General features: G+C 65.1%; 14 protein-coding genes and 1 rRNA gene. 6 read left to right on the top strand and 9 right to left on the bottom strand.

The window, feature by feature from the left end; translation table 11 throughout:
• Window positions 1-91, top strand: a 5S ribosomal RNA gene (gene rrf, locus ACIP21_RS27870); the annotation flags it as partial.
• Window positions 92-151: 60 nt separating this feature from the next.
• Here rrf and ACIP21_RS27875 read toward each other — a convergent pair.
• From ACIP21_RS27875 to ACIP21_RS27890, 4 genes are all read right to left on the bottom strand, one after another.
• Entirely contained in the window at window positions 152-2,506 is a 2,355-nt protein-coding gene (locus tag ACIP21_RS27875; protein ID WP_400694730.1) for a TonB-dependent siderophore receptor, read from the bottom strand.
• A 221-nt stretch (window positions 2,507-2,727) separates the two neighbouring features.
• Entirely contained in the window at window positions 2,728-3,723 is a 996-nt protein-coding gene (locus ACIP21_RS27880) for a FecR domain-containing protein (protein WP_400694708.1), read from the bottom strand.
• On the bottom strand, window positions 3,677-4,180 hold the full coding sequence (locus tag ACIP21_RS27885; RefSeq protein WP_400694710.1) for a sigma-70 family RNA polymerase sigma factor: 504 nt from the start codon (window positions 4,178-4,180) through the stop codon (window positions 3,677-3,679). The genes ACIP21_RS27880 and ACIP21_RS27885 overlap by 47 nt, the downstream gene beginning before the upstream one ends.
• Window positions 4,181-4,259: 79 nt before the next feature.
• Window positions 4,260-4,949 carry a GntR family transcriptional regulator gene (locus ACIP21_RS27890; protein WP_400694712.1) on the bottom strand — a complete coding sequence of 230 codons (690 nt, stop codon included), beginning with the start codon at window positions 4,947-4,949 and terminating at the stop codon, window positions 4,260-4,262.
• 272 nt (window positions 4,950-5,221) lie between these two features.
• On the opposite strand from ACIP21_RS27890, the gene lapG reads away from it, so the two are divergent.
• Window positions 5,222-5,914 (top strand): cysteine protease LapG, encoded by a 693-nt coding sequence (gene lapG / locus ACIP21_RS27895; RefSeq protein ID WP_400694714.1) that lies wholly within the window; start codon window positions 5,222-5,224, stop codon window positions 5,912-5,914.
• Window positions 5,915-5,924: 10 nt separating this feature from the next.
• Entirely contained in the window at window positions 5,925-7,871 is a 1,947-nt protein-coding gene (gene lapD / locus ACIP21_RS27900; protein WP_400694716.1) for a cyclic di-GMP receptor LapD, read from the top strand.
• 227 nt (window positions 7,872-8,098) lie between these two features.
• Here lapD and ACIP21_RS27905 read toward each other — a convergent pair whose 3' ends face one another.
• Together ACIP21_RS27905 and ACIP21_RS27910 are read right to left on the bottom strand one after the other, a co-directional pair.
• Window positions 8,099-8,440 (bottom strand): tryptophan synthase subunit beta, encoded by a 342-nt coding sequence (locus ACIP21_RS27905; RefSeq protein WP_400694732.1) that lies wholly within the window; start codon window positions 8,438-8,440, stop codon window positions 8,099-8,101.
• Window positions 8,441-8,521: 81 nt separating this feature from the next.
• The gene (locus ACIP21_RS27910) at window positions 8,522-39,217 is read right to left on the bottom strand and encodes an immunoglobulin-like domain-containing protein (protein WP_400694718.1); all 30,696 of its coding nucleotides are present in this window, start codon (window positions 39,215-39,217) and stop codon (window positions 8,522-8,524) included.
• A gap of 491 nt (window positions 39,218-39,708) precedes the next feature.
• Between ACIP21_RS27910 and ACIP21_RS27915 the strand changes: the two genes are divergently transcribed.
• Complete coding sequence (locus ACIP21_RS27915) at window positions 39,709-41,865, top strand: type I secretion system permease/ATPase (RefSeq protein ID WP_400694720.1); 2,157 nt, start codon at window positions 39,709-39,711, stop codon at window positions 41,863-41,865.
• Window positions 41,855-43,231, top strand: a complete 1,377-nt coding sequence (locus tag ACIP21_RS27920) for an HlyD family type I secretion periplasmic adaptor subunit (RefSeq protein WP_400694722.1) — start codon at window positions 41,855-41,857, stop codon at window positions 43,229-43,231. The genes ACIP21_RS27915 and ACIP21_RS27920 overlap by 11 nt, the downstream gene beginning before the upstream one ends.
• Window positions 43,232-43,309: 78 nt before the next feature.
• Here ACIP21_RS27920 and ACIP21_RS27925 read toward each other — a convergent pair whose 3' ends face one another.
• From ACIP21_RS27925 to ACIP21_RS27935, 3 genes are read right to left on the bottom strand one after another with little or no spacing between them, the layout of a single operon-like run.
• The gene (locus tag ACIP21_RS27925; protein ID WP_400694734.1) at window positions 43,310-44,665 is read right to left on the bottom strand and encodes an HlyD family type I secretion periplasmic adaptor subunit; all 1,356 of its coding nucleotides are present in this window, start codon (window positions 44,663-44,665) and stop codon (window positions 43,310-43,312) included.
• A gap of 10 nt (window positions 44,666-44,675) precedes the next feature.
• Window positions 44,676-46,832, bottom strand: coding sequence for a type I secretion system permease/ATPase (locus tag ACIP21_RS27930; protein ID WP_400694724.1), 2,157 nt, complete (start codon window positions 46,830-46,832; stop codon window positions 44,676-44,678).
• A gap of 47 nt (window positions 46,833-46,879) precedes the next feature.
• Window positions 46,880-48,217, bottom strand: coding sequence for a TolC family outer membrane protein (locus ACIP21_RS27935; protein ID WP_400694726.1), 1,338 nt, complete (start codon window positions 48,215-48,217; stop codon window positions 46,880-46,882).
• 353 nt (window positions 48,218-48,570) lie between these two features.
• Between ACIP21_RS27935 and ACIP21_RS27940 the strand changes: the two genes are divergently transcribed.
• Window positions 48,571-50,147, top strand: a 1,577-nt coding sequence (locus ACIP21_RS27940) for a retention module-containing protein (RefSeq protein WP_400694728.1), incomplete at its 3' end; no start/stop codon positions are given.

Below are 50,147 nucleotides of genomic sequence, written 5' to 3' on the forward strand. Positions count from 1 at the left end.
CACCTGATCCCATCCCGAACTCAGCAGTGAAACGATGCATCGCCGATGGTAGTGTGGGGTTTCCCCATGTGAGAGTAGGTCATCGTCAAGATTCAAATCCAAAGCCCCTGTCTGCGCTGCAGACAGGGGCTTTGTCTTTTCCGGTCCGCTATCAGAACTGATAACTGACCGTGGCGCTGACGTTACGTTCTTCACCCATGTAGCAGTAGTTCAGGCTGGCACACGAGGTGATGTAGGTTTCGTTGGTCAGGTTGTTGGCGTTGAGCCGCACATCCACACCCTTGAGCCCGACCTTGCCCAGGTCATAGCCCATCGAGGCATCGAACAGGGTGTAGGCGGGCACCTTCATGCTGTTTTCCGCATCCACCCAGCTGTACCCCACATAGCGCACGCCGCCGCCCAGGCGCAGGCCATCCAGCGCGCCCTGGCGGAAGTTGTAGTCGGCCCATAGCGAAACCATCTGCTGCGGTGCCTGGGTCGGCGAATTGCCTTTGTTGTCCACACTGCCCGCCACCAGGCTCGGCATCGACTTGGTGTACTCGATATCGGTGAAGGTATAGCCCCCCAGCAGCTTCAGGTTGTCGGTCACCTGCACATGGGCTTCCAGTTCCAGGCCTTGCGAGCGTACTTGGCCCACCGGGCGGTAGAAGTCCTCGTTCGGTTGCTTGGATGCCAGATTCTCCTGCTCGATGCGGAACACCGATGCGGTGAACAGGTTATCGCTGCCTGGCGGCTGGTACTTGATACCGGCTTCCCACTGGGTGCCTTCGGTCGGTGCCAGCGGCCGGCCCTCCTGGTCGGACACGGTGTTGGGGTTGAACGACTCCGAGTAGCTGGCGTAAGGCGCGATGCCGTTCTCGAACAGATACAGCACACCGGCCCGAGTGGTGAACTTCGAACGCGCGTCGTTGACCTTGGTGTTGCTGTCGCGGTCTTCCTGGGAGACCTTCACCCAGTCCTGGCGCAGCCCCAGCGAGAATCGCCACTGCTCCAGCTCGACCAGATCCTGCAGGTACACGCCAGTCTGCTGCAAACGGCGCTGGTAGCGATTTTCACCCAGCACCTGCAGGTTGCCATGGCCATACTGCGGATCAGCCGTATCAAGAGGCCCTACGCTGCCGTAGCGCCATTCCACGTCAGCCTTGCGGCGCTGGTAGTCGGTGCCCAGCAGCAGGGTGTGCTTGGCCGCGCCGGTGAAGAGTTCGGCCTGCAACATGTTGTCGATGATGTACGAGTGCAGGCGCTCGTCACCGCCGGTGTAGGCACGGTTGAGGATGTTCTGCTCAGCTTGCGCCCAGCCGGCCGAGTACACCTGGTCCATCGACACGTCGGAATCCTGGTAGCGGAAGTTCTGCCGCGCCGTGAACACGTCATTGAAGCGATGTTCGAACTGGTAGCTGAACGATTGCTGCGTGCGTTCGTAGTTGTCGATGCCCGGCTCGCCCTCGAAGAAGTGGTCCGAGAGGCGCTGGCCATTGCGCTTGTGCAGCATGCCGTCGGCCGGGTTGCCACCGTGGTAGCCGCCGTTGGGGTCCTTCTGCAGGTAGGCCTGCAAGGTCAGCGAGGTATCTTCGGTAAAGTCGATGCTGATTGCCGGCGCGATGGCGTAACGTTCTTCCTTGCTGTGGTCGAACTGGGTGTCGGACGCATCGGCAAGGCCAGTCAGCCGGTAGGCGATACGCTTGTCGTCATCCAGTGGGCCGCTGAAGTCGAAAGCCATACCCCGCTGGCCTTGAGTACCCACGCTGGCCTGCACCTGATGATAGGCCTCGAACAGCGGCTTCTTGGTGGTCAGCGCCACCAGGCCGCCCGGTGAGCTGCGCCCGTAAAGCACCGACGATGGCCCCTTGAGGATATCGATCCGCTCGATGAAGTAGGGGTCGACCTGCATGGTGCTGTAGGTGCCGTTGTCCCCCATCGACTTCAAGCCATCGACGTAGATGTTGTCCACCGAGCCATCGTTGAAACCGCGCATGGCCACGTAGTCGTAGCGGTGGGTGGCGCCATAGGGGTTGGTCAGCACCCCGGGGGTGTAGCGCATGGCCTGGGCGACCGTCTGTGAACCCTGGTCGTCGATCTGCTGGCGGGTCACCACGGACACCGACTGGGAGGTTTCCACCAGCGGCATGCTGGTCTTGGTCGCGACCTGGCTGTGGCTGGCGTTGTAGCCGTCCATGCTGCCCAAGGCGTTGCCCAGGGTGAAACTGCGCACGTTGGTGTCAGGCAGCGACAGTGCGGCGTCTTCCGGGCCAACCCGCAGCACGTAGCTGCGGCCATCCTCACTGGCGGCTGCCAGCCCCGTGCCATTGAGCAGCAGGCGCAGGGCCTGCTCGATCGAATAGTGCCCCCGCAAGCCGCTGGAGCGCCGTTCGCCGGTCAGTTGCGGGGTGCTCGAGAGGGTGATGCCGGCTTGGCGGGCGAACTGGTTGAGCACGTCGTCCAGCGGGCCTGCCGCGATGTCGAAAGGCTGGCTGGTTTGCGCGGGCTCGGCGGCCAGCACCAGCATCGGCGCGCTGGCCAGGCCCAGCGCAGTGCCGAACAGGGCGGCACGCACCGCTTTGCCGAGCAGCGCCGAACTCGATGCAGGTCGAAGATCCTGCTTGTGGGTGGGGTGTGCAGAAGGTGGAGCACTGGGCATGTCGAGGTCCGTGGAGTCATTGAGGGCAGAAGGTGTCGCTTACTGTCCTAGCCGTGCACCCGGTCAAAACCCGCCAGAAAATCCTGCAGCTAGGCCGCATGCTCCAACCGTATCCACCAGCGGGTGCGCTCACGCAACCGCACCGGCAGGGTCTGCGGCAGCAGGTGCAGCAGCTGTTCCGGGTCCTCCAGGCGGTACACTCCCGACAGGCGCAGGTCCGCGACAGCATCGCTGCAGCTGAGGTAACCCTGGCGGTAACGGCTCACCTGGGCGAGGAAGTCGGCCAGGCGCATGTCACGGGTGACGATCAGCCCGTCGCTCCAGGCCATGGCATCCATATCCAGTCGCTCCAGGCGCTGCGCGCCGCGGGCATCCACGCGCCAGTCCTGGCCACTGTCGATCCATTGCACCTCACCCAGGCCAGGGTGGTGAATGGCCACCTTGCCCTGGCTGACGCCAAGCTGGGTGCAGTCGCCCTGCTGGTACAGGGTAAAGCGCCCTTCGACGCTTTCGAACAGCGCATCCCGCGTCTGCACCTGCAATGGCTGGTCGCCCCGGCAGGTCAGCATCAGTTCGCCCTGCCTGAGACGCACCAGGCGTTGCTGCCCGGTGAAGGCCAGATCGACGGCGCTGCGGGTGTTCAACTGCATCAGCGAGCCATCGGGCAGACGGATGCCGCGACGCTCGCCGGTCGCGGTGGCGTAATCCGAGGTCCAGCTGCTGACGCTGTCCAGGTCCTTGCCCAGCCAGGCTGCCGTGCCCACCAGGGCCACGCCGCCGAGCAGCTTGAGCGCCTGGCGCCGGTGCAGACGCCGCTGGCTGGCCTCCAGGGTCTGCATGGCCACACTGGCGCCAGGTACGGCGCGCAGGTCGAGCTCCCGGTGCAGGTGCGTCACCCGTTGCCAGGCCAGCTCATGTTCCGGTGTCGCCAGGCGCCATCGCTCGCACTGTTCCGACAACACCGGGTCGTTGCCGCTCTCACGCAGCCTGAGCATCCATTGAATGGCCTGTTTGACCGCCTGGGAGGAGGGCGCCACGTCAGTGTTCGTCTTCGTAGCGCAGCAGGTAGCAGTGGTAGAGCGCATCGGCTACGTAGCGCTCCACCGAGCGCAGCGAGATGCCCATCCGCTCGGCAATGGCCTGGTGGCCCAGCCCTTCGCACTGTGCCAGCAGGAAAGCCTGGCGCACCTTGGGCTTGAGGCCGTCGAGCAGCCGCGCGATGCGCTCGAGCAGTTCCAGCAGCAGCTCACGCGTCTCCACCGAGGGCACCTGGGCTTCAGGCAGCTGGGCCAGGGCCTCCAGGTAGGCGCGGTGCAGCTCTTCTCGCCGCCAGTGGTCGATCACCAGGCCGCGGGCGACGGTGCGCAGGAACGCCCGTGGAGTGTTGAGCCGCAGCGGCTGCTGGCGTTGCAGCAGGCGCACGAAGGTGTCCTGGGCCAGGTCGGCGGCATCGGCAGCATTGCCCAGCTGGCTGCGCAGCCAGGTCTTCAGCCAGCTGTGGTGGTCGCTGTAGAGGGTGTGCACGGAATCGTTGGAGGGCATGACGCGCAGCCGGCATGAATGATAATTAGTCTCATTGTTTGCTGGAGAGAGGGCGTTTGGCAACACCCCTGTGCTGGCCCTATCGGGAACCCTGGCTGTCCAGGTACTGGCGGATAACGCGGGCGCCGCTGTTCAGGTGCTGCTCCAGCACCCTCACTGCCTCGTCCACCAGTTTGTCGCTGGCGGCATCGACCAGGGCGATGTGGTCGTCCTGGGTCAGCTTGCCCAGGCCCATGGACGACAGGTGGAAACGCAGGAAGCGCTCTTCCTCGTTCAGTTCGTTTTCGATCAGGCGCAGCAGCTTCTGGTTTGGCGCCTTGCGGTACAGCGCCATGTGCAGCAGGCGGTTGAGCCGGCCGATCTCGGCATGCCGGGTTTCGTTTTCCAGCTGTTGGATGTAGCTGCGGGCACAGGCGATGTCAGCGGCATCGAGCAGGGGGATCGATTGGCGCAGTGCCTCGCTCTCGAGCAGCACGCGTAGGGCATAGGTGTCGACGGCGTCTTCACCAATCAGCGGTGCGACCACTGCGCCTTTGTTCAACTCCACCTTCAGCAGCGATTGCGCCTCCAGCTGGCGCAGTGCCTCGCGCACCGGCATGCGGCTGACGCCATACAAGGTGGCGAGCTCCTGCTGGCGCACGGCAGTGCCGGGCGGCAGGCGGCCATCGAGGATGGCGTTGCGCAGGCGTTCTTCGATCACGCCACGGGCCAGGTTTGCCGGCAGCTGTTCGCTGGCCAGCACGTTGCTCAGTTTTATTTTCTCGGCCAAGCGGGTTCTGCCTCGACGACAAAAGTTGGATCCAATGACACTAGTGAGGGGCAAGGGGCCTTGTCAAACCCGCTCGCGCACTGGGGCGGGCGCTGCCAGGCCAGGAACATGGTGGAGCAAGTCATTGGGCAAAGGAAGTAGTACCGCTTAGGGCTTAAATAGAAAGTGATGGCAAGCCGACAGCCGGTTGCATGATTGCAGGGTGCCATTGTCTTTTGGCTCGCCAAGTCGCACCATCGCTCCTTTAAGGATGACCTGAACAGGGCTTCGCAGTGGCGATAACCTGGCTGCTCAAGACCGCCGTGCGACGTGCCTGCCTTGCCCTGCTGCTGGGTGGCGCGCTGCTGGGCGGCTTGCACGCCGATTGGGACTTCGCCGAGATCAGCCGCAAGGCCCAGGCCCTGTACGGCCCGCTCGGTGCCGGCAAGGGCCGCATCGATGCCTGGCAGAACCTGATGGCGACCCAGAGCCAGGGCAGCGAGCTGCAGCGCCTGCAGGTGGTCAACCTGTTCTTCAACCACCAGATGCGCTACGTCGAGGACATCGACCTGTGGCACGAGGTCGACTACTGGGCCACGCCGATCCAGTCGCTGATCAAGGGCGCCGGCGACTGTGAAGACTACGCCATCGCCAAGTACTTCAGCCTGCGGCGCATGGGCATCCCCAGCGAAAAACTGCGCATCACCTACGTCAAGGCCCTGCGCCAGAACCGCGCGCACATGGTCCTGACCTATTATTCAAGCCCACAGGCGCAGCCGCTGGTGCTCGACAGCCTGATGGACGCGATCAAGCCGGCCAGCGAGCGGGCCGACCTGCTGCCGGTGTACGCCTTCAATGGCGAGGGCCTGTGGTTGACCGGCGCCGCAGGCAACAAGAAGGTCGGCGACACCAAGCGCCTGTCTCGCTGGCAGGACGTGCTGAAGAAAATGCAGGCCGAAGGGTTCCCGGCCGAACCGGTTTACTGAAGGAGCACAGATGTCACTGTTCAAACAATTGCTGTTGGCCATTTGCCTGTTCCTGGTGGTCGCGTTCAGCGGCAGCTTCATGGTCAGCCTGGAAAGCTCGCGCAGCCAGTACGTCAACCAGCTGCGTTCCCACGCCCAGGATGCGGCCACGGCGCTGGCGCTGTCGCTGACGCCGAACATCGACGACCCGGCGATGACCGAGCTGATGGTCAGCTCGATCTTCGACAGCGGTTACTACGCCAGCATCAAGGTGGTCGACCTGAGCTCCAACAGCGTGCTGGTGGAGCGCCATGCCGAGCCGGACCCAGGCGGCGTGCCGGGCTGGTTCATCCACCTGATCGGCCTGGAAGCGGCCGGTGGCGATGCCATCGTCAGCCGTGGCTGGCAGCAGGCAGCGCGGGTCGAGGTGATCAGCCACCCGATGTTCGCCATCGCCAAGCTCTGGCAGAGCGCCCTGGGCAGCCTCGGCTGGCTGCTGCTGTGCGGCGCTGCCAGCGCGGTGCTCGGCGCCTTGCTGCTGCGCCGTCAGCTGCGCCCGCTGGACTACATGGTCGAGCAGTCCCACGCCATCGCCCGCCGCGAGTTCCTCAGCCTGCCGGAGCTGCCGCGCACGCCGGAGCTGCGTCGGGTGGTGCAGGCCATGAACCAGATGGTCGAGAAGCTCAAGGCGCTGTTCACCGAGCAGGCCGAGCGCAGCGAGCGTCTGCGCGCCGAGTCCTACCAGGACAGCCTGACCGGGCTGTCCAACCGCCGTTATTTCGAGATGCAGCTCAATGCCCGGGTCAGCAACCTGGAAGAAGCGCGTTCCGGCTACCTGCTGCTGTTGCGCGTGCAGGGCCTGGCCGGGCTCAACGCGCGTCTGGGCGGCCAGCGCACCGACCAGTTGCTGCAGGCGGTGGGCGAGCAATTGCGCCGTACCTGTGCCCGTTACCCGGAAACCAACGACCTGATCTCCCGCAGCCGGGGCGGCGAATTCGCCGTGCTGGCGCCAGGCATGGTGCATGACGAGGCCATCCAGCTTGCCCAGGCCCTGGAGGCCACCCTGCAGAGCCTGCACGAGACCGGGGCCAGCGATGTCCAGCCAGTGGCGTGCATCGGCCTTGCGCCGTATCACCCGGGCGATGAGCCCCAGGCCCTGCTCAAGCTGGCCGACGAGGCGCTGGCGCGGGCCGAGAACCAGCCGACGCCAGGTTGGGTGTGCCTGGAGCAGGGCGTTGCCGCGGTCGCTGGCGACGGCCAGCATGCCTGGCACACGCGCTTGGACGAAGCATTCGCCCACGGCCAGTTCGCGCTGTTCTTCCAGCCGGTGGTGCAGGCCAAGGACACCCGGCACGTGCTGCACCACAAGGTAATTTCTCGCCTGCTCGACGACCAGGGCGAGGCCCTGCCGGCCGGCCGCTTCCTGCCCTGGCTGGAGCGTTTCGGCTGGATGTCGCGGCTGGACGTGCTGGTGCTGGAGAAGGTACTGGCGCACCTGCGCAAACATGACCAGGTGCTGGCGCTGAACCTGTCGGCGACCACCTTGGCCGACCCCAAGGCCTTGCAGCGGATCTTCGAACTGCTGGGGCAGAACACGGCGCTGGGCTCACGGCTGATCTTCGAGATCGGCGAGGAGCAACTGCCCGAGCAGGCCGCCCTGGAAAAACTCAACCGGCGCCTGCACAGCCTTGGCTTCGGCCTGGCCCTGCAGCGCTTCGGCGGGCGCTTCAGCATGATCGGCAACCTGGCGCACCTGGGCCTGGCTTACCTGAAGATCGATGGCAGCTACATCCGCAACATCGACCAGGAGCAGCACAAGCGGTTGTTCATCGAGGCTATCCAGCGCGCGGCGCACAGCATCGACCTGCCGCTGATTGCCGAACGGGTGGAGACCGAAGGCGAGCGACTGGTGCTGGTGGAAATGGGCGTGGGCGGCATCCAGGGGCAACTGGTCGGCGAGCCAGCGCCCTGGCGCTAATTCCGTATCGCAGCAAATGCCTTGAAGCCTGCTCGCTCCCTGTGGGAGCAACTGTCTTGCTCAATTTCTAAAAGCTGGCGCGAATCCCTGTGGGAGCGGGTTTATCGAGGCGTCGAACCGCCGCGAACACGGGCGAAGCCCGTGCCATCCACCGCGTTGCATGCTTCGCGGGTAAACCCGCTCCCACAGGGTCAGTGCAAGCTTCGGAAAGTGAACAGGTCCGGGCTTCAGATCAACCCGCCTTCCTCCTCTTCCTCGATCAGGTTGTTCAAGCTCCCCAGCGCCTTGCGCGCGCTGGAGCGGTTGAGCAACTTCGCCTGTGCCCCTGTCGGCAGGTCGGTGATGCTGAACACGCCCTTGGCCGTCAGCACCTCGATCAGGTCCTCGAGTACGCGGATCATGTCCAGGTCGCTCTGCTTGAGCTGCTTGAGGCTGTTTTCGACGATATCGTCGGCAAACCACTCCTGGATCTCGGCGTGGTCGGCCGGCAGGACTTCCGTGTGGTCGGCGTACGGCACGGGTTCGACCCGCTCCAGTTGCCCTTCCTGGTCGCGTTGCACGTAGAACAGTGCTTCCATCCTCGTCACCCCGGTTCCTTGATGGTGGTTCCTGGCGCAGCATAGGCAATCTTGCCCGGCTGCGCCTGCCAATCAGCTGTTGTTGTTGTCGATCTTGATGGTCGGGTCGGCGCCGCTGATCAACGAGTTGATCGTGGTGTTCGACCAGTTCACGCCCTCCAGCTTGATGCTGACGTCGGCGTTGGCCAGCCCGCCAGCCGCGTTGAGCTTGCCTTCGGTACTGATCTGCAGGGTCGATTCGCCGCCCACCGTGGTGATCTTCAGGTAGTTGTCGATGGTCGAACCGCGCTCGCCCTGCAGCAGGTCGGTGAGGTCGATGCGGTCACCTTCGCTGGGCTTGAAGTCCTTGATCACGTCCTGGCCGGTGTCGCCCATCTTCCACACGAAGCTGTCGGCACCGCTGCCGCCGGTGAGGATGTCGTTGCCCTTGCCGCCGATCAGGGTGTCGTTGCCCGCCCCACCGAACAGCATGTCGTTGCCTTCACCGCCCAGCAGGGTGTCGTTGCCGGTACCGCCGAGGAGGATGTCGTTGCCCTTGCCGCCATCGATGTAGTCATTGCCGCCCTGGCCGAAGATGACGTCGTTGCCGGCCCCACCCATCAAGTTGTCGGCACCGTCGTTGGCGCGCGACAGGTCGAACTCGGTGTAATGCTCGGTGATGTATTGGTGCATGACCTTCGCATCCACGGCGCTGGCGTCCACCCCGAGCTTGTCCGCGACGAAGGCTTGCACGGCCTCGATGCCGCTGCCGGGTATCGAATCGAAACTCACCAGGTCGCCGAAGATGATGTCGTGGCCATCGCCGCCATCGATCTTGTCGGCGCCGGCAACGGTCGCGTCGGTGTGGCCGAGGATCGCATCGGGGATCTTGCTCGGGTCGATGTTGACCTGGGGTACGCCGTCGCTGTCGAACGGTTTCAGGTCGGTGGCGGCGATGCCGCTGCCGACGCCGACGGCTTCGACCGCGGAAAGTGCCGCGAGCAGCGCGAAACTGGAGGTGGCGTTGCTCAAGGTGGCATCGGTGGTGGTGCTGCCGGTACCGGCCCGGGTCGAGAGCTCGTAGCCACCATTGCCCTCGGCGCGGATGTTGCCCGTGGTCACGGCGTTCCACTTGTAGCTCAGGCTCGGCAGGTCATAGGTGCGGGTTTCGGCGGTGAGCTTGCCGGCGCTGTCGATCGACACCCGGTTGCTGGTGTCGAGCTGGTAGTTGGTCAGGGTGTCGCCCATCTTGTAGTTGATGTTGCTGAGCAGCGTGTCGAGCTTGACCGTGCTGTTGGCCAGGGTCGGGTTGGTCTGCTCGCCGGTCTGGTAGTAGGTCGGCTGGCCGTCGGTGAGGAAGTAGGTCTGGTTGGTGCCGGTGACGCCGGCGTTCTTCAGGTTCTGGAACCAGTTGGCGGTGGTCTTGAAGGCATCCTCGTAGTTGGTGCCGCCCTCCGCGCTCATGCCGCTCAGGGCATTGAGCAGGGTCTTGAGGCCCGCGTCGTTGAGGGTGACCGCGACCGTGCTCTTGACCTGGCTGGCGAAGTCCACCAGCAGCACGTTCACCGTACCCACGCCGGTGGCCTTGGCATCGGCCAGCAGGGTCTGGAAGGTGGTGGCCAGCGCCGCCTTGGTGGCATCGATGCCGGTGGTGCTCATGCTGCCCGAGGTGTCGACGATGAAGGCGAGGTTGTAGTTGGTGCCTGCGGCCATGTGCAGGCCGGCGGTGTCGGCAATGATGATGTCGTCGCCATAGGTGCCGGTCGAGGTGTCGTTGGCGGTGGTCAGCTGGCTGGTGGTGTAGGTGTCCGGGTACACCGTGACCTTGAGGGTACCCTCGGTGGTGGCGAAGCTGCCGCCGACCGACTCGGTGGAGGTCGAGGTCACCTTCACGTCGAACTGGCCGCTGTAGTAAGCCGGTGGCTTGATGGTCAGGCTGCTCAAGGTCCAGCCGCTGACATCCACCGCCGTACTGCCGACCGTGGCGCTGTGCCCGGCATTGTCGCTGATCACCGACCCTGCCGGGATGCCGCCGAGCTTCACGCTCAGGGTCTCGGAGCCGTCGGTGTCGGTCAGGCCGCTGCCGATGCCCACCAGCTTGACGCTGCCGTTCTCCGGCCCTTCGTTGAGCTTGTAGCCGTTGTAGTAGCCCTGGTTGCTGGTGCCGTGCAGGTCGGACACGGTGACCCCGGCGTTGGTGAGCGCCGTGACGTTCTGGTACATCGGGATGGTGGTGCTGTTGAAGTCGCCCGCCAGGCCGCCGTTGACCGAGATGTTGACGTCGTAGCTGCCCGGGCCGGACTGGTTGGCGTGGTAGATCTCCAGGGTGTAGTAGCCGCTGGTGGTCGGCGTGTAGGTCCCTGAAACCAGGCCTGCGCCAGTGCCCCAGGTGGCGGTGACCACGTTCTTGCCGCCAATGTTGACCAGCAGGCTGTCGTCGGCGATGCCGCTGAAGGTGTAGGTCTTGCCGGCCTCCAGGTACACCAGGCCGGAGGTCTTCGAGCCGCTCTGCGCCGCCACGGTGGAGTCGGACTGCACGTTGGTGATGGTGGCCGACGTGGTGGCGTTGCCGGAGTTGGCGAACACCGTCTTCAAGGCATCGCCGGTGATGCCGTTGCCGTTGGTGCCCAGGCCGGTGAGGGTGGTCCAGGTTTCCTTGGTCAGGCCCAGCGAGTTGACGCTGTTGCTGCCGATCGACAGGGTCGGCGCATCGGCGACCGGGGTGATGTCGACCTTGAGCACCGTTTCACTGCCCGGGGTGATGCCGTCGGTGGGCTTGAACTTGATCTGCGCGTAGTCGGCCTGCTTGTTGCCCACGCCGGTGCCGCCGTAGCCGTCGGCGCCGGACTGGTTGGCCAGCGGCACGAACTTGAGCTTGCCGGCGGCGATGTCGGCCTGGCTCACGGTCTGGTTGACGGTCACGTTCACCCAGGCGCTGCCGTTGTTGTACTGCAGGGTGCCAAGGGTCGGCAGCTGGGTGATGGTGACGCCCAGGCTCGAGGTCGGGCTGTCGACGTCGGTGACGTTGAAGTTGCTCCAGGTCAGCACCAGCGCGGTGTCCTCGACCCCGGTGGCGGCGCCGCCGGCGGACACCGGCGCGTCGTTGACCGCCACCACGTTGACTGTGGTGGTGGCGGTGTTGGACACGTTGACCCCGTCGGTGACCGTGACCGTGATGATCCGCGGCGTGGTGCTCGGGTCTTCGCTGGTGTTGACGAAGGTGATGTTCTTGATCGCCTGCATGTAGTCGGCCAGCGAGGCGTTGCCGGTCAGGGTCAGCACCACCTTGCCGGCGGTGACGCTGGAGGTGATGGTGATGCCATTGACGCTGCTGCCTAGGTTCAGCGCATCGCCCGCCTGGGCGTTGGTCAGGGTGACGGTGGCACCGGCCATCTGCGGGCTGTCGAAGTCGGTGATGGAGATGTCCAGGTCACTGATCGAGTTGCCGCTGCCGTTCTCGATGAAGGTGGTCTGGAAGTCGGCGCCGGTCTTGCCGCTGGAATCGTTGGCGTCCAGGTCCAGCACCGGGGCTGGTTCGAACAGCTGGGTGGTGATGCTGCCCGCGGTATTGCTGACCACCAGGCCCTCGAAGTTGCCGCCGGTGGCCGAGTCGATCTTGATGGTGAAGGTCTCGGTGCCTTCGGTGACGTTGTCCTTGATGGTCGGGATGCTGAAGGTGGCCGTCGAGCTGTTGGCCTTGATGGTCACCGTGGCCACGCCGGTGTAGTCGACACCGTTGGTGGCGGTGCCGCTGTAGCTCAGTTTCACCGTGACATCCGTCTGCGGCGGGTTGGTCAGGGTCAGGGTGTAGGTGGCGGTGCTGCCCTCGGCCACGGTGGCCGAGCCGGTGATGCCGAGGGTGGTGTTGTTCAGCGTGTCGGTCACCGCGGTCACTGCTGGCGCCGAGTTCACCACCAGGCTTTCGAAATTGCCGCCGGTTGCACTGGTGATCGTCGCGCTGACGTTGGTGGCGTCGATGTACACGTCGTCGGCTGGCGCTGCCACGGTGACGCTGCCGCTCGACTGGTTGGCACCGATGGTGATGGTCTGGCCATTGCTCAGGGTTACCGTCACGGCTGTCTGCGCCGGGTTGGTCAGGGTCGCGGTGTAGACGATCTGCCCGCCCTCGGCCACGGTCGGTGTGGCGGTCAGGGTCACGGTGGTGGTGTCCTGCACGTCGGTGACGCTGGTGCTGATCACGGTCTTGTTGGCCACCAGGTTCTCGTAGCTGCCACCGGAGACGCTGCTGATGCTGTTGGTGACCGGGGCATGGCCCTGGTAGACGTCGTTGGTCACGGCGCCAGTCGCGGTGCCTGAGCTCTGGCCGACCGGGATGGTGATGGTCTGGCCGTTGGTCAGGGTCACCACCACCGGAGTGACGGTGACCGGCGCGCTGACGGTGGCGGTGTAGATGATGGTGCCACCCTCGGCCACGCTCGGGGTGGCGGTCAAGGTGACCGTGCTGGTGTCCTGCACATCGGTGACGCTGGTGCTGACCTGGGTCTTGTCGGCCACCAGGTTCTCGTAGCTGCCACCGGACACGTTGCTGATGCTGTTGGTGACCGGGGCGTGGCCCAGGTACACGTCGTTGGTGACGCTGCCGGTGGCGGTGCCTGAGCTCTGGCCGACCGGGATGGTGATGGTCTGGCCGTTGGCCAGGGTCACCACCACGGCGCTGCCGGTGACGGGGGCACCGACGGTGGCGGTGTAGGTGATGGTGCCGCCCTCGGCCACGCTCGGGGTGGCGGTGAGGGTGACGGTGGTGGTGTCCTGGACATCGGTGACGGTGGTGCTGACCGCTGTCTTGTTGGCCACCAGGTTTTCGTAGTTGCCGCCGCTGACGGCGGTGATGCTGTTGGTGACCGGCGCGTGGCCCAGGTAGACGTCATTGGTGACGGTGCCGGTGGCCGTGCCGGAAGTTTGCCCGACGGCGATGGTGATGGTCTGGCCGTTGGCCAGGGACACCAGCACCGGGCTGCCGGTGACCGCAGCGGTAACGGTCGCGGTGTAGACGATGGTGCCGCCCTCGGCCACCGACGGCGTGGCGGTGAGGCTCACGGTCGAGGTGTCGATGGTGTCGGTGACGTTGGTCACTGCCGCGGTGCTGTTGATTGCCAGGTTCTCGAAGTTGCCGCCGCTGGCGTTGGTGATGCGCGCGCTGACCTGGGTGGCGTCGATGTAGGGATCATCGCCTGGTGCGGCAATGGTGACGCTGCCGGAGGTCTGGTTGGCGCCGATGGTGATGGTCTGGCCGTTGCTCAGGGTCACCGTCACGGCCGTTTGCGCGGCGTTGGTCAGGGTCGCGGTGTAGGTGATCTGGCCACCTTCGGCCACGCTTGGCGTCGCCGACAGCGAGACGGTGGTGGTGTCCTGCACATCGGTGACCGTGGTGCTGACCACGGCCTTGTTGGCCACCAGGTTCTCGTAATTGCCGCCGGTCACATTGCTGATGCTGTTGGTGACCGGTGCATGGCCCTGGTAGACGTCGTTGGTCACGGCGCCAGTCGCGGTGCCGGAACTCTGGCCGACCGGGATGGTGATGGTCTGGCCGTTGGCCAGGGTGACCACCACCGGGCTGCCGGTGACCGGCGCAGTCACCGAGGCGGTGTAGACGATGGTTCCGCCTTCGGCCACCGATGGGGTGGCGGTCAGGCTCACGGTCGAGGTGTCGATGGTATCGGTGACGTTGGTCACAGCCGCCGTGCTGTTGATTGCCAGGTTCTCGAAGTTGCCGCCGGTAGCGTTGGTGATGCGCGCGCTGACCTGGGTGGCGTCGAGGTAAGGGTCATCGCCTGGCGCGGCAATGGTGACGCTGCCGGAGGTCTGGTTGGCGCCGATGGTGATGGTCTGGCCGTTGCTCAGGGTCACGGTCACTGCGGTTTGCGCGGCGTTGGTCAGGGTCGCGGTGTAGACGATCTGGCCGCCCTCGGCCACGCTCGGGGTCGCCGAAAGCGAGACCGTGGTGGTGTCCTGCACGTCTGTGACGCTGGTGCTGACCTGGGTCTTGTCGGCCACCAGATTCTCGTAATTGCCGCCGGACACGTTACTGATGCTGTTGGTGACCGGCGCATGGCCCTGGTACACGTCGTTGGTGACCGCACCGGTAGCCGTGCCGGAGCTCTGGCCGACCGGAATGGTGATGGTCTGCCCATTGGTCAAGGTCACCACCACCGGGCTGCCAGTGACCGGAGCGGTTACCGACGCGGTGTAGGTGATGGTGCCACCTTCGGCTACTGACGGTGTTGCAGTCAGGCTGACGGTCGAGGTGTCGACGGTGTCGGTGACGTTGGTCACCGCCGCCGTGTTGTTGATCGCCAGCTTCTCGAAGTTGCCGCCGGTGGCATTGGTGATGTTGGCGCTGACCTGGCCGGCGTCGAGGTACGGGTTGTCGCCGTGGGTGGCGACACTGACGCTGCCGGAGGTCTGGTTGGCACCGATCGTGATGGTCTGACCGTTGCTCAGGGTCACGGTCACTGCGGTTTGCGCGGCGTTGGTCAGGGTCGCGGTGTAGACGATCTGGCCGCCTTCGGCCACGCTCGGCGTCGCTGACAGCGAGACGGTGGTGGTGTCCTGCACGTCGGTGACACTGGTGCTGACCTGGGTCTTGTCGGCCACCAGGTTCTCATAATTGCCGCCGGACACGTTGCTGATGCTGTTGGTGACCGCGGCGTGGCCTACATAGACATCGTTGGTCACCGCGCCAGTCGCGGTACCAGAGCTCTGGCCAACCGGGATGGTGATGGTCTGGCCGTTGGTCAGGGTCACCACCACCGGGCTGCCAGTGACCGGAGCGGTCACCGAGGCCGTATAGGTGATGGTGCCGCCTTCGGCCACCGATGGCGTTGCAGTCAGGCTGACAGTCGAGGTGTCGACGGTGTCGGTGACGTTGGTCACGGCCGCTGTGCTGTTGATCGCCAGCTTCTCGAAGTTGCCACCCGAGGCATTGGTGATGTTGGCGCTGACCTGGCCGGCATCGAGGTACGGGTTGTCGCCGTGGGTGGCGACACTGACGCTGCCGGAGGTCTGGTTGGCGCCGATGGTGATGGTCTGGCCGTTGCTCAGGGTCACGGTCACCGCGGTTTGCGCGGCGTTGGTCAGGGTCGCGGTGTAGACGATCTGACCACCCTCGGCCACGCTCGGGGTCGCCGACAGGGAGACGGTGGTGGTGTCCTGTACATCGGTGACGCTGGTGCTGACCTGGGTCTTGTCGGCCACAAGGTTTTCGTAGTTGCCGCCAGAGACATTGCTGATGCTGTTGGTCACAGCAGCGTGGCCCACATAGACATCGTTGGTCACCGCGCCGGTGGCCGTGCCAGAGCTCTGGCCGACTGGAATGGTGATGGTCTGGCCATTGGTCAGGGTCACCACCACCGGGCTGCCGGTGACGGGGGCGCCGACGGTGGCGGTGTAGGTGATGGTGCCGCCCTCGGCTACGGACGGTGTGGCGGTCAGGGTGACCGTGGTGGTGTCCTGTACATCGGTGACGCTGGTGCTGACCACGGTCTTGTTGGCCACCAGGTTCTCGTAGTTGCCGCCAGATACGTTGCTGATGCTGTTGGTGACGGCGGCGTGGCCCACATAGACATCGTTGGTCACCGCGCCCGTGGCGGTGCCAGAGCTTTGGCCGACCGGGATGGTGATGGTCTGGCCGTTGGCCAGGGTGACCACGACCGGGCTGCCGGTGACCGGAGCGGTCACCGACGCGGTGTAGACGATGGTCCCGCCTTCGGCTACCGATGGGGTTGCAGTCAGGCTGACGGTCGAAGTGTCGATGGTGTCGGTGACATTGGTCACCGCCGCCGTGCTGTTGATCGCCAGGTTCTCGAAGTTGCCGCCGGTAGCGTTGGTGATGCGCGCACTGACTTGGCTGGCGTCGAGGTAAGGATCATCGCCTGGCGCGGCAATGGTGACGCTGCCGGAGGTCTGGTTGGCGCCGATGGTGATGGTCTGGCCGTTGCTCAGGGTCACGGTCACCGCGGTTTGCGCGGCGTTGGTCAGGGTCGCGGTGTAGACGATCTGACCACCCTCGGCCACGCTCGGCGTCGCCGACAGCGAGACGGTGGTGGTGTCCTGTACATCGGTCACGCTGGTGCTGACCTGGGATTTGTCGGCGACCAGGTTTTCGTAATTGCCGCCAGAAACATTGCTGATGCTGTTGGTGACAGCAGCGTGGCCTTGGTAGACGTCGTTGGTGACCGCGCCGGTGGCCGTGCCGGAGCTCTGGCCGACTGGAATGGTGATGGTCTGCCCATTGGTCAAGGTCACCACCACCGGGCTGCCGGTGACTGGAGCGGTCACCGAGGCGGTGTAGGTGATGGTGCCGCCTTCGGCCACCGATGGCGTTGCAGTCAGGCTGACAGTCGAGGTGTCGACGGTGTCGGTGACGTTGGTCACGGCCGCTGTGCTGTTGATCGCCAGCTTCTCGAAGTTTCCGCCGGTGGCATTGGCGATGCTGGCGCTGACCTGGCCGGCATCGAGGTAGGGGTTGTCGCCATGGGTGGCGACGCTGACGCTGCCGGAGGTCTGGTTGGCACCGATGGTGATGGTCTGGCCGTTGCTCAGGGTCACGGTCACTGCGGTTTGCGCGGCGTTGGTCAGGGTTGCGGTGTAGACGATCTGCCCACCCTCGGCCACGCTCGGGGTCGCCGACAGCGAAACCGTGGTGGTGTCCTGCACATCGGTGACGCTGGTGCTGACCTGAGACTTGTCCGCCACCAGGTTTTCGTAATTGCCGCCAGAGACGTTACTGATGCTGTTGGTAACGGCGGCATGGCCCACATAGACATCGTTGGTTACCGCACCGGTGGCCGTGGCGGAGCTTTGGCCAACCGGGATGGTGATGCTCTGGCCGTTGGCCAGCGTGACCACGACCGGAGTGCCGGTCACGGGGGCGCCCACGCTTGCGGTGTAAATGATGGTGCCGCCTTCGGCCACCGACGGTGTGGCGGTCAAGGTGACCGTGGTGGTGTCGGTCACATCGGTGACGCTGGTGCTGACCTGGGACTTGTCGGCGACCAGGTTTTCATAGTTGCCACCAGACACGTTGCTGATGCTGTTGGTGACTGGCGCGTGGCCTTGGTAGACGTCGTTGCTGACGGCCCCGGTGGCCGTGCCAGAACTCTGACCGACCGGGATGGTGATGCTTTGCCCGTTGGCCAGGGTGACCACGACCGGACTGCCGGTGACGGGTGCGCCCACGGTGGCGGTGTAAACGATGGTCCCGCCTTCGGCCACGGACGGTGTGGCCGTCAAGGTCACCGTGGTGGTGTCCTGCACATCGGTGACGGTAGTGCTGACCACGGCCTTGTTGGCCACCAGGTTTTCATAGTTGCCGCCCGACACATTGCTGATGCTGTTGCTGACGGCGGGATGGCCCTGATAGACATCGTTGGAGACCGCTGCGGTCGCGGTGCCGGAACTCTGCCCGACCGGGATGGTGATGCTCTGGCCGTTGGCCAGGGTCACGACCACGGCAGAGCCGGTCACCGGCGCCGTCACCGTGGCGGTGTAGACGATCGTGCCGCCCTCGGCCACCGACGGCGTGGCGGTCAGGCTCACGGTCGAAGTGTCGATGGTATCGGTGACGTTGGTCACCGCAGGCGTGCTGTTCACCGCCAGGTTCTCGAAGTTGCCGCCTGAAGCATTGGTGATGCGCGCGCTGACCTGGCTGGCATCGAGGTACGGGTCATCGCCCGGCGCCGCAATGGCGACGCTGCCGGAGGTCTGGTTGGCGGCGATGGTGATGGTCTGGCCATTGCTCAGGGTCACGGTCACTGCGGTTTGCGCGGCGTTGGTCAGGGTCGCGGTGTAGACGATCTGACCACCTTCGGCCACGCTCGGGGTCGCCGACAGGGAGACGGTGGTGGTGTCCTGTACGTCGGTCACGCTGGTGCTGACCTGGGTCTTGTCGGCGACCAGGTTCTCGTAATTGCCGCCGGTGACATTGCTGATGCTGTTGGTGACCGGCGCATGGCCCTGGTAGACATCGTTGGTCGCTGCACCCGTGGCGCTACCCGAACTCTGGCCGACGGCAATGGTGATGGACTGGCCGTTGGCCAGGGTCACCACCACCGGGCTGCCGGTGACCGGAGCCCCCACCGTCGCGGTGTAGAGAATAGTGCCGCCTTCGGCCACGGACGGTGTGGCCGTCAGGGTGACCGTGGTGGTGTCGGTCACATCGGTGACGCTGGTGCTGACCTGGGTCTTGTCAGCGACCAGATTCTCGTAGTTACCGCCGGAGACATTGCTGATGCTGTTGGTGACCGGCGCGTGGCCCTGATACACGTCGTTGGTTACGGCACCGGTGGCCGTGCCGGAGCTCTGGCCGACCGGGATGGTGATGCTCTGGCCATTGGTCAGGGTCACCACGACCGGGCTACCCGTCACGGGCGCGCCCACGCTTGCGGTGTAAACGATGGTGCCACCTTCGGCCACGGACGGTGTGGCCGTCAGGGTGACCGTGGTGGTGTCGGTCACATCGGTGACGTTGGTGCTGACCTGGGTCTTGTCAGCGACCAGATTCTCGTAGTTACCGCCGGAGACGTTGCTGATGCTGTTGGTGACCGGTGCATGGCCCTGGTACACGTCGTTGGTCACCGCGCCGGTAGCCGTGCCGGAACTCTGGCCGACCGGGATGGTGATGGTCTGGCCGTTGGTCAGCGTGACCACGACCGGGCTGCCGGTGACCGGTGCGGTCACCGAGGCGGTGTAGGTGATGGTGCCACCTTCGGCCACCGACGGTGTTGCAGTCAGGCTGACGGTCGAGGTGTCGACGGTGTCGGTGACGTTGGTCACGGCCGCCGTGCTGTTGATCGCCAGCTTCTCGAAGTTGCCGCCGGTGGCATTGGTGATGTTGGCGCTGACCTGGCCGGCGTCGAGGTACGGGTTGTCGCCGTGGGTGGCGACACTGACGCTGCCGGAGGTCTGGTTGGCACCGATGGTGATGGTCTGGCCGTTGCTCAGGGTCACGGTCACTGCGGTTTGCGCGGCGTTGGTCAGGGTCGCGGTGTAGACGATCTGACCACCCTCGGCCACGCTCGGGGTCGCCGACAGCGAAACCGTGGTGGTGTCCTGCACATCGGTGACGCTGGTGCTGACCTGAGACTTGTCCGCCACCAGGTTTTCGTAATTGCCGCCAGAGACGTTACTGATGCTGTTGGTAACGGCGGCATGGCCCACATAAACATCGTTGGTTACCGCACCGGTGGCCGTGGCGGAGCTTTGGCCAACCGGGATGGTGATGCTCTGGCCGTTGGCCAGCGTGACCACGACCGGAGTGCCGGTCACGGGGGCGCCCACGCTTGCGGTGTAAATGATGGTGCCGCCTTCGGCCACCGACGGCGTCGCCGTCAGGGTCACCGTGGTGGTGTCGGTCACATCGGTAACGGTGGTGCTGACCGTGGCGCTGTTGGCCACGAGGTTTTCGTAGTTGCCGCCGCTGACGGCGGTGATGCTGTTGGTGACCGGTGCATGGCCCTGGTAGACGTCATTGGTCACGGCGCCGGTGGCCGTACCGGAACTCTGCCCGACCGGGATGGTGATGCTCTGGCCGTTGGCCAAGGTGACCACCACGGGGCTGCCGGTCACGGGCGCGCCCACGCTGGCCGTGTAGGTGATGGTCCCGCCCTCGGCCACCGACGGCGTGGCGGTGAGGGTGACCGTGGTGGTATCCGTCACATCGGTGACACTGGTGCTGACCTGGGTCTTGTCGGCCACCAGGTTCTCGTAGCTGCCACCGGTCACAGTGCTGATGCTGTTGGTGACCGGCGCGTGGCCTTGGTAGACGTCGTTGCTGACGACACCGGTGGCGGTGCCGGAGCTTTGGCCCACCGGGATGGTGATGGTCTGGCCATTGGTCAGGGTCACCACCACCGGGCTGCCGGTGACCGGTGCACCCACGGTGGCGGTGTAGACGATTGTCCCGCCCTCGGCTACCGACGGCGTCGCCGTCAGCGTCACCGTGGTGGTGTCCGTCACATCGGTCACAGTGGTGCTGACCGTGGCACTGTTGGCCACCAGGTTCTCGTAATTACCGCCGCTGACGGCGGTGATGTTGTTGGTGACCGGTGCATGGCCTTGGTAGACGTCGTTGCTGACGGCCCCGGTGGCCGTGCCGGAACTCTGACCGACCGGGATGGTGATGCTTTGCCCGTTGGCCAGGGTGACCACGACCGGACTGCCGGTCACCGGCGCTCCCACGGTGGCGGTGTAGACGATGGTTCCGCCTTCGGCCACCGATGGCGTGGCGGTCAGGGTCACGGTGGTGGTGTCCTGAACATCGGTCACCGTGGTGCTGACCGCCGCCTTGTTGGCGACCAGGTTCTCGTAGTTGCCGCCCGAAACGTTGCTGATGCTGTTGCTGACCGCTGGATGGCCTTGGTAGACGTCGTTGCTCACCACACCGGTGGCCGTGCCGGAGCTCTGGCCGACCGGGATGGTGATGGTCTGCCCGTTGGCCAGGGTCACGACCACGGCAGAGCCGGTGACCGGCGCCGTCACCGTGGCGGTGTAGACGATGGTGCCGCCTTCGGCCACCGATGGCGTGGCGGTCAGGCTCACGGTCGAGGTGTCGACGGTATCGGTGACGTTGGTCACCGCTGGCGTGCTATTGACCGCCAGGTTCTCGAAATTACCGCCCGAGGCATTGGTGATGCGGGCGCTGACCTGGCTGGCGTCAAGGTACGGGTCATCGCCCGGCGCCGCGACGGCGACGCTGCCGGAGGTCTGGTTGGCGGCGATGGTGATGGTCTGGCCATTGCTCAGAGTCACGGTCACTGGCGACTGAGCGGCATTGGTCAGGGTCGCGGTATAGACGATCTGGCCACCCTCGGCGACGGTCTGGGTCGCCGACAGGGAAACGGTGGTGGTGTCCTGCACATCGGTGACGTTGGTGCTGACCTGGCTCTTGTCGGCCACCAGGTTCTCGTAATTGCCGCCGGTCACGTTGCTGATGCTGTTGGTGACCGGGCCATGGCCCTGGTAGACGTCATTGCTCACCGCACCCGTGGCGGTGCCGGAGCTCTGGCCGACCGGGATGGTGATGGTCTGGCCGTTGGCCAGGGTCACCACCACCGGGTTGCCGGTCACTGGCGCACCGACTGTAGCGGTGTAGATAATGGTGCCGCCCTCGGCTACGGACGGCGTCGCCGTCAGCGTCACGGTAGTGGTGTCCGTCACATCAGTCACCGTGGTGCTGACGGTGGCGGTATTGGCGACCAGGTTCTCGTAATTGCCGCCGGACACATTGCTGATGCTGTTGGTGACTGGCGCGTGCCCCTGGTAGACATCGTTGGTCACGGCGCCGGTGGCCGTGCCGGAGCTCTGGCCGACCGGGATGGTGATGCTCTGGCCATTAGTCAGCGTGACCACGACCGGGCTACCCGTCACGGGCGCGCCCACGCTTGCGGTGTAAACGATGGTGCCGCCTTCGGCCACCGACGGCGTGGCGGTCAGGGTGACCGTGGTGGTATCTGTCACATCCGTCACGCTGGTGCTGACCTGGGATTTGTCGGCGACCAGGTTTTCGTAGTTGCCACCGGACACGTTGCTGATGCTGTTGGTGACCGGCGCATGGCCCTGGTAGACGTCGTTGGACACCGCGCCAGTCGCGGTGCCGGAGCTTTGCCCGACTGGGATGGTGATGCTCTGGCCATTGCTCAGGGCGACCACGACCGGAGTGCCGGTCACGGGTGCGCCCACGCTTGCGGTGTAAACGATGGTGCCGCCTTCGGCCACGCTTGGGGTCGCTGTCAGGGTCACTGTTGTGGTGTCGGTCACGTCCGTCACGCTGGTGCTGACTTGTGACTTGTCGGCGACCAGGTTTTCGTAGTTGCCACCGGAGACGTTGCTGATGGCGTTGGTGACCGGTGCGTGGCCTTGGTAGACGTCGTTGCTGACCACGCCGGTAGCGGTGCCGGAACTCTGGCCGACCGCGATGGTGATGGTCTGGCCATTGGTCAGGGTGACCACGACCGGGTTGCCGGTGACCGGCGCGCCCACGGTGGCGGTGTAGACGATGGTGCCGCCTTCGGCCACGGTTGGCGTGGCGGTGAGGGTGACGGTGGTGGTGTCCTGGACATCGGTCACCGTAGTGCTGACCGTCGCCTTGTTCGCCACCAGGTTTTCGTAATTGCCGCCAGAGACGTTGCTGATGCTGTTGCTGACCGCCGGATGGCCCTGATAGACATCGTTGGAGACCGCTGCGGTCGCGGTGCCGGAACTCTGCCCGACCGGGATGGTGATGGTCTGGCCGTTGGCCAGGGTCACGACCACTGCAGAACCGGTGACCGGCGCCGTCACCGTGGCGGTGTAGACGATGGTGCCGCCTTCGGCCACCGATGGCGTGGCGGTCAGGCTCACGGTCGAAGTGTCGACGGTATCGGTGACGTTGGTCACCGCAGGCGTGCTGTTGACCGCCAGGTTCTCGAAGTTGCCGCCTGAAGCATTGGTGATGCGGGCACTGACCTGGCCGGCATCGAGGTACGGGTCATCACCTGGCGCCGCGACGGTGACGCTGCCGGAGGTCTGGTTGGCGGCGATGGTGATGGTCTGGCCATTGCTCAGGGACACGGTCACTGCAGACTGCGCGGCGCTGGTCAGAGTCGCGGTGTAGACGATCTGGCCGCCCTCGGCCACGGTCTGTGTGGCCGACAGCGAAACCGTGGTGGTGTCCTGCACGTCGGTGACGTTGGTGCTGACCTGGGTCTTGTCGGCCACCAGGTTCTCGTAATTGCCGCCGGTGACATTGCTGATGCTGTTGGTGACCGGCGCATGGCCCTGGTAGACGTCATTGCTCACCGCGCCCGTGGCGGTACCGGAGCTTTGACCGACCGCGATGGTGATGGATTGGCCATTGGCCAAGGTCACCACGACTGGGCTGCCGGTGACCGGTGCCCCGACAGTCGCGGTATAGAGGATGGTGCCACCTTCGGCCACGCTTGGGGTGGCGGTGAGGGTGACGGTGGTGGTGTCCTGGACATCGGTCACCGTGGTGCTGACGGTGGCGGTATTGGCGACCAGGTTTTCGTAGCTGCCACCGGTCACAGTGCTGATGCTGTTGGTGACCGGCGCGTGGCCTTGATAGACGTCGTTGCTGACGGCGGCCGTGGCCGTGCCCGAACTCTGACCGACCGGGATGGTGATGGACTGGCCATTGGTCAGGGTCACCACCACTGGGCTGCCGGTGACCGGCGCGCCGACGGTGGCGGTGTAGATGATGGTGCCGCCTTCGGCCACGCTTGGGGTGGCGGTCAGGGTGACGGTGGTGGTGTCGGTCACATCGGTGACGCTGGTGCTGACCTGGGTCTTGTCGGCGACCAGGTTCTCGTAGTTGCCGCCACTGACATTGGAGATGCTGTTGGTAACCGGCGCATGGCCCTGATAGACGTCATTGCTGACAGCGCCCGTGGCTGTGCCTGAGCTCTGGCCGACCGGGATACTGATGGTCTGGCCATTGCTCAGGGTGACCACGACCGGGCTGCCGGTGACGGGGGCACCCACACTCGCGGTATAGATGATGGTGCCGCCCTCGGCCACGCTTGGCGTGGCGGTCAGGGTGACGGTGGTGGTGTCCTGCACATCGGTCACGCTGGTGCTGACCTGGGACTTGTCGGCGACCAGGTTCTCGTAGCTGCCGCCGGAAACATTGCTGATGCTGTTGGTGACCGGTGCATGGCCCTGGTAGACGTCGTTGCTGACGACACCGGTAGCCGTGCCGGAACTCTGGCCGACCGGGATGGTGATGGTCTGGCCATTGGTCAGGGTAACCACGACCGGGCTGCCGGTGACGGGCGCGGCGACGCTGGCGGTGTAGACGATGGTGCCGCCCTCGGCCACGGACGGTGTGGCGGTCAGGGTAACGGTGGTGGTGTCGGTCACATCGGTGACGCTGGTGCTGACCTGGGTCTTGTCCGCAACCAGGTTCTCGTAGTTGCCGCCGGATACGTTGCTGATGCTGTTGGCGACTGCCGGATGGCCCTGATAGACGTCGTTGCTGACGGCTGCCGTGGCGGTGCCCGAACTCTGACCGACCGGGATGGTGATGCTCTGGCCGTTGGCCAGGGTGACCACGACCGGGCTGCCAGTGACCGGAGCGGTCACCGTGGCGGTGTAGACGATGGTGCCGCCCTCGGCCACCGACGGCGTGGCGGTCAGGCTCACGGTCGAGGTGTCGACGGTATCGGTGACGTTGGTCACCGCTGGCGTGTTGTTCACCGCCAGGTTCTCGAAGTTGCCGCCCGAGGCGTTGGTGATGCGGGCACTGACCTGGCCAGCGTCGAGGTACGGGTCATCGCCGGGCGCCGCCACGGCGACGCTGCCGGAGGTCTGGTTGGCGGCAATGGTGATGGTCTGGCCGTTGCTCAGGATCACGGTCACCGCGGTTTGCGCGGCGTTGGTCAGGGTCGCGGTATAGACGATCTGGCCGCCCTCGGCCACGGTCTGGGTCGCCGACAGCGACACCGTGGTGGTGTCCTGTACGTCGGTCACGCTGGTGCTGACCGGTGCCTGATTGGCGACCAGGTTCTCGTAATTGCCGCCGCTGACGCTGGTGATGCTGTTGCTGACGGCAGCGTGGCCCTGGTAGACATCGTTGGTCACCGCGCCGGTGGCCGTGCCAGAGCTCTGGCCGACCGGGATGGTGATGGTCTGGCCGTTGGCCAGGTTGATCACCACCGGGCTGCCGGTCACCGGAGCGCCCACTGTGGCGGTGTAGAGGATGGTGCCGCCTTCGGCCACGCTTGGCGTGGCGGTGAGGGTAACGCTGGTGGTGTCCTGGACATCGGTGACCGTGGTGCTGACCACGGTCTTGTTGGCGACCAGGTTTTCGTAGTTGCCCCCCGACACGTTGCTGATGCTGTTGGTGACTGGCGCGTGGCCCTGATAGACGTCGTTGGTCACGGAGCCAGTCGCCGTGCCAGAACTCTGGCCGACCGGGATGGTGATGGTCTGGCCATTGGTCAGGGTAACCACGACCGGGCTGCCGGTGACCGGAGCGGTCACCGAGGCGGTGTAGACGATGGTCCCGCCTTCGGCTACCGACGGCGTGGCGGTGAGGCTCACGGTCGAGGTGTCGATGGTGTCGGTGACATTGGTCACCGCCGCCGTGCTGTTGATCGCCAGATTCTCGAAGTTGCCGCCGCTGGCGTTGGTGATGCGCGCACTGACTTGGCTGGCGTCGAGGTAAGGATCATCGCCTGGCGCTGCAATGGTGACGCTGCCGGAGGTCTGGTTGGCACCGATGGTGATGGTCTGGCCATTGCTCAGGGTGACGGTCACTGCGGTTTGCGCGGTGTTGGTCAGGGTCGCGGTGTAGACGATCTGACCACCCTCGGCCACGCTCGGCGTCGCCGACAGCGAGACGGTGGTGGTGTCCTGTACATCCGTCACGCTGGTGCTGACCTGTGTCTTGTCCGCGACCAGGTTCTCGTAATTGCCGCCGGACACGTTGCTGATGCTGTTGGTGACAGCAGCGTGGCCCTGGTACACGTCGTTGGTGACCGCACCGGTGGCCGTTGCGGAACTCTGGCCAACCGGGATGGTGATGCTCTGGCCATTGGTCAGTGTGACCACGACCGGGCTGCCGGTCACTGGCGCGCCGACGGTGGCGGTATAGATGATTGTGCCGCCTTCGGCCACGGACGGCGTCGCCGTCAGGGTCACCGTGGTGGTGTCGGTCACATCGGTGACGCTGGTGCTGACCGGGGCACTGCTGGCCACCAGGCTCTCGTAGTTGCCGCCGCTGACGGCGGTGATGCTGTTGGTGACCGGTGCATGGCCCTGGTAGACGTCATTGGTCACGGCGCCGGTGGCCGTACCGGAACTCTGCCCGACCGGGATGGTGATGCTCTGGCCGTTGGCCAAGGTGACCACCACCGGGCTGCCGGTGACCGGCGCGCCCACGCTGGCGGTGTAGACGATGGTGCCGCCTTCGGCCACGGACGGTGTGGCGGTCAAGGTAACGGTGGTGGTGTCGGTCACATCGGTGACGCTGGTGCTGACCTGAGACTTGTCCGCCACCAGGTTCTCGTAGTTGCCGCCGGACACATTGTTGATGCTGTTGGTGACCGGCGCATGGCCTTGGTAGACATCGTTGCTGACGGCACCGGTGGCGGTGCCGGAGCTCTGCCCGACCGGGATGGTGATGGTCTGGCCATTGGTCAGGGTGACCACGACCGGGCTGCCGGTGACCGGTGCACCCACGGTCGCGGTGTAGACGATGGTGCCGCCTTCGGCCACGTTCGGTGTGGCCGTCAGGGTGACGGTGGTGGTGTCGGTCACATCGGTGACGCTGGTGCTGACCGTGGCGCTGTTGGCCACCAGGTTTTCGTAGCTGCCGCCGCTGACGGCGGTGATGTTGTTGGTGACCGGGGCATGGCCCTGGTAGACGTCGTTGGTCACGGCACCGGTGGCGGTGCCGGAGCTCTGGCCAACGGCAATGGTGATGGTCTGCCCGTTGGCCAGGCTCACCACCACCGGGCTGCCGGTGACGGGGGCGCCCACGCTGGCGGTGTAGACGATGGTGCCGCCTTCGGCCACCGATGGTGTGGCGGTCAGGGTCACGGTGGTGGTGTCTTGCACATCGGTGACGCTGGTGCTGACCTGGGACTTGTCGGCGACCAGGTTTTCGTAGTTGCCCCCCGACACATTGCTGATGCTGTTGGTGACCGGTGCATGGCCTTGATAGACATCGTTGCTCACCACACCGGTGGCCGTGCCGGAGCTCTGGCCGACCGGGATGGTGATGGTCTGGCCATTGGTCAGGGTCACCACGACCGGGTTGCCGGTCACTGGTGCTCCGACTGTAGCGGTGTAGATGATGGTGCCGCCTTCGGCCACGGACGGCGTCGCCGTCAGGGTCACCGTGGTGGTGTCGGTCACATCGGTGACGGTGGTGCTGACCGTGGCGCTGTTGGCCACCAGGTTCTCGTAATTACCGCCGCTGACAGCGGTGATGTTGTTGGTGACGGGCGCGTGGCCCTGATAGACGTCGTTGGTCACGGCACCCGTGGCGGTGCCGGAACTCTGGCCGACGGCAATGGTGATGGTCTGCCCATTGGCGAGGCTGACCACCACGGGGCTGCCGGTCACGGGCGCGCCCACGCTGGCCGTGTAGGTGATGGTCCCGCCCTCGGCCACCGACGGCGTGGCGGTGAGGGTGACCGTGGTGGTATCCGTCACATCGGTGACACTGGTGCTGACCTGGGTCTTGTCGGCCACCAGGTTCTCGTAATTGCCGCCGGACACATTGCTGATGCTGTTGGTGACCGGCGCGTGGCCTTGGTAGACGTCGTTGCTGACGATACCGGTGGCCGTGCCGGAACTCTGGCCGACCGGGATGGTGATGGTCTGGCCATTGGTCAGGGTCACCACGACCGGGTTGCCGGTCACCGGTGCGCCCACGCTGGCGGTGTAGACGATGGTGCCACCCTCGGCCACGGAAGGTGTGGCGGTCAGGGTGACCGTGGTGGTGTCCTGCACGTCGGTCACGCTGGTGCTGACCGTGGCGGTATTGGCCACCAGATTCTCGTAGTTGCCGCCGCTGACGGCGGTGATGTTGTTGGTGACCGGGGCATGGCCCTGGTAGACGTCGTTGCTCACGGCACCGGTGGCGGTGCCGGAGCTCTGGCCAACGGCAATGGTGATGGTCTGCCCGTTGGCCAGGCTCACGACCACCGGGCTGCCGGTGACGGGGGCGCCCACGGTGGCGGTGTAGACGATGGTGCCGCCTTCGGCCACCGATGGCGTGGCGGTGAGGGTCACCGTGGTGGTGTCCTGGACATCGGTCACCGTGGTGCTGACCGCCGCCTTGTTGGCGACCAGGTTCTCGTAGTTGCCGCCCGAAACGTTGCTGATGCTGTTGCTGACCGCTGGATGGCCCTGATAGACGTCGTTGCTGACGGCTGCGATGGCGGTGCCGGAACTTTGCCCGACCGGGATGGTGATGGTCTGCCCGTTGGCCAGGGTCACGACCACGGCAGAGCCGGTCACCGGCGCCGTCACCGTGGCGGTGTAGACGATGGTGCCGCCCTCGGCCACCGACGGCGTGGCGGTCAGGCTCACGGTCGAGGTGTCGACGGTATCGGTGACGTTGGTCACCGCAGGCGTGCTATTGACCGCCAGGTTCTCGAAATTACCGCCCGAGGCATTGGTAATGCGGGCGCTGACCTGGCTGGCATCGAGGTACGGGTCATCGCCCGGCGCGGAAACGGCGACGCTGCCGGAGGTCTGGTTGGCGGCGATGGTGATGGTCTGGCCATTGCTCAGGGTCACGGTCACTGGCGACTGCGCGGCATTGGTCAGGGTCGCGGTATAGACGATCTGGCCACCCTCGGCGACGGTCTGGGTCGCCGACAGGGAAACGGTGGTGGTGTCCTGCACATCGGTGACGTTGGTGCTGACCTGGCTCTTGTCGGCCACCAGGTTCTCGTAATTGCCGCCGGTCACGTTGCTGATGCTGTTGGTGACCGGGCCATGGCCCTGGTAGACGTCATTGCTCACCGCACCCGTGGCGGTGCCGGAGCTCTGGCCGACCGGGATGGTGATGGTCTGGCCGTTGGCCAGTGTGACCACGACCGGGCTGCCCGTGACCGGCGCGCCGACTGTAGCGGTGTAGATGATGCTGCCACCCTCGGCCACGCTGGGCGTGGCGCTCAGGGTCACACTGGTGGTATCGACCGTGTCGGTGACGTCCGTCACCGCTGGCGTGCCGTTGACCGCCAGGTTCTCGAAGTTGCCGCCAGAAGCCGTGGTGATGTGCGCACTGACCGGTCCGGCATCGAGATACGGGTCGTTGCCGGGGGCCGCGACGGTGACGCTGCCCGACATCTGGTTGGCGGCAATGGTGATGGTCTGGCCATTGCTCAGGTTGACGGTCACCGCCGATTGCGCGGCGCTGGTCAGGGTGGCGGTATAGACGATCTGCCCGCCCTCGGCCACGGTCTGGGTCGCCGACAGGGAAACGCTGGTGGTGTCCTGTACATCGGTGACGGAGGTGCTGACCGGTGTGCGATCGGCGACCAGGTCCTCGTAGTTGCCGCCTGACACCGCCGTGATGCTGTTGCTGACCGGGGCATGCCCCTGGTAGACGTCGTTGCTCGCGGTGCCCGTGGCGGTGCCGGAACTCTGCCCGACCGGGATGGTGATGCTTTGCCCATTGGCCAGGGTGACCACCACGGCAGAGCCGGTGACCGGGCTGTTGACCGTGGCGGTGTAGACGATGGTGCCGCCTTCGACCACCGACGGGGTGGCGGTCAGGGTGACGGTAGTGGTGTCCTGGACATTGGTGACGGTGGTGGAAACCTGCGCCTGACTGGCAACCAGCTGCTCGTAGTCGCCGCCGGAAACGTGGGAAATGCTGTTGTTGATCGGTGCGTGCTCGTTGTAGGACTCATTGCCCACGCTGGTCGTGGCCGTGCCGGAACTCTGGCCGACCGGGATGGTGATGGTCTGGCCATTGGTCAGGGTGACCACCACCGGGCTGCCGGTGACCGGCGCGCCAACGCTGGCGGTGTAGACGATGGTGCCGCCCTCGGCCACGGTCGGTGTGGCGGTCAGGGTCACGGTGGTGGTGTCCTGCACGTCGGTCACCGTGGTGCTGACCGTTGCCGGGTTGGCCACCAGGTTTTCGTAGTTGCCGCCACTGACGCCGGTGATGTGGTTGGTGACCGGGGCGTGGCCCTGGTAGACGTCATTGCTCACGGTGCTGGTGGCCGTGCCGGCGCTCTGGCCGACGGGGATGGTGATGCTCTGCCCATTGGCCAGGGCGACCACCACGGCAGAGCCGGTGACTGGCGCGGTGACCGTGGCGGTATAGACGATGGTGCCGCCTTCGGCCACGCTCGGGGTGGCCGTCAGGGTGACGGTGGAGGTGTCCACGGTGTCGCTGATGCTGGTCACCGCTGGCGCGTTGTTCACCGCCAGGTTCTCGAAATTGCCCCCGGTGGCGTTGGTGATGCGGGCACTGACCTGGCCGCCATCGAGGTACGGGTCATCGGCGGGCGCGGCCACGCTGATGCTGGCGCTGGACTGGTTGGCGGCGATGGTGATGGTCTGGCCGTTGCTCAGGGTGACCGTGACGGCCGACTGCGCGGCGCTGGTCAGGCTGGCGGTGTAGACGATCTGGCCGCCCTCGGCCACGCTCGGGGTCGCCGACAGCGAGACGGTGGTGGTGTCCTGCACGTCGGTCACGCTGGTGCTGACCGTCGCCTGGTTGGCGACCAGGTTCTCGTAGCTGCCGCCGCTGACGGCGGTGATGTGATTGGTCACGGGCGCATGGCCCTGGTAGACGTCATTGCTCACCGCGCCTGTGGCGGTGCCGGAACTCTGGCCGACCGGGATGGTGATGGTCTGGCCGTTGGCCAGGGTGACCACGACAGGGTTGCCGGTGACCGGCGCACCCACGGTAGCGGTGTAGGTGATGGTGCCACCTTCGGCCACCGACGGCGTGGCGGTCAGGGTGACCGTGGTGGTGTCCTGCACATCGCTGACGCTGGTGCTGACCGGGGTCTTGTCGGCGACCAGGTTCTCGAAGTTGCCACCGGAGACGTTGCTGATGCTGTTGGCGACTGCAGGGTGGCCCTGGTACACGTCGTTGCTGACGGTCGCCGTGGCGGTGCCGGAACTCTGGCCGACCGGGATGGTGATGCTCTGGCCGTTGGCCAGGGTCACGACCACGGCAGAGCCGGTGACCGGCGCAGTCACCGTGGCGGTGTAGACGATGGTGCCGCCCTCGGCCACCGACGGCGTGGCGGTCAGGCTCACGGTCGAGGTGTCGACGGTATCGGTGACGTTGGTCACCGCTGGCGTGCTGTTCACCGCCAGGTTCTCGAAGTTGCCGCCTGAAGCATTGGTAATGCGCGCGCTGACCTGACCGGCATCGAGGTACGGGTCATCGCCCGGCGCCGCGACGGCGACGCTGCCGGAGGTCTGGTTGGCGGCGATGGTGATGGTCTGGCCATTGCTCAGGGTCACGGTCACTGGCGACTGTGCGGCATTGGTCAGGGTCGCGGTGTAGACGATCTGGCCGCCCTCGGCAACGGTCTGGGTGGCCGACAGCGACACCGTGGTGGTGTCCTGCACATCGGTGACGCTGGTGCTGACCGGCGTCTGGTTGGCGGCCAGGTTCTCGTAATTGCCGCCGCTGACGCTGGTGATGCTGTTGCTGACGGCGGCGTGGCCCTGATAGACATCGTTGGTCACGGCACCGGTAGCGGTGCCGGAACTTTGGCCGACTGGGATGGTGATGGTCTGCCCGTTGGCCAGGTTGACGACGACCGGGCTGCCGGTGACGGGGGCACCCACACTCGCGGTATAGATGATGGTGCCGCCCTCGGCCACGCTTGGCGTGGCGGTCAGGGTCACGGTGGTGGTGTCCTGCACATCGGTCACGCTGGTGCTGACCTGGGACTTGTCGGCGACCAGGTTCTCGTAGCTGCCGCCGGAAACATTGCTGATGCTGTTGGTGACCGGTGCATGGCCCTGGTAGACGTCGTTGGTCACGGCACCGGTGGCCGTGCCGGAGCTCTGGCCGACGGCAATGGTGATGGTCTGCCCGTTGGCCAGGCTCACCAGCACCGGCGAGCCGGTGACCGGCGCATTCACCGTGGCGGTGTAGGTGATGGTGCCGCCTTCGGCCACGCTTGGAGTGGCGGTCAGGGTCACGGTGGAGGTGTCCTGGACATCGGTGACCGTGGTCGACACCGGCGTCTGGCTGGCGACCAGGTTTTCGTAGTTGCCACCGCTGACGGTGGTGATGCTGTTGGTGACCGGTGCGTGGCCCTGGTAGACGTCGTTGCTCACCGCGCCGGTGGCGGTGCCGGAACTCTGGCCGACCGGGATGGTGATGGTCTGGCCGTTCGCCAGGCCGACGATCACTGGGCTGCCGGTGACCGGCGCAGCGACGCTGGCGGTATAGACGATGGTACCGCCCTCGGCCACGGACGGTGTGGCGGTCAGGGTGACGGTGGTGGTGTCCTGCACATCGGTAACGCTGGTGCTGACCGGAGTCTTGTCCGCCACCAGGTTTTCGTAGTTGCCGCCGGACACGTTGCTGATGCTGTTGCTGACGGCCGGATGGCCTTGATAGACGTCGTTGCTGACAGCACCCGTGGCAGTGCCGGAGCTCTGGCCGACCGGGATAGTGATGCTCTGGCCGTTGGCCAGGGTCACGACCACGGCAGAGCCGGTGACCGGCGCCGTCACCGTGGCGGTGTAGACGATCGTGCCGCCCTCGGCCACCGATGGTGTAGCTGTCAGGCTGACGGTCGAGGTGTCGACGGTATCGGTGACACTGGTCACCGCTGGCGTGCTGTTGACCGCCAGTTTCTCGAAGTTGCCGCCCGAAGCGTCTGTGATGCTGGCGCTGATCTGCCCGGCATCGAGGTATGGGTTGTCGCCGTGGGTGGCGACGCTGACACTGCCGGAGGTCTGGTTGGCGGCGATGGTGATGGACTGGCCATTGCTAAGGGTGACGGTCACTGGCGACTGTGCGGCATTGGTCAGGGTCGCGGTGTAGACGATCTGGCCGCCTTCGACGACGGTCTGGGTGGCCGACAGCGAGACGGTAGTGGTGTCCTGGACATCCGTGACCGTGGTGCTGACCTGTGTCTTGTCGGCGACCAAATTCTCGTAATTGCCGCCGGTGACATTGCTGATGCTGTTGGTGACCGGTGCGTGGCCCTGGTAGACGTCGTTGGATACCGTACCCGTGGCGGTGCCGGAGCTTTGCCCGACCGCGATGGTGATGGACTGGCCGTTGGCCAGGGTCACCACCACCGGGTTGCCGGTGACCGGCGCACCTACGGTGGCGGTGTAGAGGATGGTGCCGCCTTCGGTCACGGATGGTGTAGCGGTGAGGGTAACGGTGGTGGTGTCCTGGACATCGGTGACCGTAGTGGAAACCGGCGTCTGGTTGGCCACGAGGTTTTCGTAACTGCCGCCACTGACCGCCGTGATGCTGTTGGTCACCGGCGCATGGCCCTGGTAGACATCGTTGGTCACGGCGCCGGTGGCGGTGCCGGAACTCTGGCCGACCGGGATGGTGATGGTCTGCCCGTTGGCCAGGTTGACCACGACCGGGCTGCCGGTCACAGGCGCGCCCACGCTGGCCGTGTAGGTGATGGTGCCGCCCTCGGCAACGCTTGGCGTCGCCGTCAGGGTCACGGTGGTGTTGTCGGTCACATCGGTGACGCTGGTGCTTACCTGGGTCTTGTCGGCTACCAGGTTCTCGTAGTTGCCGCCGCTCACAGCACTGATGCTGTTGGTGACGGGAACGTGGCCTTGATAGACGTCGTTGCCGACGGCGGCCGTGGCCGTGGCCGAGCTCTGACCGACCGGGATGGTGATGCTCTGGCCATTGGTCAGGGTCACCACCACCGGGCTGCCGGTGACCGGCGCGGCGACGGAGGCGGTGTAGACGATGGTGCCGCCCTCGGCCACCGATGGCGTGGCGGTGAGGGTGACGCTGGTGGTGTCCTGGACATCGGTCACGGTGGTGCTGACCGGCGTCTGGCTGCCGACCAGGTTCTCGTAATTGCCCCCCGAAACCCCGGTGATGCTGTTGGTGACCGCTGCGTGGCCCTGGTAGACATCGTTGCTGGCAGCGCCTGTGGCAGTGCCCGAGCTCTGGCCGACCGCAATGGTGATGGTCTGGCCGTTGGCCAGGCTGACGAGCACCGGGCTGCCGGTGACCGGCGCGGCGACGGAGGCGGTGTAGACGATGGTGCCGCCCTCGGCCACCGATGGCGTGGCGGTGAGTGTGACCGTGGTGGTGTCCTGCACATCGCTGACGCTGGTGCTGACCGGCGTCTGGTTGGCGGCCAGGTTTTCGTAACTGCCGCCGCTGACCGCGGTGATGCTGTTGGTAACCGCTGCATGGCCCTGGTAGACGTCGTTGCTGACGGCGCCAGTGGCAGTACCGGAGCTTTGGCCGACTGCAATGGTGATGGTCTGCCCATTGGCCAGGCTGACCACGACCGGGCTGCCGGTGACCGGAGAGCCTACCGTCGCGGTGTACACGATGGTGCCGCCCTCGGCCACGCTTGGGGTGGCGGTCAGGGTGACGGTGGTGGTGTCTTGCACATCGCTGACACTGGTGCTGACCGGTGTCTGGTTGGCGACCAGGTTTTCGTAGCTGCCACCGCTGACGCTGGTGATGCTGTTGGTCACCGGCGCATGGCCCTGGTAGACGTCGTTGCTCACCGCACCGGTAGCGATGCCTGAGCTCTGGCCGACCGGGATGGTGATGGTCTGGCCGTTGGCGAGGTTGACCACCACCGGGCTGCCGGTGACCGGCGCCGCGACGGAGGCGGTGTAGACGATGGTGCCGCCCTCGGCCACCGACGGCGTCGCCGTCAGCGTCACCGTGGTGGTGTCCGTCACATCAGTGACGCTGGTGCTGACCGGTGTCTGGCTGCCGACCAGGTTTTCGTAGTTGCCGCCCGACACCCCGGTGATGCTGTTGGTCACCGGCGCATGGCCCAGGTAGGCATCGTTGCTCACGGCTGCCGTGGCCGTGCCTGAGCTTTGGCCGACCGGGATGCTGATGGTCTGGCCGTTGGCCAGGCTGACCACGACCGGGCTGCCGGTGACCGGCGCCGCGACCGAGGCGGTATAGACGATGGTGCCGCCCTCTGCCACGGATGGCGTGGCGGTGAGGGTGACGGTGGTGGTGTCCTGCACATCGGTCACCGTGGTGCTGACCGGTGTCTGGTTACCCACCAGGTTCTCGTAATTGCCGCCCGAAACCCCGCTGATGCTGTTGATGACCGCCGCATGCCCCTGGTAGACATCGTTGCTCACGGCCGCCGTGGCCGTGCCTGAGCTCTGGCCGACCGGGATGGTAATGGTCTGGCCGTTGGCCAGGCTGACCACGACCGGGCTGCCGGTGACCGGTGCCGCGACCGAGGCGGTATAGACGATGGTGCCGCCCTCGGCCACGGAGGGCGTGGCGGTGAGGGTGACGGTGGTGGTGTCCTGGACATCGGTCACGGCGGTGCTGACCGGCGTCTGGTCGGCGACCAGGTTCTCGTAGCTGCCCCCGTTGACGCTGGTGATGTTGTTGCTGACCGCTGCATGGCCCTGGTAGACATCGTTGGTCACGGCACCGGTGGCCGTCCCCGAACTCTGGCCAACGGCGATGGTGATGGTCTGGCCGTTCGCCAGGTTGACCACCACTGGGCTGCCGGTGACCGGCGCCCCCACCGTCGCGGTGTAGACGATGGTGCCGCCCTCGGCCACGGAAGGTGTGGCAGTCAGGGTGACGGCAGTGGTGTCCTGTACATCGGTGACCGTGGTACTGACCGGCGTCTGGCTGCCCACCAGGTTCTCGTAATTGCCCCCCGAAACCCCGCTGATGCTGTTGCTGACCGGCGCATGGCCTGCATAGGCATCGTTGCTTGCGACGCTCGTGACCGTGCCCGAAGACTGGCCCACCGCGATGGTGATGGTCTGGCCGTTGGCCAGGCTGACCACCACCGGGCTGCCGGTGACCGGCGCGTTGACGCTGGCGGTGTAGAGAATGGTGCCGCCCTCGGCCACGCTTGGGGTGGCGCTCAGGGTGACGGTGGTGGTGTCTTGCACATCGCTGACGGTGGTGCTGACCGGCGTCTGGTTGGCCACCAGGTTTTCGTAGTTGCCGCCGCTGACGCTGGTGATGTTGTTGGTGACCGGGGCGTGGCCCTGGTAGACATCGTTGCTGACCACGCCGGTGGCGGTGGCCGAGGTCTGGCCGACCGGGATGGTGATGGTCTGGCCGTTGGCCAGGTTGACCACGACCGGGCTGCCGGTGACCGGCACCCCGACATGCGCGGTGTAGACGATGCTGCCGCCTTCGGCCACGCTTGGAGTGGCGGTCAGGGTGACGCTGGTGGTGTCCTGGGCATCGGTCACCGTGGTGCTGACCGGTGCCGGGTTGGCGACCAGGTTCTCGTAGTTGCCGCCACTGACCCCGCTGATGCTGTTGCTGACCGGTGCATGCCCCAGGTAGGCATCGTTGTCCACCGCCGCGGTCGCCGTCCCCGCGCTTTGCCCGACCGGGATGGTGATGGTCTGGCCGTTGGCAAGGCTGATCACCAGCGGCGTGCCAGTGACCGGCGCGTTCACCGTCGCGGTGTAGGTGATGGTGCCGCCTTCGGCGACGCTCGGCGTCGCGGTCAGGGTCAGGGCGACCGTGTCCGGCACGTTGGTCACGCTGGTGCTGACCGGCGTCTGGTCCTGCACCAGGTTTTCGAAGTTGCCGCCCGAGAGGCCGGTGATGCTGTTGCTGATCGGCGCATGCCCCTGGTAGGGCTCGTTGCTGACGGTGGCCGTGGCGGTGCCTGTGCTTTGCCCGACCGCGATGCTGATGGTCTGGCCGTTGGCCAGGGTCACCAGCACCGGTGATCCGCTGGCCGGTGCATCGAGGGTCACGGTGTAGACGATGGTGCCGCCTTCGGCGACCGCCGGGGTCGCGCTCAAGGTGGCGCGCACGCTGTCCTGTACATCGGTCACGCTGGTGCTGACCGGTGCCGGGTTTGCCACCAGGTGTTCGTAATTGCCGCCACTGATGGCGGTGATGCTGTTGGTCACCGGCGCATGGCCCTGGTAGACATCGTTGCTGGCGGTACCGGTGGCCGTGCCCGAGCTTTGCCCGACGGCAATGGTGATGGTCTGCCCGTTGGCCAGGGTGATGACCACCGGCGAGCCGGTCACCGGGGCGTCGACGCTGGCGGTGTAGACGATGGTGCCGCCTTCGGCCACGGAAGGTGTGGCGGTGAGCGTGGCGGTGGTGGTGTCCTGCACGTCGGTGACGCTGGTGCTGACCGGCGCCGGGTTGGCCACCAGTTGCTCGTAATTGCCGCCACTGACCCCGGTGATGCTGTTGGTCACCGGCGCATGGCCCAGGTAGGCGTCATTGCTCACCGGCGCCAAGGTGCTGCCCGAACTCTGGCCGACAGCGATGGTAATGCTCTGCCCATTGGCCAGGTTCACCACCAGAGGCGAGCCGGTGACCGGTGCGTTGACGGTGGCGGTATAGACAATGGTGCCGCCTTCTGCCACCGAAGGCGTGGCGGTCAGGCTCACGGTCGAAACATCGAGGGTATCGGTGACCGAGGTCACCGCCGGCGTAGCGTTGATCGCCAGGCTTTCGAAATTGCCGCCCGTGGCGCCGGTGATGCGGGCGCTGACCAGCCCGGCATCGGCATAGGGGTCATCGCCAGGCGCGGCCACGCTGACGCTGCCCGAAGTCTGGTTGGCCGCGATGGTGATGCTCTGGCCATTGCTCAGGGTCACGGTGACGGCCGTCTGGCCGGGGTTGCTGAGGGTCGCCGTGTAGATGATCTGGCCGCCCTCGGCCACGCTCGGGGTCGCACTGAGGGTGACGCTGGTGAGGTCCTGGGCATCGCTGATGGTGGTGCTGACGGGTGTGGAGTTGGCCGCCAGATTCTCGAAGTTGCCCCCTGAAACCCCGGAGATGCTGTTGCTGACCTGGCCCTGGCCCTGATACACGTCGTTGGCCACCGGCACGCTCACCGTGCCGCTGCTCTGGCCGACCGCCACGGTGATGGTCTGGCCGCCGGCCAGGGTCACCACCACGGGGCTGCCGGTCACCGGCGCGGAAAGGCTGGCGGTGTAGACAATGGTGCCGCCCTCGGCCACGGATGGCGTGGCGCTCAGGGTCACCGTGCTGGTATCGAGCGTGTCGCTGACCACGGTCAGCACCGGCGCCGGGCTGGCCTCCAGGTGCTCGAAGTTGCCGCCGGTGGCGGAGGTGATGTGGGTGCTGAGGGTGGTGGTGCCGTTGTACACATCGTTGGCCGTCTGCAGCACCACGCTGCCGCTGCTCTGGCCCGCAGCGATGCTGATGACCTGGCCGTTGGACAAGGTGACCGTTACGGCCGTCTGGGCCGGGTGGCTGAGGGTCACGGTGTAGGTGAGCGCGCCGCCTTCGGCCACGCTGGGGCTGGCGCTGAGGGTGGCGGTGGTGGTGTCGACGGTGCCGACCACACGGGTGTCGGCCGGCGTGCCATCGATGCTGACCGGGATGCCGCCGCCACTGGTGCTGGTGATGGTGGCCGAGATCTGACGATCATCGGCATACACCGTGGTGCCGGGGGCGACCGGCACGCTCACCGAGCCGCTGGTCTGCCCGGCGGCGATCACGATCACCGCGCCATTGGACAAGGTCACGGTCAGCGCGCTGAGCGGCGCCTGGCCGAGCGTGGCGACGTAGACGATGGTGCCGCCCGCCTCGCTGATCGACGGCGTCGCGCTCAGCACCACGGCGGTGCCCAGCTCGGCGGCCAGCGCAGTGCTGGTGGTCTGCGGGCCAGCGGCGAATTCGAAGTTGAGGTCTTCGCTGAAATTCAGCGGCCCGGTGGTGTAGCCGATCGTCGGGTCGACCCGAGCGGCGGTTTCCTCGAGCAGCACCACGCTGTGCCCACCGCCGAGCGCCCCGCCCGTGCTGCTGCCCGACGAGGTCGGGCCGGCCGCGGTCGCTTCCAGCGCGGTGGTCGGGTCGACGCCGGCCTGGATCGCCTGTTGCAGCTGTTCCACTGACGGTGCGGTCTGGGCGGTGGCCATGCACATGTCGGTGCTCTGGTCAGGCGCGCTGCCGCTCCACTGGCTGTCGCGGCCCAGGTCGACATAGCGCCCGTCGGTCAGCTGCAGGGTGACCGCGCCGCCGACACCAGTCAGCACCTGTTCGCCTGCAAACAGGCGATCTCCTTCGATGAGCACCCGGCGGATACCTTCCGGCGATACCGCAACGACTTGGCCAACAATGCTTTTGACGATGGCGACAACAGTGCTCATGGGACTCTCCAGATGACTCGACCAGTGCCTTCCATGCCCCCGCCGGCGCTCGAAGACGACGGGTTGTGGAACGATTTGAAAGTGTCTTTTTGGTGTGCCTGTCAATCTTTCGCACTCTGAACACTTGCGTGCTTGAAGTGTGGCGAAATATTGACTCGACTCGCTGTTTTGCGAGAAACGGCCAACCTAAAGTCATATCGTGAAATGGCCGCTTGCCAACTCTAACTTTCGTATTAGTTGCAAGGTGGTCGCTGGTCTATAACGCCAGTGACGAAGCGGTAAGCCAGTATTGGCGCGGTTTTGCGAGCTGTAGCAAATTGCCAGTGCGATGGCCTTGGCAACTTCTGGCTTGCGCCTTGGCAAACTCGCGTTAGTCTTTTCGTATCGCTGCCCCAGTGTTGACGCTATTTCAGAATTCACCGCCTGAAAGTACAACGGGCCATTGTTGATGGGTGCCTGCCCCCCAACTACCGCAAGGAAGAGAGCGCCACGTGGAATCCGAAGTCCGTCGAGCCCAGCTCAGTCACGACCCGCGCAGTCAACACGACGATCCGCTGCTGGATTGCCTGCTGACCCTTTGTGTGCTGCACCAGAAGCCCGCCAGCCGGGTGATGTTGACCACCGGGTTACCCTTGCCTGCGCAACGCCTGAATGCCGAGCTGCTGCCCCGCGCCGCCGCCCGTGCCGGCCTGCAAGGGCGCCTGCTGCAGCGCAAGCTGGAGCAGATCCCGACTATCGCCATGCCGGCCATGCTGCTGCTCAAGGAGGGCCGCGCCGCGGTGCTGCTGGGTTGGGAGAACGCCGACACCGCGCGCCTGTTGCTCAGCGAGAGTGACGGCGGCGAAGTGCTGATCAGCCGCGAGGCGCTGGTCGAGGACTACAGCGGCAAGGTGTTCTTCGCCCAGCCCCAGCACAAGTACGACGTCAACCACGGCAACCTGATCCCGCGTGCCAAGTCCTGGTTCCGCGACACGCTGCTGCGCAGCAAATGGCTGTACATGGATGCCATCGCCGCCAGCCTGGTGATCAACCTGATCGCCCTGGCCGCGCCGCTGTTCGTGATGAACGTCTACGACCGCGTGGTGCCCAACCAGGCCACTTCGACATTGTGGGTGCTGGCGGTGGGCATTACCGGTGCCTACCTGTTCGACCTGATCCTCAAAGGGTTGCGCAGCCTGTGCCTGGACCTGGCCGGCAAGAAGACCGACCTGATCATCTCGGCCACGCTGTTCGAGCGCATCGTTGGCATGTCGATGAAGTACCGCCCGGCACGGGTCGGCAGCTTTGCCCAGAACATCCACGAGTTCCAGGGCCTGCGCGACTTCCTCGCCTCGCTGACCCTGACCAGCCTGATCGACCTGCCGTTCACCCTGATCATCCTCATGGTCATCGCCATCGTCGGCGGGCACCTGGTGTGGATTCCGATCCTCGCCTTCCCGCTGGCCCTGGGCATCGGCTATGCCCTGCAAAAACCCCTGATGGCGACCATGGAGCGGACCATGGCGCTGGCCTCCGAACGCCAGTCGAGCCTGATCGAAACCTTGGCTGGCCTGGACGCGGTCAAGGTCAACAACGCCGAGAGCGAACGCCAATATCGCTGGGAGCAGACCCTCGGCACCCTCAGCCGCCTCGAGCTGCGGGTAAAAGTGCTGTCGGGCCTGGCCATGAACATCACCCTGATGATCCAGCAACTGGCCGGGGTGGCGATGATCTGCGTCGGCGTGTACCTGATCATCGATGGCAACCTGAGCATGGGCGGCCTGGTGGCCTGCTACATGCTCAGCGGCCGCGCACTGGGCCCGCTGGGGCAGTTGAACGGCTTGCTGGCGCGTTACCAGCAGGCCAAGGTGACCATGGTCTCGACCAACCAGATGATGGAGCTGCCACAGGAGCGCAACTTCGAGGAGCGCCCGCTGAGCCGCCAGGTGCTGCAGGGCGCGATCGAGTTTCGCGGGGTCGATTTCACCTACCCCAACCAGCAGAACATGGCCCTGAAGAACATCAGCCTGAACATTCGCCCGGGCGAGAAGGTCGGCATCATCGGCCGCAGTGGCTCGGGCAAGAGTTCGCTGGCCAAGCTGATCGTCGGCCTGTACGAGGCCGACAACGGTTCGCTGCTGGTCGATGGCGTCGACATCCGCCAGATCGACGTCAGCGAGCTGCGCCACAACATCGGCTATGTGCCCCAGGACATCCAATTGCTGGCCGGCACCCTGCGCGACAACCTGGTCAGTGGCGCCCGCTACATCGAGGACGAGCTGATCCTGCAGGCCGCCGAACTGGCCGGCGTGCACGAGTTCGCCCGGCTGCACCCGGACGGCTACGAACTGCAGGTCGGCGAACGCGGCCAGAACCTCTCCGGCGGCCAGCGGCAGAACGTCGCCCTGGGCCGCGCGCTGTTGCTCAACCCGCAGATCCTGTTGCTCGACGAGCCCACTGCGGCCATGGACAACACCGGCGAAGAGCGCCTCAAGCAGCGCTTGCAGGCGGTGATCGAGAACAAGACCGTGCTGCTGGTGACCCACCGGGCCTCACTGCTGACGCTGGTCGATCGGCTGATCGTCATCGACCGCGGCCAGGTGGTCGCCGATGGCCCGAAAGCCGCCGTCATGGATGCACTGAAGAAGGGGCAGATCAGTGTTGCATAAGCTCGATATCGGTCAGTTCAAGGACAACCTGCGCCGCTATTTCAAGGGCTCCGACTCGCTGCACGGGCAGCCGTTGCCCGAGGTCAACAAGGCGCTCATCGAAGACGCCCCGCGCGTCGTGCGCCTGACCATCTGGGGCGTGATCGCGTTCTTCCTGTTCCTCATCGTCTGGGCCAGTTTCGCGCCCATCGACGAGGTGACCCGCGGCGAGGGCAAGGCCATCCCGTCGTCCAAGGTGCAGAAGGTGCAGAACCTCGAAGGCGGCATCGTCGCCGAGATCTTCGCCAAGGAAGGGGAGGTGGTGGAAATCGGCCAGCCGCTGCTGCGCCTGGACGAAACCCGTTTCATCTCGAACAAGGGCGAGACCGAGGCCGAACGCGTGGCCATGGCCCTGCGCGTCGAGCGCCTGAGCGCCGAGGTCGAGGGCACCCCGCTGAAGATCGACGACAAGCTGCGCGAGGCCGCCCCCAGCCAGGCGTCCAGCGAGGAGTCGCTGTACGCCAGCCGGCGTCAGCAATTGAATGACGAGGTCAATGGCCTGCAGCAACAGCTGGTGCAGAAGCAGCAGGAACTGCGCGAGTTCAATTCCAAGCGCGCCCAGTACGCCAGCAGCCTGCAGCTGCTGCGCCAGGAAATCGGCATGTCCGAGCCGCTGGTGGCCAAGGGCGCGGTTTCCCAGGTGGAGATCCTGCGCCTGCGCCGTTCCGAGGTAGAAACCCGGGGCGAGCTGGACGCCACCCAACTGGCCATCCCGCGCGCCGAGGCGGCAGTGATGGAAGTGCAGAGCAAGATCGAGGAAACCCGCGGCAAGTTCCGCAGCGACGCCCTGACCCAGCTCAACGAGGCCCGTACCGACCTGAACAAGGCCACCGCCACCACCAAGGCGCTTGACGACCGGGTCAACCGCACGCTGGTCACCTCACCGGTGCGCGGCATCGTCAAGCAGCTGCTGGTCAACACCATCGGCGGCGTGATCCAGCCGGGCAGCGACATCATCGAGATCGTACCGCTGGATGACACCCTGGTGATCGAGGCGAAGATCCTGCCCAAGGACATTGCCTTCCTGCACCCGGGGCAGGAGGCCACGGTCAAGTTCACGGCGTATGACTACACCATCTACGGCGGCCTCGAGGCCAAGCTCGAGCAGATCGGCGCCGACACCATCACCGACGACGACAAGAAGACCACCTACTACCCGATCCGCCTGCGCACCGACAAGAGCCACCTGGGCAGCGACGACAAGCCGCTGCAGATCATCCCCGGCATGGTCGCCACGGTCGACATCAAGACCGGCAAGAAGACGATCATGAGCTACCTGCTCAAACCGATCATCAAGGCCCGCACCGAAGCCCTGCGTGAGCGCTGAATTTGCTCTCTCCTACCTGTAGAAGTACCGGTAGGAGCGAGCAAAGCCCGCGATGAAACCATCACCTGAAACGCACGATCAACGCTCGCGCAGCGCCTCGGTGCGTGCCTTGATGATGGGCTTGAGCAAATAGCTCATGATGGTTTTCTCACCGGTCATGATATCCACCGTCGCCACCATCCCCGGAATGATCAACAGCGGCTTGTCATCGCTGCCCAGGTGGCTGCGGTCGGTGCGCAGGCGGATCAGGTAGTAGGTGGTTTTCTTGTCTTCGTCGGTGATGGTGTCCGCGCCAATCTGCTCCAGCTTGGCCTTCAGCCCGCCATAGATGGTGTAGTCGTAGGCGGTGAACTTGACTGTAGCCACTTGCCCGGGGTGCAGAAAAGCGATGTCCTTGGGCAGGATCTTCGCCTCGATCACCAGGCTGTCGTCCAGCGGCACGATCTCGACGATGTCGCTGCCCGGCTGAATCACGCCGCCAATGGTGTTCACCAGCAGTTGCTTGACGATGCCGCGTACTGGCGAGGTGACCAGGGTGCGGTGCACGCGGTCATCCAGGGCCTTGCTGGTGGCAGTGGCCTTGTTCAGTTCGGTGCGCGCTTCGTTGAGTTGGGTCAAGGCGTCACTGCGGAACTTGCCGCGAGTTTCCTCGATCTTGCTCTGCACTTCGCGGATTGCCGCCTCGGCACGCGGAATGGCCAGCGAGGTGGCGTCCAGCTGGCCGCGGTTCTCCACTTCGGAACGGCGTAGGCGCAGCACTTCCACCTGGGAAATCGCGCCCTGGGCCACCAGTGGCTCGGACATGCTTATCTCTTGGCGCAGCAGCTGCAGGCTGTTGGCATATTGCGCACGTTTGGAGTTGAACTCGCGCAGCTCCTGCTGGCGCTGCACCAGCTGCTGTTCCAGGCCGGCAACTTCATCGCGCAGCTGCTGCTTGCGGCTCTGGTACAGCGATTGCTCGTTGGCAGCCTGGTTGGGGGCGGCCTTGCGCAGCACATCGTCGATGTTCAGCGGGCGGTCTTCCACCTCCGCGCTCAGGCGTTCTACCCGCAGGGCCATGGCCTGGCGGTCGGCCTCGGTTTCGCCCTTGTTCGAGGCGAAACGGGTTTCATCCAGGCGCAGCAGCGGCTGGCCGACTTCGACGATCTCCCCTTCCTTGGCGTAGATCTCGGCGATGATTCCGCCCTCGAGGTTCTGGATCTTCTGCAGCTTGGAGGAAGGAATGGCCTTGCCTTCTCCGCGGGTGACTTCGTCCACCTTGGCAAAGCTGGCCCAGAGGATCAGGAACAGGAAGAACGCGATCACCCCCCAGATGGTCAGCCGCACCACCCGCGGCGCATCCTCGATCAGCGACTTGCCCACCTCGGGCAAAGGCTGCCCGGCGAGGGACTCGGAGCCTTTGAAGTAACGGCGAAGGTTGTCCTTGATCTGCATGAAATCCAGCTTACGCGACACTGATCTGCCCCTTTTTCAGCGCATCCATGACGGAGGCCTTCGGGCCGTCCGCAACGATCTGACCGCGATCGATGACGATCAGGCGGTCTACCAACGACAGCAGTGAGGCACGGTGGGTGACCAGCAACAGGGTCTTGCCTTCGATCACCGGCTGCAGGCGCTGTTTGAGGCGTTCTTCACCGGTATTGTCCATGGCACTGGTGGGCTCGTCGAACAGCAGAATCTGCGGGTTGAGCAGCAGTGCCCGGGCCAGGGCCACGTTCTGCCGCTGGCCACCGGAGAGGTTCTGGCCACGCTCGCCGACTTGCAGCTCATAACCATCCGGGTGCAGGCGGGCAAATTCGTGCACACCCGACAGCTCGGCGGCCTGCAGGATCAGTTCGTCCTCGATGTAGCGTGCACCGCTGACCAGATTGTCGCGCAGGGTGCCGGCCAGCAGCTGGATATCCTGCGGCACATAGCCGATGTTGTGGCGCAGCTCGCTGACGTCGATCTGGCGGATGTCCACGCCATCGATCAGCAGCGAGCCTTGGTCTGCCTGATAAAGCCCCACGATCAACTTGGCCAGCGAGCTCTTGCCCGAACCGCTGCGGCCGATGATGCCGATCCTTTCGCCCGGTTTGACCACCAGGTTGAGGCCCTTGAGTGCCTGGTTCTGCTGGTTGGGGTAGGTGAACTCGGCGCCGCGGAACTCGATGGCGCCCTGCAGCACCTGGCGGCTCAGCGGGCGCTCCTCGAAGTTGCGCTCCTGTGGCAGATCCATCATCTGGTCGGTGGAGACCATGGTCACCTTGGCATGCTGGTAGCGGGCCAGCAGGCCATTGAGTTGGCCCAGCGGGCCGAGCGCGCGGCCGCTGAGCATGTAGCAGGCCACCAGGCCGCCCATGCTCAGGTTTCCGTCGATGATCAGGTACACGCCCAGGCAGATCATCGCCACGCCGGCCAGTTGCTGGATCAGCATGGTGATGTTCATCGCCAGGCTCGACAGCATCTTCACCCGCAGCTCCAGGCGGCTGAGCGTGCCCAGGGTCTGCTCCCACATGTACTGGCGTTCGCTTTCGGCGTTGTTGACCTTGACCCCATCGAGCCCGGCGAGGGTTTCGATCAGGCTCGACTGGCGTTCCGAGGCTAGCGCCATGGTCCGCTCCATGGTCGACATCAGCGGCTTCTGCAAGGCGTAACCGATGCCCAGCGCCAGTGGGAACGCGAGCACGGGGATCCACACCAGGTGGCCACCGATGATGGCGATCACCATCAGCACCAACAAGGTGAAGGGCAGGTCGATCAGGCTGGTCAGGGTCAGCGAGGCGAGGAAGTCGCGCAGGCCTTGGAACTCATGAATGTTCTGCGCAAAGCTGCCGACCCGCGCTGGTCGGTACTTCATCGACATGCCGACGATGCGCTCGAACAGCGTGGCCGATACGATCAGGTCGGTCTTCTTGCCGGCCAGGTCCAGGCAAAGGCTGCGCAAGCCCTTGAGGATCAGGTCGAACACATAGGCACCGGTGATGCCCAGTGCGAGCACCCACAGGGTCGAGGTGGCCTGGTTGGGCACCACACGGTCGTAGACGTTCATCACGAACAAGGGCGCGGCGAGGGCGATCAGGTTGATTACCAGGCTGGCGGCAATGGCATCGACGTACAGCCATTTGCTGCGCAGCAGGGTGTCGCGGAACCACGAGCGGGTACGCGGGATGAGGTTGCCGTGGTTGACGTCGTATTTGTGCTGCGGCTGGGCGAAGAACACCTTGCCGCTGTAGTCGTCTTCGAGTGCGTCGCGGGTCACCAGCACTTCACCGCCATCGCTCTCGCTGAGCAGCAGGCGGGCAGTGCTGTCATTCTCCCAACCCAGCAGCACAGCGGCACGGCCGCCCTTGAGCAGCAACATGGCTGGCATGGCGATAGTCGGGATCTGCTCCAGCTTGCGCTGCAGCAGGCGCCCCTGCAGGCCGGCTCGAGCCGCCGCGCGAGGCAGCAGCTCGGTGGTCAGGCGCTGGCCCTCGAGCGGCAGCCCGGTGGTGAGCATTGCCCGGCTGGCGGGCTTCTGGTGCAGGACACACAGGGTCAGCAGGCTATCCAGAAACGGATCGTCGTGCTGACTGCGTGGATCGTGGTTGAGCTGGCTTCGGCTGACTTCGGATTCCACGCGGTGCTCTCTTCAAACCATGCGGGTGATCAGGGGGAGCGAGCGTCTCAGTTCATGCCTGGGAGGCTCACATTGGGTTTAATGTCATTCTGTACGACGGTTGCCATCGGGGCGACCACGCCTTGGCTCTTGAGCAGCTGGCCCATGGTCGCCTTGATGCGGTACTGGGTATATACCTGAATGTTCTTCACTTCTGCCAGGCGGCGCTGGGCAGTGAAGGTTTCGTTTTCACTGTCGAGCAAGTCGAGCAGGGTACGCTCACCCAGGCTGAACTGCTGCTGGTAGGCACTGCGCACGCGGATGCTGTGATCGACGTACTGCTGGGCTATCGGTACCTGGGCGTTGGCGTTTTCCAGGGCGTTCCAGGCGAGGCCCAATTCTTCGTTGAGCTGGCGCAGGGCATTGTTGCGGATATCCAGGGCCTGGTTGGCCAGGTACGACTTCGACTCGAGGTCGGCCTTGTTGCTGCCGCCATTGTACAGGTTGAAGTTCATTCGTAGCATCGCCTGCCACTCGTTGTTGTGGCCCTGCACACCGTCGAGGTTGTTATCGGCGGTGCGGCCGAGCTCTGCATCGAAGCGAGGGTAGAACGTCGACTTGGCGGTTTCGTACTGTTTTTCCGCTGCGGCGATGTCGGATTCGGCCGAACGCAGGATCGGGCTGCTTTCAACCAGCTGGTGGCGGGCTTCGTCGAGGTTTGCCGGCAGCAGGTCGATGAAAGGCGCCGGTGCGCTCAGTTCGTCCGGCATCTGGCCCACCACGCTCAGGTAGTTGGTGTTGGCATCGGCCAGGTTGGTCTGCTCGGTGATCAGGTTGTTGCGCGCCTGGGCCAGGCGCGCTTCGGCCTGGTCGAGGTCGGCATAGCGGCCGACGCCGCGGCTGGTGCGCAGTTTGATCTGGTCAAGCACGCGTTCGTGGTTGCTCAGGTTGTCCTGGGCCAGGCGCACCATCTCACGGCGGGTCAGCACGTCCAGATAGACCTGCGCCACTTCCAGCCCGGTGCGCTCGGAGGTACCCAGCAGGGAATAGGCGCGGGAATTGACGGTGGCTTGTTGACGCCCGACTTCGTTCGGGGTGGCGAAGCCGTCGAAGACCATTTGTCGCAGGCGGATGGCCGACTCGCCGCGGTTCAGGGTTTCCCAGCGATTGCCGGTGCTCGGGCTGTCGGTGCCTTCACGGCCGTAGCCGGCGGTCAGGTCGACTTTGGGCAGGTAGCCGCCTTTGGCAGCGCGCAGTTGGTAGTCAGCAGCGGTCCGGGCGTTGACGCCGGCCTGGATTTCGGGATGGACCTCAAGCGCCTTCTGCATGGCCTCAGGCAAGGTCTGGGCCTGGACAAAACCAATGGAAAGGGCGAACGGAAGAGCAGCGAATACAGATGCACGCATGTTTTGAGTTATTCCCGGGGAGTGCTTTTCGCAAGTCACGGCCAGAGCCGGTCCTGCCTGCTGAATGGCAACATTTCCTAACCGTAAGTGGACCTTTCCGAAGCGGTACTGCGAAACGTACGAGGAAGGGTTACATCGGTGAAACATATCAATGTGACATTACCCTACTAATTGTTTAGGATGGCGGGATGAAGGTCAATAGTTTGGCAGAAAGTTAATTCCTGCAAGTTATAGACAAATAATTGACGTCAAAATTGACACTTTATGCAGTCCCATTTTTCACAAATCGCATAGCGGTGTTTAAGGCCGGCTAGGCAAGACGCCCACTTAAGCGGCTATCCCGGAGAGTCCCCATGAGCAGTGTTGTTGCTATTGTCAAAAGCATTGTTGGTCAGGTCATCGCAGTTTCCCCAGAGGGCATTCGTCGCGTTCTGATCGAGGGCGATCGACTGCTGGCAGGCGAGCAGGTCCTGACTGGGGTCGGCGGCGCTGTCACGCTGGAACTCTCCGATGGGCGTATGATTGACCTGGGCCGCGACACGCAGTGGAGCGCAGACGCTCCTGACAGCACCACCGACCTGAGCCAGGCAACTGCCCAGGCCGCGCCTTCGGTCGAGGAGCTGCAACAGGCGATCGCTGCCGGCGCCGACCCGACCACCGAGCTTGAAGCAACCGCGGCCGGCCCGGCAGCTGCCGGGGGCGGCACCGTGGGTGGCGGCCACTCGTTCGTGATGCTGGCGGAAACGGCTGGCGTGGTCGACCCGACCATCGGTTTCCCGACAGGCCCGATCGGCTTTGAAACCCTGGCCACGGATCAGGAAGTCGGCGCGACCGACACCACTACCGCCGCTGCGGTGATCGCCACGGGCCTTACGCTCAGCGCCACACCGTCGATCACCGAAGCCGGTGGCGTCATCGTCTACACCGCAACCCTGGGCCAGGCGCCACTGACCGACCTGACCATCACGCTGTCCAACGGCCAGGTGATCGTCATCAGCGCCGGCCAGACCACCGGCACCGTCAGTGTCACCATCCCGCCGAACGACACGCCGTACATCGATGCCAGCGAGATTTCCACCACCATCACCGGTACCACCGGCGGTGGCATCATCGTTACACCGGACCCGACCCCGGCGGTGACCCAGATCGTCGATACCATCGACACCACCACCGTTGCCGTCACCGCGCAGCCGGCCAAGGAGGGTGACCCGAACATCACCTTCGAATTCCAGCTGAGCAACCCGCCGCAGGCCGGCAGCACCACCACGCTGACCGTCAACGTCGGTGGTACCAGCTACAACGTGACCGTCGACGCCTCGGGCAAGGGCACTCTGGTAGTCCCGAACACCAACGGTGAAGACGTCTACACCGACCCGTCGACGGTAACCGCCACCGTGACCGCGGTCACTGGCGGTAACTTCGAAGCGGTCGACCTGACGGGTGCCACCGGCACTGCGAACGTCGAGGATACGGTCGATACCACCACCGTTGCGGTCACCGCCCAGCCGGCCAAGGAAGGCGACGCCAACGTCACCTTCAACTTCCAGCTGAGCAACCCGCCGCAGCCGGGCTCCACTACGACCCTGACGGTCAATGTGGGCGGCACCAGTTACACCGTTGCCATTGATGCCGAGGGCAAGGGCACCTTGCAGGTGCCGAACAGCAATGGTGAAGATGTCTACACCGATCCATCCTCGCTGACCGCGACCGTGACTGCGGTGAATGGCGGTAACTTCGAAGCAGTCGACCTGACGGGCGCTACCACCACGGTGACTGTCGAAGACACTATCGACAACACCACCGTGGCGGTTTCCGCCGAGGCGGCGAAAGAAGGCGATGCGAACATCACCTTCAACTTCCAGCTGAGCAACCCGCCGCAGGGTGCGACTACCCTGACGGTGAACGTCGGTGGCACGATCTACACCGTGAG

Origin of the sequence: Pseudomonas sp. NPDC089401, from assembly GCF_044749485.1 — a bacterium.
Classification (GTDB): Bacteria; Pseudomonadota; Gammaproteobacteria; order Pseudomonadales; family Pseudomonadaceae; genus Aquipseudomonas.

Excerpts from the sequence above, each read along its gene's own strand:
- ACIP21_RS27875 (WP_400694730.1), bottom strand. The coding sequence starts at position 2,506 with ATGCTGGTGCTGGCCGCCGAGCCCGCGCAAACCAGCCAGCCTTTCGAC.
- ACIP21_RS27925 (WP_400694734.1), bottom strand. The coding sequence starts at position 44,665 with ATGCAGATCAAGGACAACCTTCGCCGTTACTTCAAAGGCTCCGAGTCC.
- ACIP21_RS27880 (WP_400694708.1), bottom strand. The coding sequence starts at position 3,723 with ATGCGCTCTACCACTGCTACCTGCTGCGCTACGAAGACGAACACTGAC.
- ACIP21_RS27910 (WP_400694718.1), bottom strand. The coding sequence starts at position 39,217 with ATGAGCACTGTTGTCGCCATCGTCAAAAGCATTGTTGGCCAAGTCGTT.
- ACIP21_RS27935 (WP_400694726.1), bottom strand. The coding sequence starts at position 48,217 with ATGCGTGCATCTGTATTCGCTGCTCTTCCGTTCGCCCTTTCCATTGGT.
- lapD (WP_400694716.1), top strand. The coding sequence starts at position 5,925 with ATGTCACTGTTCAAACAATTGCTGTTGGCCATTTGCCTGTTCCTGGTG.
- ACIP21_RS27885 (WP_400694710.1), bottom strand. The coding sequence starts at position 4,180 with ATGCCCTCCAACGATTCCGTGCACACCCTCTACAGCGACCACCACAGC.